The 57671-nt window shown below is 62.2% G+C and carries 52 protein-coding genes, 1 tRNA gene, 2 pseudogenes and 1 riboswitch (1 of these 56 cut by a window edge); of the genes and pseudogenes, 19 read left to right on the top strand and 36 right to left on the bottom strand.

The window, feature by feature from the left end; all coding sequences use genetic code 11:
- The 11 genes from ATK23_RS01015 to ATK23_RS00965 all read right to left on the bottom strand — a co-directional run.
- On the bottom strand, positions 1–1013 hold the 5' portion of the coding sequence (locus tag ATK23_RS01015; RefSeq protein ID WP_066139839.1) for an AI-2E family transporter. It extends 307 nt beyond the left edge of the window; only the first 1013 of its 1320 coding nucleotides appear in the window; the start codon lies at positions 1011–1013; its stop codon lies off the left edge, out of view.
- Positions 1014–1205: 192 nt separating this feature from the next.
- Positions 1206–2663, bottom strand: a complete 1458-nt coding sequence (locus ATK23_RS01010; RefSeq protein WP_066139843.1) for an APC family permease — start codon at positions 2661–2663, stop codon at positions 1206–1208.
- 214 nt (positions 2664–2877) lie between these two features.
- Complete coding sequence (locus ATK23_RS01005; RefSeq protein WP_083515510.1) at positions 2878–3684, bottom strand: Bax inhibitor-1/YccA family protein; 807 nt, start codon at positions 3682–3684, stop codon at positions 2878–2880.
- A 297-nt stretch (positions 3685–3981) separates the two neighbouring features.
- Positions 3982–4063: transfer RNA gene (locus ATK23_RS01000), tRNA-Leu, on the bottom strand.
- A 117-nt stretch (positions 4064–4180) separates the two neighbouring features.
- Entirely contained in the window at positions 4181–5548 is a 1368-nt protein-coding gene (locus tag ATK23_RS00995; RefSeq protein ID WP_038989906.1) for an NAD(P)/FAD-dependent oxidoreductase, read from the bottom strand.
- Between the two features lie 190 nt (positions 5549–5738).
- Positions 5739–7124, bottom strand: a complete 1386-nt coding sequence (locus ATK23_RS00990; RefSeq protein ID WP_245858469.1) for a S8 family serine peptidase — start codon at positions 7122–7124, stop codon at positions 5739–5741.
- A 154-nt stretch (positions 7125–7278) separates the two neighbouring features.
- Positions 7279–8205 (bottom strand): Ppx/GppA phosphatase family protein, encoded by a 927-nt coding sequence (locus ATK23_RS00985; RefSeq protein WP_174520603.1) that lies wholly within the window; start codon positions 8203–8205, stop codon positions 7279–7281.
- Positions 8205–8915 (bottom strand): DUF501 domain-containing protein, encoded by a 711-nt coding sequence (locus ATK23_RS00980; RefSeq protein WP_066139853.1) that lies wholly within the window; start codon positions 8913–8915, stop codon positions 8205–8207. Before ATK23_RS00980 ends, ATK23_RS00985 begins: the two co-directional genes overlap by 1 nt.
- Before the next feature lie 29 nt (positions 8916–8944).
- Positions 8945–9763, bottom strand: a complete 819-nt coding sequence (locus ATK23_RS00975; RefSeq protein ID WP_083515511.1) for an FtsB family cell division protein — start codon at positions 9761–9763, stop codon at positions 8945–8947.
- A gap of 145 nt (positions 9764–9908) precedes the next feature.
- Positions 9909–11189 carry a phosphopyruvate hydratase gene (gene eno, locus ATK23_RS00970; RefSeq protein WP_038989910.1) on the bottom strand — a complete coding sequence of 427 codons (1281 nt, stop codon included), beginning with the start codon at positions 11187–11189 and terminating at the stop codon, positions 9909–9911.
- A 91-nt stretch (positions 11190–11280) separates the two neighbouring features.
- Entirely contained in the window at positions 11281–11979 is a 699-nt protein-coding gene (locus ATK23_RS00965; RefSeq protein WP_038989911.1) for a MazG nucleotide pyrophosphohydrolase domain-containing protein, read from the bottom strand.
- A gap of 110 nt (positions 11980–12089) precedes the next feature.
- Here ATK23_RS00965 and ATK23_RS00960 point away from each other — a divergent pair, with 110 nt between their 5' ends.
- Positions 12090–13580, top strand: coding sequence for an aldehyde dehydrogenase family protein (locus ATK23_RS00960; RefSeq protein WP_066139855.1), 1491 nt, complete (start codon positions 12090–12092; stop codon positions 13578–13580).
- Positions 13581–13656: 76 nt separating this feature from the next.
- Here the strand turns inward: ATK23_RS00960 and ATK23_RS00955 are convergent, their stop codons facing one another.
- The 10 genes from ATK23_RS00955 to ATK23_RS00910 form a co-directional block, all read right to left on the bottom strand.
- Positions 13657–14841 carry an adenosine deaminase gene (locus ATK23_RS00955; protein WP_100339221.1) on the bottom strand — a complete coding sequence of 395 codons (1185 nt, stop codon included), beginning with the start codon at positions 14839–14841 and terminating at the stop codon, positions 13657–13659.
- A 103-nt stretch (positions 14842–14944) separates the two neighbouring features.
- On the bottom strand, positions 14945–15619 hold the full coding sequence (locus ATK23_RS00950) for a DedA family protein (protein ID WP_038989915.1): 675 nt from the start codon (positions 15617–15619) through the stop codon (positions 14945–14947).
- Between the two features lie 279 nt (positions 15620–15898).
- Positions 15899–17212 (bottom strand): thymidine phosphorylase, encoded by a 1314-nt coding sequence (locus tag ATK23_RS00945; protein WP_066139860.1) that lies wholly within the window; start codon positions 17210–17212, stop codon positions 15899–15901.
- Positions 17213–17255: 43 nt separating this feature from the next.
- Positions 17256–17666: a cytidine deaminase gene (locus ATK23_RS00940; RefSeq protein ID WP_066139864.1), complete on the bottom strand. Its 411-nt coding sequence runs from the start codon at positions 17664–17666 to the stop codon at positions 17256–17258.
- A gap of 9 nt (positions 17667–17675) precedes the next feature.
- Positions 17676–18947 carry an ABC transporter permease gene (locus ATK23_RS00935; RefSeq protein WP_066139866.1) on the bottom strand — a complete coding sequence of 424 codons (1272 nt, stop codon included), beginning with the start codon at positions 18945–18947 and terminating at the stop codon, positions 17676–17678.
- A complete protein-coding gene (locus ATK23_RS00930; protein WP_066139869.1) occupies positions 18944–20149 on the bottom strand; it encodes an ABC transporter permease in 1206 nt (401 codons plus the stop codon). The genes ATK23_RS00935 and ATK23_RS00930 overlap by 4 nt, the downstream gene beginning before the upstream one ends.
- Positions 20146–21744, bottom strand: a complete 1599-nt coding sequence (locus ATK23_RS00925; protein ID WP_066139872.1) for an ABC transporter ATP-binding protein — start codon at positions 21742–21744, stop codon at positions 20146–20148. Before ATK23_RS00925 ends, ATK23_RS00930 begins: the two co-directional genes overlap by 4 nt.
- A gap of 141 nt (positions 21745–21885) precedes the next feature.
- Positions 21886–22974: a BMP family lipoprotein gene (locus ATK23_RS00920; protein ID WP_066139875.1), complete on the bottom strand. Its 1089-nt coding sequence runs from the start codon at positions 22972–22974 to the stop codon at positions 21886–21888.
- A gap of 287 nt (positions 22975–23261) precedes the next feature.
- Entirely contained in the window at positions 23262–24458 is a 1197-nt protein-coding gene (locus tag ATK23_RS00915) for an amidohydrolase (RefSeq protein WP_083515536.1), read from the bottom strand.
- Positions 24459–24610: 152 nt separating this feature from the next.
- Positions 24611–25726 carry a mannose-1-phosphate guanylyltransferase gene (locus tag ATK23_RS00910; RefSeq protein WP_066139881.1) on the bottom strand — a complete coding sequence of 372 codons (1116 nt, stop codon included), beginning with the start codon at positions 25724–25726 and terminating at the stop codon, positions 24611–24613.
- A 246-nt stretch (positions 25727–25972) separates the two neighbouring features.
- On the opposite strand from ATK23_RS00910, the gene sdhC reads away from it, so the two are divergent.
- The 5 genes from sdhC (at position 25973) to ATK23_RS00885 (ending at position 31045) form a co-directional block, all read left to right on the top strand.
- Positions 25973–26386 (top strand): succinate dehydrogenase, cytochrome b556 subunit, encoded by a 414-nt coding sequence (gene sdhC, locus ATK23_RS00905; protein ID WP_369826774.1) that lies wholly within the window; start codon positions 25973–25975, stop codon positions 26384–26386.
- Between the two features lie 3 nt (positions 26387–26389).
- Complete coding sequence (locus tag ATK23_RS00900) at positions 26390–26833, top strand: succinate dehydrogenase hydrophobic membrane anchor subunit (protein WP_038989927.1); 444 nt, start codon at positions 26390–26392, stop codon at positions 26831–26833.
- A 61-nt stretch (positions 26834–26894) separates the two neighbouring features.
- Positions 26895–28682, top strand: a complete 1788-nt coding sequence (gene sdhA / locus ATK23_RS00895; protein ID WP_066139884.1) for a succinate dehydrogenase flavoprotein subunit — start codon at positions 26895–26897, stop codon at positions 28680–28682.
- Positions 28682–29464 carry a succinate dehydrogenase iron-sulfur subunit gene (locus ATK23_RS00890; RefSeq protein WP_038989929.1) on the top strand — a complete coding sequence of 261 codons (783 nt, stop codon included), beginning with the start codon at positions 28682–28684 and terminating at the stop codon, positions 29462–29464. Before sdhA ends, ATK23_RS00890 begins: the two co-directional genes overlap by 1 nt.
- 129 nt (positions 29465–29593) lie before the next feature.
- The gene (locus ATK23_RS00885; RefSeq protein WP_066140347.1) at positions 29594–31045 is read left to right on the top strand and encodes a catalase; all 1452 of its coding nucleotides are present in this window, start codon (positions 29594–29596) and stop codon (positions 31043–31045) included.
- A gap of 55 nt (positions 31046–31100) precedes the next feature.
- Here the strand turns inward: ATK23_RS00885 and ATK23_RS00880 are convergent, their stop codons facing one another.
- The 5 genes from ATK23_RS00880 to ATK23_RS00860 all read right to left on the bottom strand — a co-directional run bounded on the left by ATK23_RS00880 (position 31101) and on the right by ATK23_RS00860 (position 34934).
- On the bottom strand, positions 31101–31613 hold the full coding sequence (locus ATK23_RS00880) for a 2'-5' RNA ligase family protein (protein WP_066139887.1): 513 nt from the start codon (positions 31611–31613) through the stop codon (positions 31101–31103).
- Positions 31614–31621: 8 nt separating this feature from the next.
- Positions 31622–32632, bottom strand: a complete 1011-nt coding sequence (trpS, locus tag ATK23_RS00875) for a tryptophan--tRNA ligase (RefSeq protein ID WP_100339220.1) — start codon at positions 32630–32632, stop codon at positions 31622–31624.
- 10 nt (positions 32633–32642) lie between these two features.
- Positions 32643–33485, bottom strand: coding sequence for an exodeoxyribonuclease III (locus ATK23_RS00870; protein ID WP_066139895.1), 843 nt, complete (start codon positions 33483–33485; stop codon positions 32643–32645).
- A gap of 99 nt (positions 33486–33584) precedes the next feature.
- Entirely contained in the window at positions 33585–34082 is a 498-nt protein-coding gene (locus tag ATK23_RS00865) for a hypothetical protein (protein WP_038989932.1), read from the bottom strand.
- 69 nt (positions 34083–34151) lie between these two features.
- Positions 34152–34934, bottom strand: a complete 783-nt coding sequence (locus ATK23_RS00860) for a GAP family protein (RefSeq protein ID WP_157801619.1) — start codon at positions 34932–34934, stop codon at positions 34152–34154.
- Between the two features lie 109 nt (positions 34935–35043).
- Between ATK23_RS00860 and ATK23_RS00855 the strand changes: the two genes are divergently transcribed.
- Both ATK23_RS00855 and ATK23_RS00850 read left to right on the top strand, forming a co-directional pair.
- Complete coding sequence (locus ATK23_RS00855; RefSeq protein ID WP_157066353.1) at positions 35044–36198, top strand: sensor histidine kinase; 1155 nt, start codon at positions 35044–35046, stop codon at positions 36196–36198.
- Entirely contained in the window at positions 36195–36851 is a 657-nt protein-coding gene (locus ATK23_RS00850; RefSeq protein WP_066139907.1) for a response regulator, read from the top strand. Before ATK23_RS00855 ends, ATK23_RS00850 begins: the two co-directional genes overlap by 4 nt.
- Here ATK23_RS00850 and ATK23_RS00845 read toward each other — a convergent pair.
- Both ATK23_RS00845 and ATK23_RS00840 read right to left on the bottom strand, forming a co-directional pair.
- Positions 36799–37155 (bottom strand): VOC family protein, encoded by a 357-nt coding sequence (locus ATK23_RS00845; RefSeq protein WP_066139909.1) that lies wholly within the window; start codon positions 37153–37155, stop codon positions 36799–36801. The two genes, ATK23_RS00850 and ATK23_RS00845, sit on opposite strands and share 53 nt — an antisense overlap.
- Before the next feature lie 32 nt (positions 37156–37187).
- Positions 37188–38087, bottom strand: coding sequence for a LysR family transcriptional regulator (locus tag ATK23_RS00840; RefSeq protein WP_066139912.1), 900 nt, complete (start codon positions 38085–38087; stop codon positions 37188–37190).
- Positions 38088–38216: 129 nt separating this feature from the next.
- Here ATK23_RS00840 and ATK23_RS00835 point away from each other — a divergent pair, with 129 nt between their 5' ends.
- The gene (locus ATK23_RS00835; RefSeq protein WP_066139915.1) at positions 38217–39605 is read left to right on the top strand and encodes an MFS transporter; all 1389 of its coding nucleotides are present in this window, start codon (positions 38217–38219) and stop codon (positions 39603–39605) included.
- Positions 39606–39861: 256 nt separating this feature from the next.
- Here ATK23_RS00835 and ATK23_RS00830 read toward each other — a convergent pair whose 3' ends face one another.
- The gene (locus tag ATK23_RS00830; RefSeq protein WP_066139918.1) at positions 39862–40722 is read right to left on the bottom strand and encodes a bifunctional methylenetetrahydrofolate dehydrogenase/methenyltetrahydrofolate cyclohydrolase; all 861 of its coding nucleotides are present in this window, start codon (positions 40720–40722) and stop codon (positions 39862–39864) included.
- A 37-nt stretch (positions 40723–40759) separates the two neighbouring features.
- Positions 40760–40836: riboswitch (ZMP/ZTP riboswitch) on the bottom strand.
- Positions 40837–40889: 53 nt separating this feature from the next.
- On the opposite strand from ATK23_RS00830, the gene ATK23_RS00825 reads away from it, so the two are divergent.
- From ATK23_RS00825 to ATK23_RS00810, 4 genes are all read left to right on the top strand, one after another.
- A complete protein-coding gene (locus ATK23_RS00825; protein WP_066140350.1) occupies positions 40890–41975 on the top strand; it encodes a flavin-containing monooxygenase in 1086 nt (361 codons plus the stop codon).
- 5 nt (positions 41976–41980) lie between these two features.
- Positions 41981–42823 (top strand): formyltetrahydrofolate deformylase, encoded by an 843-nt coding sequence (gene purU / locus ATK23_RS00820; RefSeq protein ID WP_066139921.1) that lies wholly within the window; start codon positions 41981–41983, stop codon positions 42821–42823.
- 2 nt (positions 42824–42825) lie between these two features.
- Positions 42826–43629 (top strand): DUF1266 domain-containing protein, encoded by an 804-nt coding sequence (locus ATK23_RS00815; RefSeq protein WP_066139926.1) that lies wholly within the window; start codon positions 42826–42828, stop codon positions 43627–43629.
- A 161-nt stretch (positions 43630–43790) separates the two neighbouring features.
- Complete coding sequence (locus ATK23_RS00810) at positions 43791–44309, top strand: gamma carbonic anhydrase family protein (RefSeq protein WP_066139929.1); 519 nt, start codon at positions 43791–43793, stop codon at positions 44307–44309.
- A 66-nt stretch (positions 44310–44375) separates the two neighbouring features.
- Here ATK23_RS00810 and ATK23_RS00805 read toward each other — a convergent pair whose 3' ends face one another.
- On the bottom strand, positions 44376–45743 hold the full coding sequence (locus ATK23_RS00805; protein WP_083515513.1) for an HNH endonuclease signature motif containing protein: 1368 nt from the start codon (positions 45741–45743) through the stop codon (positions 44376–44378).
- Between the two features lie 51 nt (positions 45744–45794).
- Between ATK23_RS00805 and ATK23_RS00800 the strand changes: the two genes are divergently transcribed.
- Together ATK23_RS00800 and ATK23_RS00790 are read left to right on the top strand one after the other, a co-directional pair.
- Positions 45795–46013 carry a hypothetical protein gene (locus ATK23_RS00800; RefSeq protein WP_083515514.1) on the top strand — a complete coding sequence of 73 codons (219 nt, stop codon included), beginning with the start codon at positions 45795–45797 and terminating at the stop codon, positions 46011–46013.
- A gap of 1187 nt (positions 46014–47200) precedes the next feature.
- A complete protein-coding gene (locus ATK23_RS00790; protein WP_245858264.1) occupies positions 47201–48301 on the top strand; it encodes an AI-2E family transporter in 1101 nt (366 codons plus the stop codon).
- 263 nt (positions 48302–48564) lie between these two features.
- Here ATK23_RS00790 and ATK23_RS00785 read toward each other — a convergent pair whose 3' ends face one another.
- From ATK23_RS00785 to ATK23_RS00775, 3 genes and pseudogenes are all read right to left on the bottom strand, one after another.
- Positions 48565–49734: a YycP family beta-propeller protein gene (locus ATK23_RS00785; protein WP_066139940.1), complete on the bottom strand. Its 1170-nt coding sequence runs from the start codon at positions 49732–49734 to the stop codon at positions 48565–48567.
- Between the two features lie 107 nt (positions 49735–49841).
- Positions 49842–50363, bottom strand: a pseudogene (locus ATK23_RS00780) (DDE-type integrase/transposase/recombinase); the annotation flags it as partial.
- Between the two features lie 167 nt (positions 50364–50530).
- Positions 50531–51646 (bottom strand): glycosyltransferase family protein, encoded by a 1116-nt coding sequence (locus ATK23_RS00775; RefSeq protein WP_211286057.1) that lies wholly within the window; start codon positions 51644–51646, stop codon positions 50531–50533.
- Positions 51647–51741: 95 nt separating this feature from the next.
- Here ATK23_RS00775 and ATK23_RS00770 point away from each other — a divergent pair, with 95 nt between their 5' ends.
- A complete protein-coding gene (locus ATK23_RS00770; protein ID WP_066139946.1) occupies positions 51742–52599 on the top strand; it encodes a glycosyltransferase family 2 protein in 858 nt (285 codons plus the stop codon).
- A gap of 8 nt (positions 52600–52607) precedes the next feature.
- Here the strand turns inward: ATK23_RS00770 and ATK23_RS00765 are convergent, their stop codons facing one another.
- Positions 52608–53579 carry a glycosyltransferase gene (locus tag ATK23_RS00765; RefSeq protein ID WP_157801617.1) on the bottom strand — a complete coding sequence of 324 codons (972 nt, stop codon included), beginning with the start codon at positions 53577–53579 and terminating at the stop codon, positions 52608–52610.
- Between the two features lie 95 nt (positions 53580–53674).
- On the bottom strand, positions 53675–54853 hold the full coding sequence (locus ATK23_RS00755; protein WP_167550495.1) for a glycosyltransferase: 1179 nt from the start codon (positions 54851–54853) through the stop codon (positions 53675–53677).
- 286 nt (positions 54854–55139) lie between these two features.
- On the opposite strand from ATK23_RS00755, the gene ATK23_RS00750 reads away from it, so the two are divergent.
- The gene (locus ATK23_RS00750) at positions 55140–55445 is read left to right on the top strand and encodes a DUF4193 family protein (RefSeq protein WP_066139959.1); all 306 of its coding nucleotides are present in this window, start codon (positions 55140–55142) and stop codon (positions 55443–55445) included.
- A 75-nt stretch (positions 55446–55520) separates the two neighbouring features.
- A pseudogene (locus ATK23_RS00745) lies at positions 55521–56591 on the top strand (IS630 family transposase).
- A gap of 185 nt (positions 56592–56776) precedes the next feature.
- On the opposite strand, the gene ATK23_RS00740 reads toward ATK23_RS00745, so the two are convergent.
- Positions 56777–57088, bottom strand: a complete 312-nt coding sequence (locus ATK23_RS00740) for a MerR family transcriptional regulator (RefSeq protein ID WP_066139964.1) — start codon at positions 57086–57088, stop codon at positions 56777–56779.
- 128 nt (positions 57089–57216) lie between these two features.
- Between ATK23_RS00740 and ATK23_RS00735 the strand changes: the two genes are divergently transcribed.
- Positions 57217–57651, top strand: a complete 435-nt coding sequence (locus tag ATK23_RS00735) for an Hsp20/alpha crystallin family protein (protein WP_066139966.1) — start codon at positions 57217–57219, stop codon at positions 57649–57651.
- Positions 57652–57671 lie beyond the last annotated feature (20 nt).

Raw genomic sequence — 57671 nt, 5'->3', positions numbered from 1 at the left:
ACTGCCTTGCCCATGATCAGCGGCTGCAGGATATTGGATTCGGCTTGCTGGACCAGCAGCACGACGGCCAGCATGATCAGCGCGTTGATCCAGCCATTGGCAACCAGGGCAAGCAAAACTGCCAGGGCGCCGGTAAACAGCGCACCGACGATCGGGATGAAGGAGCCGACGAAGACCAGCACGCCCAGCGGCATCGCCAGCGGCACGCCGAGGAAGAAGGCGCCGAACCCGATGCCGATAGCGTCGATCAGCGCCACCACCATCTGGACGCGCACGTAGCGGACCAGCGAGCCCCAGCCGCGGGTCAGGGCCCCGTCCATCGCCGGGCGGGCGCGGCGCGGCAAGAGGTTCACCAGGAACAAGCCGATCTTGCGTCCGTCGAGCAGCAGGAAAATCAGCGCGAAGACTGCCAGCAAAGTGCCGGTCAGGATCTGCCCGATCGCCGAAGTCCAGCTGATGGCCTCGCTCAGGATGTTGGTGGCATTGCCGCGAAGCTGGACCAGGGCGTCGTCCAGCACGTTTTGCAGGTCGTCATTGGTCAGCTTGAGCGGGCCGTTGAACAGCCAATCCTGGACCTGCTCGATGCCCGACAGGGCTTGGGTCCACAGGGCGGTGAATCCGGCTGAGAGCTTTTGCCCTGCAACCGAGAGTCCAGCTGTAACTAGCGCCAGGAACCCGATGAGCGTAATGCCGACGGCCAACCCGCGGGGCACCGCCAGCTTGCGGTTCATCGTGTTCACGACCGGTGAGAGCAGCCCGGCCAGCAGCGCCGCGACGAGAACCGGGATGACAAGCAGGGAGACTTTTGACAGCGCCCACACCAGTACGCCCACGGCTGCGACGATGATCAAAAAACGCCAGGCCCACGCGGCTGCCATGCGCACTGCGTAGGGCATGTCCTCGGCGCTTTTGAAATCCGTCAGATCTGGGCTCGGTGCGGCAGGGATTTCCGCCGGCTTGCTCGGAAGCGAGACACGAATACGGCGTAGACGTTCCAACCGGCTGCTTTTCATGGAACTACGCTATCGCGTTTGCCAGACAGCGTCTTGATCCATGTCTCAATTGTGACAAATTCCAAAGACCAGTGCCCGATATGGGCACTGGTCCTAGAAATCTAATTCAATATGTGTATTTCACTCCGCCGCAGGTAACCAGATTGCGCAGGCCGCCAAATCCTGGACATGGGGCGTGGAAGCCACGGTTCATCAGGCGTTTCGCGCACCCTTGCTCCGGCGGCGCATGACAGCTTCAAGGACCTTTTCCTCGGCGTCTTCGCCGGGCTTGATACCGGCTGGCACCTTGAAGAAGTAGATTGCGCCCAAGGCCCACCAGATGGCGAAGATGGCCCATGGTTCCCAGCTCAATGATGCAGGCATGCCCGGCATGTACAGGCTGAAGAGCGCAGCGGTAAGCAGGACCGAAATCCAGCCGATGACCGCTCCAGCATTTCCGGTGCCGCCGACGCGCAACGGCCGGTCCATCTTCGGTTCGCGCTTGCGCAGCACCAGGAAGGTGACCGAGACCAGGAAGTAGGCAACGATGATGCTTGGCGCTCCCGAATCAACGAGCCATCCCAGCATTTCGGCACCGAAGAATGGGGCCAGCATGGAGATTCCGCCGATGAAGACCAGGGCGTTGGCCGGGGTGCGGTACTTGGGATGCAGTTTGCCGAACCAGGATGGGAGCATGCCGCTGCGGGCCAGCGAGTAGACCAGCCGGGAGGCTCCGAGCAGCAGCGAGTTCCACGAGGTCAGGATGCCGGCGATGCCGCCGGCGATCAGCACCTTGGCCATCAGATCCGAACCGAACAAGGCTCCGAACGCATCCGCCGTTGCAATGTCGGCTCCGGCCAGTTGCGCTGCCGGCATCGCCGAGGACGTGGTCAGGACGACCATCACGTACCAGACGGTGGCCAGGATGACGGAGAGGACCACGAGCTTGCCAATTTGCTTGGCCGGAATCTTCACTTCCTCGGCAGACTGCGAAATCACGTCGAAGCCGATGAACAAGAAGGGCACGGCCACCAGTACGGCAAAGAACCCGCTGGTTCCCGGGGTGAAGAACGGTTCCATGTTCTTGGCTTCGCCACCGGCAAAGGCCCCGGCTATCATCATGAGGCCGATGGCCAAGAGGAACAGCACCACGAAAGTCTGCAGCACCCCGGCTTGCTTCACGCCGCGAATATTGATCCAGGTGATGATGATTGCCGACAGCACGCCGACCAATGCCCAGGTCAGGTTTACTTCAAAACCGGCAATGGTCCACAGGGGAATCCGGCTCATGCCGGGGAAGATGTATTCCACGGTCCGCGGCAAGGCGACCGCTTCGAAAGCCACGATGGTCACGTAGCCGCCGGTGATCGCCCAGGAACCGATAAATGACGGCCGGGCTCCCAAAGCACGCAGGATGAAGTTGTGCTCGCCGCCGGCTTTCGGCATGGCCGCGGTCAGTTCGGCATAGGTCAAGCCGACGACAGCCATGATGCCACCGCCAACGACCATGGCCAGCACAGCGCCCAAGGTGCCAGCGTTATCCAGCCATCCACCGGTGAGCACCACCCAGCCGAAGCCGATCATCGCTCCGAACCCCAGGGCCAGGGCATCCAGGTTGCCCAGGGACTTCACCAGACCCGGCGAATTTCCTTCTGCTTGCTCGACTGCCATTGCGCTCTTCCTGTCAAAATAACTGTGAGTTGGATAACTGAATAGCTACAGGGAAATCTAACCAAGGATTCGCGTAACTGCCCAATCAGCTGTCATTTTCCATCGCATTGGCGGTTTCGGCAGTACATATTGGATTCATATTTGAACAGGTGCTTAACCCACAAGGACCAGTGCCCGAATTGGGCACTGGTCCTTGCAAGCTGTGCTGCTGCGGCTAGTCGTCGCCGCGCAGGATCGCGAGGATGCGCAGGATCTCGGTGTACAGCCAGATCAGGGTCATGGTCAGTCCGAAGGCACCGCGCCAAGCCATGATGGCCGGAGCGCCCTGGTTGGACAGTTCCTCGATCATGGTGAAGTCGGCAACCAGTGCGTAGGTTGCCAGCAGTACGGCAACGACACCGATAACCAGGCCGAGCACGCCACCGCGCATGCCGAACATGCCGTCGATCACGCCGGTGAGCATCAGGACCATGTTGAGCAGCGAGAAGACGATCAGGCCGACCATGCCGATCATGAACATCTTGTTCAGCTTAGGCGTCATCCGGTACTTGCCCGAGCGGTACAGCGCCAAAGTTACGCCGGCAACACACAGGGTCGCAAGCACAGCCTGGATGGCGATTCCCTGCATGCCTTGCATGTTCTCGAGGAAACCGGACAGACCGCCGAGGAACAAGCCCTGGGCTGCAGAGTACAGGAGGATCAGCACTGGAGATGGGCGCTTCTTGAAAGCGTTAACCAGGCCGAGGACGAAACCAACCAGGGCGCCTGGCAGCATGAGTGCCGGCATGACCCAACCAATCGCGGCGCCAACGACAACCAAGGCCAGGCAGAACACGGTCTTGTTGATAGTGTCACCGATGGTCATGCGGCCTGTGTCGGCGCTGGTTGCGGCAGGCTGCTGGTACATCTGATTCAGCTGGTCTGCGCTCATGTTTTCGGTGTCGCGGAATCCAACAGGACTTCCAGGCTTGGTTCCCCAAGCATCGGAGCGGCTGCTAGAACCAAAAATTGGATTGCCCAATGTCATTCCCCTATAGATTGCGAATTCGCCAGCCGCTTGGCTAGCTGAAGATCTTTTGCTTAATCCTATTGAGGATTGCTGTGAAATCACTCAGTCGGAAGGATGATATAGGGCAATTTCCCGAGGAAAAACTACTCTCTCAGCGATATTCTTGAAACTTCCAGCATCATGGTTGCGTCAGACGAAAATATGGTCGAGGAACGATGCCGGAGGGTGGACGGCGAACGTGCCCTTGCTGGCGGCAAGAGAAAAGACCGATGCGGACCGGAAAATCCGGACCACGTCGGCCTTACTCTGTACCCCCAGTGGGACTCGAACCCACAAGCCTTGCGGCAGCTGATTTTAAGTCAGCCGTGTATGCCAATTCCACCATAGGGGCAGGACTCTCAAATTTTACGTGATCGGCAAAGCAAATAGAAAATTCAGCTTTGCTGACGCATGCGAGGAGCCAATCGCTTGGCCCCTCGCATCATCGTCGATCATCTGCGTCCCAAGCCTACTTCTTTGGCTTGGCCGACTCCTCGAAAGCAGTGCGTGGCGCTTCGAGGTTGTTCAGCTGCAGCGCATCGCGCTTGAAGAACAACGCAACCAGCCAGTCGCCGACAACGCGGAACTTGCGCTCGAAGGTTGGCATGGCCATGCCGTGGTAGCCACGGTGCGCCATCCATGCTGGCCAGCCCTTGAGCTTGATGCCGACAACCTTGGCAACGCCCTTGTTCTTGCCGAAGCCGGCCACTGCGCCGAGGTTCTTGTGCTTGTATTCCTTGATGGTGCCAACGCCGTAGCGGGCAGCATACAGGTTCTTCGCCAACAGCTTGGCCTGGCGCACAGCGTGCTGCGCGTTCGGAACGCAGGTGCCGTCTGGCAGGCCGCCGGTGACGTCCTTGACTGCCGAGATGTCGCCGGCTGCCCAGGCGCCTTCCAGCGGTTCGCCGTTGGCGTCCTTGATGCGCAGGTCGGTGCGGGTCTCGATGCGGCCGCGCTGCTCGATCGGGAAATCGGTGGAGCGGACCATCGGGTTGGCCATGACGCCAGCGGTCCAGATCAGGGTGTCTGCACCGAACTCGCCCGCTGGGGACTTGTCAGCCATGTTAATCAGTTCCAGGTTGCCTTCTTCAGCGTTGTTCAGCGAAGTGTTCAGCAGTACCTCGATGCCGCGGCTGCGCAGGTGCTCGACAACCCACTCGGCCTGCTCCGCGGTGACCTCTGGCATGATGCGGCCCATGGCCTCGACGAGAACGAAGCGTGCTTCCTTTTCGTCAATGCGGTCGTTTAGCTTGATCAGGTGGCGAGCCATGTCTTCGAGCTCGGCGATGGTTTCGATGCCGGCAAAGCCGCCACCGACAACGACGAAGGTCAGTGCGCGCTTGCGGGCCACTGGGTCAGTCATGTTCGAAGCGGACTCGATGCGCTCGGCAACCTTGTTGCGCAGGGCGACGGCCTCTTCGATGGTCTTCAGGCCGATGCCGGTTTCAGCCAGGCCGGAGATCGGGAAGGTACGGGTAACCGCACCAGCGGACATTACGATGTCGGTGTACTCCAGCTCGAACTGCTCGCCATTGACCGGAGCAATCACGGCCTTCTTGTTGGCGTGGTCGACGCTCAGCACGCGGCCGTTGACCAGCTCGGAGTGCTTCAAGTGCTGGCGGTGCGAGACCACAACGTGGCGTGGCTCGATCTGGCCACCTGCAACTTCTGGCAGGAAAGGCTGGTAAGTCATGTATGGGTTCGGGTCGACAACGGTGACGATGCCGCCGTGTGCCTTGACCTTCTTCTGCAACTTCATCGCGACGTACAGGCCTACGTAGCCACCGCCGACGATCAGGATGCGCGGACGCTTCTGGGAGGTTTCGATGATCGACATACTGTTGATTCTACGCGGATTTTTCGAGTTAGTGAAAACATTCACTAACGATTTTCGTTCGGTGTGTCACGTCTTCGCCAGGCTCGGGAGCTTCGTACCGGCACAACGTGCCCCCAGGCGTCGAATTAACGGATGGAAAGCGCGCAAAAGCGGGGTGGAACTTCAGGATCCACCCCGCTGAGAACGCTTTTTACCTATCTTCTTCGGGAATCTCGTCAAACAGGTCCCGGCCATCCGCCTGGTCAGGAACTTGCAGCGAGCTCAATGACGCCGAACCGAGCTGCGCCGCTGCTTTCTCGCGTCGGCGGCGCACCAGGGTCTGGGTGGAGCCGGCAATGAGCACCAGCAGCAGGAGAACTCCCCCGCCCACGATGAGCACCGGCTGCAGCGCCGGCGCCGAGCCGTCGGGAAGCATCGGCTTGGGCGCCGCGACCTGCTTGAGATCCGATTTCTCCATCGAAACACCCGGAGCCGGGGTATCAGCGGTCTTCTCAGCGTTGCGGCGATGCACGCGGATCCACTCGCTGATCGTGCCCAGCGGGTTCTCCGAGACTTTAGGTACAGTCGCAGTCACCGCAGCATGGGCATCGATGATTCCGTAGCCGTAGAGGTTATCCACGCCCGGTGCGCCGGTGTCCTTGGCGGTCTTCAGGATGCGGTTGATGACCTCGGGAGCCTTCATCTCCGGGTACTGCGAGCGGATCAGCGCTGCCACGCCGGCAACCAGCGGGGCCGCACCGGAGGTGCCCGACCAGCGGGCGTAGCCATCATCCGGCAAGCCGCCGACCAATTGCTCGGCGGGGGCAGCCACGCCGATGGAAATGCCTTCGGTCGAGGAATCCTGCGAAGCCTTGCCGTTGGCATCGACGCCAGCCACGGTCAGCACCCCGGGAATGGTCGCCGGGGCGCCCACCTGGCTCATGCCGCCCGAACGGTTGCCCGCCGCGGCGACAATGACCACGTCATGGTCCTCTGCATACTTGAAAGCGTCATCCCAGCTTTCCGGCCACGCCGGGCTGGTGGAGCCCAGGGACATGTTGATGACCTTGGCTCCGGAATCCACGGCCCACTTCACAGCACGGGGAATCTGGGTTTCCACCGGAATCTTCGACGGGTTGCCCTCGCCCATCCACAGCGACACTGACAGCAGATCCGCTGCCGGGGCGACGCCGAGCACGCCGTCCTTGCCGCTCTTCAGCTTGGGAACCTTTTCGTACTCAGGCTCCTCGGGAATGTCCTCGTCTTCTTCCTCGGCGTGCTTCTTGGCCTTTTCCCACGCGGCCTTCAAGCGCTCGTTCTCGGATTTGATCCGCTTGATCTCGCCCTTGTTGTTCCCGCGTCCTGCGAGCAGGGTCGCCACCAGGGTGCCGTGCTCGCTCATTACGCCAATCGGCTTGTTGCCTTTCTCGCCGCCCGAACCGGACATGTCCGCACCGCCGACCACAGCACCCTTCAGATCCGGATGAGTGGTATCGATGCCGGTGTCGATGACCGCGACCTTGACGCCTTCGCCCTTGGTCGTCTTGTGCGCTTCGGTCACGCCCAGGGAATCGAGCCAGTACTCGGACTCGCGCATGTTGTCGGCGCGGGCCGGAGCGCCCACGCTGAGCAGGGTGGCCGCCAGCAGTGCTGCGACGAGCAGAGAGCTGAGCTTTATCAAGCCCGTTCTATTCCTGGCGCGCAAAGCTGAGCTCAAAACAACTCCTTGGGTCGGTGACTGGATGACAGGTTCAGGCCACGGCAGCTGAAGCCGCGATTCCGTCGAGGATATCGTGTTCCGAGGCAATCAGGACCATTTCGCGGTTTCCGCTGGCCTTTTCGAGGTAATGAAGGATGCGTTGGACAATTGCGGCACCGGCCTGGATCACGTCGACTCGGCCAGGATGCATGAAGCCCAGCGCGGCGCGCTCGTCCCGGGTGTAGGACAGCATGCTTGCGGTCGCCTGGCGCATCTGGGCGAAACTCAGCTGCGCCCCGTGGATCTTTTCGGACTCGTACTGCTTCAGGCCCAGGGCCTGGGCGGTGAGCGTGGTGAAGGTGCCGGCAACCATGATCACAGCATCCACCTGCGTCACATCCACGGTTCCGGACAGGGTTTCCAAGGTGCTGTCCATGAATCCCAGCGCTTCATCCGAACGCAGACCCGTCTGGTGGAAGCGCTCGGTGACGCGTACGCACCCCATGTCCAGGCTCTTGGCCGCCAGCGGACCGGTGGCATCGCCGAGCACGAATTCAGTGGATCCGCCGCCGAGGTCGATCACCAGCGACTTGCCGCTTTGCCCCGCCCGGACCAATGCCGCTCCGGCAAAGGACAGGGAGGCTTCCTCCTCGCCGCTGATCACTTCAGGGGCCACGCCCAGGATCTTGGTGATCCGCTCGGAGAAGACTTCGCGGTTCGATGCATCGCGGGCCGCGGAGGTCGCGGCGAAGCGGATCGCTTCCACCTGGTGCTCATCGCACAGCTTCTTGTACTCGCGGGCGGCTTCGAAGGTGCGCTCCAAGGCTTCGGGTGCGAAGGCGCCGGTCGCGTCGACGCCCTGGCCCAGGCGCACGATGCGCATGGTGCGCAGCACGTCGACCAGCTGGCCATCGGCATCGACGTCGGCGATCAGCAGACGGATGGAGTTGGTTCCGCAGTCAATACCGGCAACGCGCATCAAGCATCACCCTTCTCGGCGGACTCGGCCGCCTGGGCCGCCTCGCGCTCGGCACGCTTGCGGGCACGCTCTGCGCGCTTGGCCTCCGGGTCCTGCTGTTCCTGGGTCTTCACGTGGCGCGAGCGGTCACGGCTCGGCGCCTCGGATTCGGTGTCCCACGCGCCAACGCAGTAGCAGTTGTCCTTGGTCCACCACTCGGCGATGGCGGCCAGCGCCTCGTCGCCCAGCGGGTTCACGCCTTCGCCGGCTGCCAGCGAGTGGCCCACCAGCACGTGCAGGCACTTGACGCGGGTCGGCATGCCGCCAGCGGAAACCCCGGCGATTTCCGGAACGGCGCCGGTGCCCGAGCGCTGGCCGATGGCATCGCGGTTGGCCAGGTACGACTCGTGGGCCTCGGCATAGGCTTGCGCCAGCTGAGCGTCCTCGCCCAGGCGGTCATTCATCTCGTTCATCAGCCCGGCCGCCTCCAGGCGGGAAACAGCCGAGGTGATCACCGGGTGCGCCAGGTAGTAGGTGGTCGGGAACGGGATGCCCGAGGACAGGCGCGGGGCGGTCGTCGCCACCAGCGGATTGCCGCACACGCAGCGCGCACCAATCTCCACCACATCGCGCACCGGGCGGTTCAGCTGGCGGGACAGGGTGTCCAGGTCGGCTTCGCTCGGTACTCGTCCGGCGGCGTCAAGGGCTTCGCGGATTGGCTGTTCAGTCACGGTTATAGGTCTCTTCGCGTTTAAAGTGGTTAGTCAGTGGCAGAACGTCGAACAGAGTCGAGCAGCGCATCAACCCATGGAAGTTCCTGGCGCACCTCGAAGGTGCTTCCATTGCCGTCGGCGGGCGTCTCTTCATCCTTGGGGCGTTCGCCCACCACCATGTAGAGCTTCTCGCCAGGCATGACCAAGTTTATCCGCTCGCGTGCCTGCTGCTTGATGTACAGCGGGTCATCCCAGCGCGCGATTTCCTCCTTGAGGTCATCGCGCTGCGCCTCCAGCGCTTCGATCGAGGCATGCAGCTCGTTCAGTTCCGCCATCTGCGTGCGGTAGAAATTCACCGTCGGCACCAGCATCACTGCGAAGAAGGCCAGGACCACGATCAGCGCGGCGATACGGCCGGAAAAACGGTGCGCCGCAACGGGTTCGCCCTCGGGGACCTGATTCTGGTCCACCGGCTTTTCTCCCGGCTTGCGGCGGACCGCGGCGGAGAACTTCAGCCGGTCATCGCGGCGGCGTTCGCTCTGCTTTTCCTTGGCGCGTTCACGCAGCGGCACCTTGGGCTTCTGCGCGTAGTTGCCGGCAAATTTTTTCGGCTCACGTGACGCATCTGACGCTGGGGAGGCACCCTGTTTCGGCTTGGCGGCAGCGCTCTTCGGCTTCGGCGCGGAGGAGGCGTCCTTCACCCGGCGAGGTTTCGCGGGAGCCTGCTTGGCCGCTGGCTGCGGCTCGACAATGCGCAAGGCGTCGGTTGGCGGTTCAGCCTGGAAATCCGCGCCGGCGTGTTTTGTCTGGTCAACCGGGGTTGTTGTGGCGTCTTTAGCCGGATCCGGAGTATTACGGCGAGGCATTCGCGGTGGTCGCTGAGCCATACTCCCCCAATTCCCATGGTGCTTGTCGTGCGGTCTTGCCGTGGACTTGGCAAGATAATTCCATTAAATAACGAAAAGCCCGCCGGTATCCACTACCGACGAGCTTATTCGCTATTACTGAATATTAGCTGTTGAAACGCGGGAACGCGCTGCGGCCAGCGTAGACCGCCGAGGCGCCCAGGTCCTCTTCGATGCGCAGCAGCTGGTTGTACTTGGCTACGCGCTCGGAGCGGGCCGGTGCACCGGTCTTGATCTGCCCGGCGTTGGTTGCCACGCAGATGTCAGCGATGGTGACATCCTCGGTCTCGCCCGAACGGTGCGAGGTGATGGTGGTGTAGCCGGCACGCTGCGCCATGGTCACCGCATCGATGGTCTCGGTCAGGGTGCCGATCTGGTTGACCTTCACCAGCAGCGAGTTGGCGGTGCCCTTGGCGATGCCGTCGGCCAGGCGCTGCGGGTTGGTGACGAACAGGTCGTCGCCCACCAGCTGCACCTTGTCGCCGATGGCGTCGGTCAGGGTCTTCCAGCCATCCCAGTCGTCCTCGTCCAGCGGATCCTCGATGGACACCAGCGGGAAGTCGGCCACCAGGCCGGCGTAGTAGTCGCTCATGTCCTTGGCGGACAGCGCCTTGCCTTCGAACTGGTAGGCGCCGTTCTCGTAGAACTCGGAGGAGGCGACGTCCAGCGCCAGGGCGATATCCTGGCCCGGGGTGTAGCCGGCGCGCTTGATCGCTTCGGTGATCAGTTCCAGTGCCGCGCGGTTGCTTGGCAGGTTCGGGGCGAAGCCGCCCTCGTCGCCCAGGCCGGTGGACAGGTTCTTTTCCTTCAGCACGGACTTGAGGCTGTGGTAGACCTCGACGCCCCAGCGCAGGCCCTCGGAGAAGGTCGGTGCGCCGATCGGGGCGATCATGAATTCCTGGATGTCCACGTCGGAGTCGGCGTGGGAGCCGCCGTTGAGGATGTTCATCAGCGGCACTGGCAGCACGTGCGCGTTGGGGCCGCCCAGGTACTTGAACAGCGGCAGGTTGGAGCTGGTTGCCGCAGCGTTGGCGACGGCCAGGGAGACGCCGAGGATGGCGTTGGCGCCGAGCTTGGACTTGTTCGCGGTGCCGTCCAGCTCGATCATGGCGGCGTCGATGGAGCGCTGGTCGGTGGCGTCCAGGCCCTCCAGCTCGTCGGCGATCTCGTCGATGACGGACTCTACAGCGCCCAGTACGCCCTTGCCGAGGTAGCGGTCCTTGTCGCCGTCGCGGCGCTCCGCCGCTTCGAAGGCGCCGGTGGATGCACCGGAAGGAACAGCAGCACGGCCGTGCGAGCCGTCGGAAAGCAGGACCTCGACCTCAACGGTCGGATTGCCGCGGGAATCGAGGATTTCGCGCGCGTGAATGGCGTCAATCAATGCCATGAGTATGGACTCCTTGTAGAAAGGGGTGGTCTTGGGGCAGGTCAACCAGCGGTCGCTGATTAGACCGTCGGCGCCATTGCCTGTCTCTAGCCTAGCGCTTCGATGGTGATTTACGCGATGTTATGTCATCCAGTTCCGCGCCGTATTGCTGGTTCAGGGCCGAGCGCAGCACCGACTCTGCGTCCAGGCCCAGCTCCTCGGCCCGCGCTGACAGGGCCATCAGTTCATTGGCCAAGGACTGCTCATCGGTGATCCGCTGGCGAACCTGCTCGGTGGCAAGCCCGCCAGCAGGCTGCGCCGACCCGGCCCTGGCATGGCGATCAAGCAATTTCTGCGCTAGCGCTAGGGAAGGCAGCCCGGCGGGCAGTCCCGCATTCTTCCGCTTCTTCGGCTGCCCGGCGCGCTCGGCCTGCTTCGCCGCATCCCAAACCCGGATGATTTCATCGATGTCAGTGATGATGTCTTCGCGGACCTGCCCCTGCTCGTCGAAGATATGCCGGTTGCGGCGCAGCAGCTTCGCATTCAGGGTTTCGGCAACGTCCTCCAGGCCGAAGTGCCCGTGCTCCTCGGCGATCAGCGAGTGCAGCAGGATCTGGAAGTACAAGTCCCCCAGCTCCTCCTTGAGCAAGGCCGGGTTCTGCTCCGCGATGGCGTCGAGGACCTCATAGCTTTCCTCGATCAGGTAGGTGCGCAGCGACTCGTGGGTCAGCGCCTTGGTCCACGCGCATCTGCTGCGCAGGGTCCGGACGGTGGCGGCGAGCTGTTCGAGTTGCGTTCTGTTCTCCGGCATATGGCCATGCTATCGAAGCGGGTGTTCAGCTGGCGGCCGATTCGGTCCCATTCACTGCCTATTCGGGCTAGCATGGCCGTAGTTCATCCCGACGACGCGAAGGATTGCCAATGACCATCCAAGATACCGCCCGGCTCGAATTCCTGGAGCAGGTTCCAGCCAAGCTCTTCATCGGCGGCCGGTGGGTTGAAGGGCGATCCGAAAGCGTGTTGCGCACGGCCAACCCGTTCGATGACTCGCTGCTGGCCGAGATCCGCCAGGCCTCGACCGACGACGTCGACGCCGCCTACCAGGCCGCCGAGCGGGCCCAGGCCGGCTGGGCGGCGCTCTCCCCCGGCAAGCGTTCCAAGATCATGGGCCAGGCCGCAGACTACCTGCAAGCGAACTTCAAGGACATCCTGGCGCTGCTGATTGCCGAGTCCGGTTCCACCCATCTGAAGGCGAACATCGAATTGGGCGGCACCATCGCCGCCATCCGCGAAGCCGCCACCTTCCCCACCCGGGTGCACGGCAAGATCCTTCCCTCGAATGCCGAAGGCAAGGAGAACCGGGTCTACCGCGAACCGGTCGGCGTGGTGGGCATCATCAGCCCCTGGAACTTCCCGATGCTGCTCTCCGCCCGATCCGTGGCTCCCGCCCTGGCACTGGGCAACGCGGTAGTGCTCAAGCCTGCCTCGGACACCCCATTGGTTGGCGCCCTGGTCCTGGCCAAGGCGTTCTCCGCGGCCGGCCTGCCCGAGGGCGTCTTGAACGCGGTGGTCGGTTCCGGTTCGGAAATCGGCGACTACTTCGTGGCGCACAAGACCCCGTCGCTGGTGTCCTTCACCGGATCGACCCCGGTAGGCAAAAACGTCGGCAAGATCGCGGTCAGCGGCGAGCACATGAAGCGCGTGGCGCTGGAACTTGGCGGCAACGCACCCTTCGTGGTGCTGGAAGATGCCGACCTCGATGAAGCGGCCAAGGCCGCGACCCTGGGCAAGTTCCTGCACCAGGGGCAGATCTGCATGGCAATCAACCGCATCATCGTCCAGGCCCCGGTCTACGAGGCGTTCATCGAGAAATTCATCGAGCAGGTCAGCAAGCTCGGCTATGGCGATGCCGCGGATCCGGCCAACCTCGTGGGACCGATCATCAATGATGCGCAGCTTGAGTCGGTCAGCGGCAAGATCGCCACCGCCCGCGAGCAGGGTGCGCGCGAAGTCCTCGCCGGCTCGATTACTGGCCGGGTGGTCTCTCCCCACGTCTTCGCCGATGTCACCAGCGGCATGGAACTGTTCCGCGAGGAGATTTTCGGTCCGGTCGTGGGCATCGCCAAAGCCGACTCCGAAGAGCATGCGCTTCAACTGGCTAATGACACCGAATTCGGCTTGTCCTCGGCCGTCTTCACGCAGAACCTGGAGAAGGGCGTCGCCTTCGCCCGCGGCATCAAGGCCGGAATGACCCACGTCAATGACATCACGGTCAACGACGAACCGCATGTGATGTTCGGCGGCGAGAAGAATTCGGGGCTGGGCCGCTTCAACGGCGAATGGGCCATCGAGGAGTTCACCACCGACCACTGGGTCGGCGTGCAGTCCACCAAGAAGCAGTACCCGTTCTAGGCATCCTCCCGGATGCAGCGAAGCCGCCCGTGCACTGCACGGGCGGCTTCGCTGTTTGGGAATTGAATCCCGGAAACTAGTCGGCGACGTTCTCGTATTCGTCTTCGTCGTAGTCTTCCTCGTCATCCAGCAGGTTGTCGTAGTAGTCGTTGATGTACTCGACCAGCAGCTCGCGCATTTCCAGCGGAACGAAGGCGGCCTCGGCTGCATTCAGCGTCAAATCCAGCAGGTCTTCCAGGTCGTAGTCGAAGGCTTCGACCAGCAACTCGAACTCGTCGGACAAGCTGGTGCCGGACATCAGGCGGTTATCCGGCGAGATGGTGACATTGAAACCGGTCTGGACCAGCAGGTCGATTGGGTGGTTCTCGATGCCTTCGCCGAACTTGGCGGTGGCGCCGGTCTGCAGGTTCGAAGACGGGCAGACTTCCAGCGGGATGCCGCGTTCGCGAACCCAGTTCGCGACCGGGCCCAGGGAGACCAGGCCGGTATCGTCGCTGAGTTCTTCGCCGTTCTCGTCGATCGCGCCGAACTCGATTTCGATGTCCTCGGCAACGCGGACGCCGTGGCCCAGGCGCTGGGCGCGGCCGATCAGGATGGCTTCCTTGATGGAGTCCAGCCCGGCTGCTTCGCCGGCGTGCACGGTGGTCGGGAAGAGGTTCTCGGCCAGCAGGTCGAAGGCTTCCTTCATTGCCGATGGCGGGAACCCGTCTTCGGCGCCGGCGATATCGAAACCGACCACGCCGCGGCCGCGGTGGCGCAGGGCCAGCTTGGCGATTTCCACGCCCTGGTCGCCATGGCGCATGGCGACCAGGATCTGGCCGATCTGCATTGGGTGGCCTTCGGCGTTGAGCTGCTCGCAGGCCTGGTCCAGGCCTTCCTGGATCGCGTCGACGACGTCGTCCAGGCTCAGGCCCTCGCGGCGGTGCTGTTCCGGGGCGTAGCGGACTTCGCCGTAGATGACGCCGTCCTCGGCGAGGTCCTCGACGAATTCGCGGGCTACGCGGATCAGCGCATCGCGGGTCTGCATGACCGCGACGGTGTGCTCGAAGGTTTCCAGGTAGCGTGGCAACGAGCCGGAATCGGCTGATTCACGGAACCATTCGCCCAATGCTTCGGCTTCGGTCTCTGGCAGCTCGTGTCCAATCTCGGCGGCCAGCTCGATGATCGTCTGAGGGCGCAGGCCACCGTCGAGGTGGTCGTGGAGCGAAACTTTAGGCAGATCCCGGAAGTCGAACTCGGGATCGTAGTCAGTATGAATCATTTCTTCAGTCACACCACTGAGCCTAGTCGCATTTTCGCTGAACTGACAGCTCCTGCGGGTAAAGATCTGCAAGCCGCAATGTGACCCTGGTCAATACTGCAGGTTAACCCTCGTCACCGGTTGGCGGCACGGTCTCGCGGACCCGTTCTTCCGCGTGTTCTTCGCGCTTCTCGGCACGGCGATGCAGGCGCCCCAGCACCCAGCTGACGATCCGGTCGATGACGAAGCCGAGCACCACGGCAATGACAATCGAGACGATGATTCCCAGCAGCTTGTTGTCGTGCATCCAGTTGCCGGCCAGTGCGCCGATGCTGATGGAATAGGTGGCCCAGGTCAGCACACCAATGGTGTCGAAGAGGGTGAAGCGCTTGTGGCTGAACCCGGTGGCGCCGGCGGTCAAGTTGACGGCCACACGGCCAATGGGGATGTACCGGGCGGTGAAAATCAGCAGTGCTCCGGAGGTTTCAAGTTTTTTCTCGGCATAGGCCAGCACCCGCTGCGCGCGTTGCCCGCGCATCCATTTGAACCCCCGGGATCCGATTTTCCGCCCGATGGCGTAGGTGATCTGGTCGCCGATCAAGGCACCACCGGCACCCAGCAGGCCGATCAGCACGAGGTTGGGAACGCCGGTGTGGACGCCGACCGCGGCCAATGAAACCAAAAATGATTCGCTCGGCACGATTGGGAAAATCGCATCGATCATGCAGAACAGAAACAATAACGGCAGGATCCACCATGCGCTGGCTGCCTGCGCAATTGCTTCATTGACTAATTCCATGCGTGCTTACATCTACTTTCCCAATGCGCTCAATGCGCTGAATTTCTATCCATTTTCGCTCGAGAACTCACCCGTCCGCATCCTGCTTAAGTGGCGTTGTGGACAATTCCCACCCGCTACCTAGGTAGGAGATAACTTGTCCAACGTTTGACTACTCCGTTTTGGTTCCCGGGAAATCTCTGGGAACTTCCATGGGGCATCTCCCGCTGCGCAAGCAACGAAAGAGCCGGGAAACACTGCACAGTGTTTCCCGGCTCCTTGCCATGGATTCTTGTCCGCCTACTTGGCCGCGATGCGATCCAGGATCAGACGAGTGTCCGGACGGTCATCGGCCGAACCGATCATGATGGCCCGCTGGACCAGCTCGATGGCATGCTCCATTTTTTCCGGGGTGTCGGTCAGCAAGGTGGCAATCGGCTCGCCGCGGCGGACCAGGGCACCCGGCTTCACATGCATGCGCACGCCTGCGCCGGCCTGGACGCTGTCTTCCTTGCGGGCACGTCCCGCACCGAGGGTCCATGCGGCCAGGCCGATGTCCATCGCATCGAGCTTGAGCAGCACGCCCTCGGCCTCAGCCACCACGGTGTGCGACTCCTTGGCTACCGGCAGCTTGGCATCCGGGTCGCCTCCCTGAGCGGCGATCATCCTGCGCCACACATCCATGGCCTTGCCATTTTGCAGCGCGCCGGCGACATCCACGTCCTTGATGCCGGCACCGGCCAGCATCTCGGTGGCCAGGGCCACGGTCAGCTCCACGACATCGCTGGGTCCGCCGCCGGCCAGGACCTCGACGGATTCCTCCACCTCGATGGCGTTGCCTGCGGTCAGGCCCAGCGGGGTTTCCATGTTGGTCAGCAGGGCCACGGTGTTCACCGACGCATCGGTGCCAAGGTTCACCATGGTTTCTGCCAACTCGCGGGCCATGGCCTCGTCCTTCATGAACGCGCCGGAACCGACCTTCACATCCAGCACCAGGGTGCCGGTGCCTTCGGCGATCTTCTTGCTCATGATCGAGGAGGCGATCAGCGGGATGGCTTCCACGGTAGCGGTGACGTCGCGCAGGGCGTAGAGCTTCTTGTCCGCCGGAGCCAGCCCGGTGCCGGCGGCGCAGATGACCGCGCCGACGTTGGACAGCTGGGAGAACAGCTCTTCGTTGGACAGATCCGCCTTCCAGCCGGGGATGGCTTCGAGCTTGTCCAGCGTGCCGCCGGTGTGGCCCAGCCCGCGTCCGGAAAGCTGCGGGACGGCCACGCCGAAGCTGGCGACCAGCGGAGCCAGCGGCAAGGTGATCTTGTCCCCCACCCCGCCGGTGGAGTGCTTGTCGGTGGTGGCCAGCTTCTTGCCCGACGGGTCGGTGAGGGCGGAGAAATCCATGCGTTCGCCGGAATTGATCATCGCGGCGGTCCAGCGTGAGATCTCGTTGCGGTTCATGCCCTGGAAGTAGATGGCCATGTTCAGCGCGGACATCTGCTCTTCGGCGATGACCCCGCGGGTGTAGGCATCGATGGTCCAGTCGATCATCTCGTTGCTCAGTTCGCCGCCATCGCGCTTTGCGCGGATGACTTCGACGGCACTGAATTGCTCGGCAGCCATGTAAGGCACCTTCCGTTCTGCTGTTGGCCGGTGTGCTCCGGCGCTAGGCGTTGAGGTTGTTCGGCCCGAACGAGTCAGGCAAGAGGTCGTCGATGCCGAGAATTCCGCGGGCGGTCTTGATCTTCATATCCGCCCCGCGGTGCTCGAAGAGCAGCTGGCGGCAGCGGCCGCACGGGGTGATCAGCTCCAGCTCGCCGTCGCGCAGCTGGCCGAAGCACAGGAAGTATTCAAGGGTGCCCCCGCCGGTGGCGAAGAGCTGGCCCACCATGGCGCATTCGGCACACAGGGTGACCCCGTAGGCGGCATTCTCGATATTGCATCCGGAAACCAGGCGGCCGTCGCTGGCCAGGGCCGCGGCGCCCACCCGGAATTCCGAGTAGGGCGCGTAGGCCTGGGACAGCGCGGCCGCGGCCGCTGCTTCGAGCTGCGGCCACGGCGCGTTGTTGCTATCCATGGGTAATCGCTATTCCTTCACATACGGTTCGCCGGCGGCGGCAGGTCCGCGGGAGCGGCCCACCAGGCCGGCCACCGCGAAGATGGTAACCAGGTACGGCAGCATGGCCATGAACTGGCTCGGTACCGGGGTGCCGATGATGGTCAGGATGACCTGCAGGTTGTCGGCGAAGCCGAAGAGCAGGGCGGCCAGGAAGGCGCCGATCGGGTTCCACCGGCCGAAGATCACCGCGGCCAGGGCGATAAAGCCGCGTCCGCCGGAGATTTCCTTCGTGAAGGAGTCGATGGCCACCAGGGTGAAGAAGGAACCGCCGATGCCCGCCACGATGCCGCCGAAGGTGACGTTCCAGAAGCGGATCGAGTTGACCTTGATGCCCAGGGTGTCGGCGGCCTTCGGGTGCTCGCCTACGGCGCGCACGCGCAGGCCCCACTTGGTCTTGAACAGGCCGAACCAGACCAGGAACACTGCCAGGTACATCAGGTAGCCGATGACCGACTGCTTGAACAGGATCGGTCCGATGACCGGGATGGCCGAAAGCAGCGGGATCTCGACCACCGGCAGGTGCACCGGCGAGTTGAACAGCTCCGGGTCTTCCTGCATCACGGTGGTGAACAGGAAGCCGGTGATGCCGGAGACCAGCACGTTGAGCACCACGCCGACGATGATCTGGTTGACCACGTACTTGATGGAGAACAGTGCCAGCACCAGGGACACCACGGCGCCGGCCAGGCCGGCGGCGATCAGGCCCGCGAAGGCGTTCTGCGTCACCGAGGCGACGATGGCCGCGGTGAATGCGCCGCCCAGCAGCTGGCCCTCGATGGCGATGTTGACCACGCCGGCCCGTTCGGAGAGCACGCCGGACAGGGAGCCGAAGACCAGCGGCACGGCCAGCACCACGCCGCCGGCCAGCAGGCTGGCCAGCGAGATGCTGTTGATGTTGGCGCCGGAGACCACCCACACCAGGAAGCCGAGCACGAAGAGGATGGCCGCGACGGCGATCATCCAGGTGGCCAGCGCCTTGCCCTGCTTGCGCTGCATCCACGAGTAGGCGGCGATGGCCAGCAGCAGCACGCCGAACACGATGTTGGTGATCCGGCCCGGGAAGACCAGTTCCGGCAGCTCGAAGGCGTCACCGGCGCTGTTCAGCGTGAAGTGCGCTGCCTGGTCGTTGCCCAGCAAACCGAAGCTGAAGAAGGTGATCACGGCGATCACCGTCAGGATGATCGGGGTCTTCTTGCTCGGCAAGACGTTGATTGCTGGTTGCAAGGTGGAAGAGGTCACTTGGCACCTGCCTTAGTAGGTTCGAGCTTGGCGCTGCGCTTCTTCTTGCGGTTCATCCCGAAGATCGCCTTCACCAGCGGAGGGGCGGCGATGAACAGCACGATCAGCGACTGCACCACCGAAACGATGTCGATCGGGGTGCCGGTGGTGATCTGCATGTTCACCGCACCGGCCTGGAATGCGCCGAAGAGCAGGCCGGCGAAGAAGGTGCCCCATGGGGTGGAGCGGCCCAGCAGGGCCACGGTGATCGCGTCGAAGCCCAGCGAGCCGGCAATGCCGCCGGTGAGCACCTTTTCGGTGCCCGCCACCTGGGCCACGCCGGCGGCGCCGGCCAGGGCGCCGGCCAGCGCCATTGCGATGATGGTGGTGCGCGCGACGTTGATGCCGGCGGTCTGCGCGGCCTCGGGGTTATGCCCCACGGCACGGAATTCGAAGCCCACGGTGGAGCGCTTGAACATCCAGGCCACTGCCAGCACCAGCAGCACCGCCATCACGAAGCCCAGGTGCAGGCGCGAGCCGGGAATCGCCGGGAAGACGGCCGAGCTGTCCAGGATCGGCGAGATCGGGTTGGTCTCGCCGGGACGGCGGAAGGCCTGGGTGTTCATCAGGAAGTCGATCAGGTACACGGCCACGTAGTTGAACATGATCGTGAGGATCACTTCGTGGGCGCCGGTCTTGGCCTTGAGCAGGCCCACCAGTCCGCCCCAGATCGCGCCGCCGAGCAGGCCGAAGACGATGACCAGCAGCAGGTGCAGGCCGATCGGCAGGTGCCAGGCGAAGCCGATGTAGGCGGCCAGCACCGAGCCGATGATGATCTGGCCCTGCGCGCCGATGTTGAACAGACCGGCGCGGAAAGCCACCGCCACGCCCAGGCCGGCGCAGATCAGCGGGGTGGAGACGGTCAGCGTCTCGAAGAACGGCTTGAAGCCCTGGGTGGAGTTGTAGATCGAGCCGTTGAACAGCGCCACGTAGCTTTCGGTGGCGGCACGCCAGAATTCGCTGAAGAACGCCGAGGGCTTGGCCAGCAGGTAGCCGGCGGTTTCGCCAACCTTCTCGTCGGTGACCGCGATCAGCAGGCCGCCGATGACCAGCGCGACGATGACGCCGAGGACCGAGACCAGGCCCGGTCCCTGGGTGATCTGGCGCAGCAGGTCGTTGCCCGGCTTGCCGGAGTCGGGAACCACAGGTGCTTTCTCGCTCACTGCGCTTCTCCTTCCTGGTTGTCGTGCTCGCTGGCCGGCTGGGCTTCAACCGGCTCGTTGTCCGCCTTGGCGTATTCGGCCTGGGCGAAGGCCTCTTCCTGCGATACGCCGGCCATCATCAGGCCGAGCACCTCGCGGGAGGTGTCCCCCGGCACGATGCCGTTGATCCTGCCCTTGTAGAGCACGGCGATGCGGTCGGCCAGTTCCATGACCTCGTCCAGCTCGGTGGACACGATCATCACCGGGGTGCCCTTGTCGCGTTCGGCCACGATGCGCCGGTGCAGGAACTCGATGGATCCCACATCCACGCCGCGGGTCGGCTGCGAGGCGATGAACAGCTTCAGATCGCGGCTCAGCTCGCGGGCCATGACGACCTTCTGCTGGTTGCCGCCGGAGAGGCTGGAGGCCGGGTTCAGCGGGTTGTCGGTGCGCACGTCGAAGCCCTCGATCTGCTCCTTGGCGTTCTTCTTGATCGCCTCGAGGTTCATCGAGATGCCCTTGCCGAACGGCGGGCGGTCGTAGAGGTCCAGCACCAGGTTCTCCTCGATGGAGAACTGGGTGACCAGCCCGTGCACCGAACGGTCCTCGGGAACGAAGCCCAGGCCCGAACGCAGGATCGACTTCACCGACTTGCCCACCAGCTCTTCGCCGGCCAGCTTGACCGAGCCGCCGGTCACCGGCTGGGTGCCCAGGATCGCTTCGGTCAACTCGGTCTGGCCGTTGCCCTGCACGCCGGCCACTGCAAGGATTTCGCCCTCGTGGATGGTGAAGGACACCGAGTCCAAGGTGGTCGTGCCTGCCGGGTCGACGACGCTCAGGTCGCGCACTTCCAGGGCGGCGGCGCCAGGGGTGGCGGCCGCCTTGTTCAGGTTCAGCTCCACCGCGCGGCCCACCATCAGGTTGGCCAGCTCGGTGGTGGAGGATTCCGGGGAGACCGAGTCGATGACCCGGCCGCGGCGGATCACGGTGATGACATCCGAGACGGCGCGCACTTCGCGCAGCTTGTGCGAGATGAAGACGATGGAGGTGCCGTTGGCCTTGAGCTGGCGCATGATGTCCAGCAGCTCGTCGGTTTCCTGCGGGGTCAGCACGGCGGTCGGCTCATCGAGGATCAGGATGCGCGCATCGCGCACCAGCGCCTTGATGATTTCCACGCGCTGCTGCACGCCCACCGGCAGGTCTTCGACGATCGCGTCGGGATCCACGTCGAAGCCGTAGCGGTCCGAGATTTCGCGGATCTTCTTGCGGGTGACCTGAAGGTCCAGTATGCCGCCGGCCTTGGTGGTCTCGGCGCCCAGCGCGATGTTCTCGGCCACGGTGAAGACCGGGACCAGCATGAAGTGCTGGTGCACCATGCCGATGCCGGCGGCCATGGCGTCGCCCGGTCCGGAGAACTCGACGGGCTTCCCGTCCAGCAGAATTTGGCCCTCGGTCGGCTGGTACAGGCCGTAGAGCACGTTCATAAGCGTGGACTTTCCAGCACCGTTTTCGCCAAGCAGACAGTGAATCTGGGCGTCGTCGACCGTCAGGTCGATATCTTTGTTGGCGTAGAAAGAACCGAAGGCTTTCGAGATTCCTCGTAGTTCGAGTTTCACGATTCCACCATCTTCATTGTTCGTTTGGCGAAGTTCTTGCTTGCAAGTTGTTTTGCCCCTTAGGCAGGCATAAAGCGCGTCACCTGCCCACCGCTGTGCTGCGGCGAGCGGTGACGCGCTCCATGGCTGATTTGCCTAGTCCTACTTGGGGCTGGAGGCCGATTCGATCTTCAGCTCACCGGAGATGATCTGCTGCTTCAGCGCCTCGATCTCCTTCTTGGTGTCCTCGCCGATCTCTTCGTCGAAGTTGTGGAACGGTGCCAGTGCAACGCCCTCGTTCTCCAGGGTGCCGACGTACGGGGTCGAGTCGAAGTTGCCCTCGGCGTCGGTTCGGATGACGTCCTCGACTGCGGTGTCCATGGTCTTGACCACCGAGGTCAGCATGACGTCCTTGTAGTCAGGAGCGGTCAGGAAGCCGTCGGAGTCGACCCAGACGAGCTTGGCGTCCTTGCCGCTGTTGTTGGCCTCGACCACGGCAGCGCCAGCGCCCTTGCCCACTGGGCCGGCAACAGGCATGATCACGTCAGCGCCGGAAGCGATGAAGTTCTTGGTGATCTGCTTGCCCTTGTCCTGCTTCTCGAAGTCGCCGGAGAAGGTGCCGTCCTGCTTGTCCTTGTTCCAGCCCAGCAGCTTGACGTCCTTGCCCTTGTCCTCGTTGTACTTGTCAACGCCGTCGGCGAAGCCGTCCATGAAGATGGTCACGGTAGGGATCTTGATGCCGCCGAAGGTGGCAACGGTGCCGGTCTTCGAGGCGGCAGCTGCGGCGTAGCCTGCCAGGTAGGCAGCCTGGGCCGTGTCGTAGATGATCGGCTTGACGTTCTCGATCGGCTTGTCGTACTGGAAGTCGACGATCGCGAAGTGCTTGTCCGGGTTGGCAGCGGCGGCCTCGGCGGTGGCATCGCCCAGCAGGAAGCCGATGGTGACGGTCAGGTCGCAGCCTGCGTTGACCATGCCGTTGAGGTTGGTCGCGAAGTCCGCGTTGGACTTGGATTCCGCGTCCTTGGTCTGGATACCCAGGTCCTTCTCGGCGTTCTTCAGGCCGCGGAAGGAAGATTCGTTGAAGGACTGGTCGTCGAATCCGCCGGAGTCGGACACAATGCAGCCGACGTAGTCCGGGTACTGGCCAGCCGAGCTGCTCTCTTCCGGTGCAGCGCCGCAGGCGCTCAAAGCTAATGCCGAGATGCCGAGCATGGCTGCCGCCACGCCGGTCTTGCGCGATACGAAGCGCATCTGTTCCTCCAAAGAATCTTGCGAGATAATGCGGGAGGCAAGACAGCTGACCCTCGTGCAAGGCTCCATTGCCTAGGCCTTACGCGAGCACACCAAAAGTCATAGCGTTCCCATCGTTTCCATAGCCTATCGGAGATACGTCACAGGTAAAGACGAGAAAGATTGCAAACAGATAACTTGCAGGCCGCAAAACGGCAAGCGCTTAACGTCAATGCCCAAGTCACTGACCGAATTGTTAAAGTGTCAAAGAATTGTTAAAAATTTTTGGGTTTACTGTGGCCAACGCCTTATTTGGCGTTCGCCTCATGCACGGCCTGCAGGGCGGCAGCCACCATGATGCGCACTCCGACGCCGATGCACGATTCGTCCGGGATGTAGTCCCCGCGGTGCAGGTCGTAGGTCTTGCCACCCGGGGTGCGGGTTCCCAGCCGCAGCATCGCGCCGGAAACCTTCTGCGTCATCCAGGCGAAGTCCTCCCCGCCCATGGATTGCGGGGTCAGTTCGATCGCGTCGGCGCCGAACTCGCGGCGCGCGGCATCCTCGATCAGCGCGGTCTGAGCCGGGGCGTTGACCACCGGCGGCACCCCGCGGGTGTGCTGCAACTTGATCTCCACGCCGTAGGGTGCGGCGATCTGGCGCACCGCCACATCCAGCAGCTCGCCGGCCTCGTACCAGACATCCCCATCCAGGCAGCGCATGGTGCCGGCCAGGTAGCCGGTGGCGGGAATCGCGTTGGGCACGCTGCCTGCGTGGATCTGCCCCCAGACCACCGAAACCGCCGAGCGCACGTCGACCTTCCGGCCGAGCACCGCCGGCACCTGGGTGGCGATCTGGCTCATGGCGAAGACGATGTCCTCGGTCAGGTGCGGTCGCGAGGTGTGCCCGCCGCGGCCGTTGACCTCGATGCGGATGGTGTCGCTGGCGGAGGTGATCGCGCCGATGCGGGTGCCGATGTGCCCGGCGTCGATCCGCGGGTCGCAGTGCAGCGCGAGGATCCGCGGCACGCCGTCGAGCAGGCCCTGCTCGATCACCGACAGCGCCCCACCGGGAAGCTTCTCCTCGGCAGGCTGGAAGATCACCCGCACGCGCCCGTTGAGCTGGCCGGCTGCATGGATCCTGCCCAGCGCCAGCGCCACACCGAGCATCACGGTGGTGTGGATGTCGTGGCCGCAGGCGTGCGCCACGCCCTCGGTCATCGAGGCGTACTCCAGGCCGGTTTCCTCCACCACCGGCAGCGCGTCGATATCAGCGCGGAACGCAATGCGGATGGGGCCTTCGCCGATGTCCACGAAGGCGCCGGTGTCGGCCATCTTCTGCGGCGACAGGCCGGCGGCGCGCAATGCTTCGAGGATCCGCTCGGTAGTCTGGTGCTCCGCAAAAGACAGCTCCGGGTTGCGATGCAGCTCGCGGCGGAAGCCGATCAGCTGGTCGATGAGCGGCTCGGTGAAGCCGCTGACGGAAGCCAAATTGCCATTTTCATTCACGGTGGACACCTTTTGACGATACTCGGCACGGCGGCGGAAATGACAGTTTCGCGTAATGTTCACACGCACCGCGCAACATCGGGAACGCGAAAAGGGGGCGCGCCAGCCTGGTCCAGGCCAGCACGCCCCGTCACGCCTAGCGCGATTTCGTCCTAGAGCACCTCGGTGGCGCCGTCGGCCTTGAGCTGCTCCACGGTCTGCTTGACCTTCTGCGCATGCTCCTTGGTGGTCACCAGCAACGCATCGGCGGTATCCACCACGACTACGTCCTCGATGCCCACCAGCGCCACCACGCGCGGGCGGTCCGAATAGACGACGCCGGTCGCGCTGTCCGCGTACACGCGCACCGATTCGCCACCCAGGTTGATGATGCCCTGATCAGCGCTGGCCTTGTTCAGCCGGCCGATCGCGGCGAAATCGCCCACGTCATCCCAGTTGAACACGCCAGGGATCACCGCGACATCCCCGGCCGCGGCGGCCGGCTCGGCCACCGCATAGTCGATGGCGGTCTTGGGCAGATCGGCCCAGACCTCGCGCATCACTTCTTCGCGCTGCCCGGTCTCCCACGCATCGGCGATCTTCATCAGCCCGGCATGCAGCGCCGGCTCGTTGGCTTCCAGGTGCTCGAGCATCAGGCTCACCGGCGCGACGAACATCCCGGCATTCCACAGGAACCCGCCGGAGGCCAGGTACTTGCGGGCGGTGTCCTCATCGGGCTTCTCCACGAACTGCACCACCCCGCGCGCCGAGGGCGCATTGGGCACCTGCAGCGGCTCGCCGGTCTGGATGTAGCCGAAGCCTGTGGACGGGTGCGTCGGATGGATGCCGATGGTCACGATCTTGCCGGTGGCGGCGGTGTGGATCGCTTCGCTCAGCGCTGCCTGGAACACCTCGACCGGCTCGATGACCTGGTCCGCGGCGAAGGAGCCCATGATGATGCTCGGGTCGCGGCGGTACAGGATGGCGGCGGCCAGGCCGATGGCGGCGGCCGAGTCGCGCGGCTCCGGCTCGAGGACCAGGTCCTCGTCGCAGAGCTCGGGCAGCTGGGAAACGACAGCTCCGCGGTGCGCACGCCCGGTGACCACCATGATGCGTTCGCCGGCCAGCGGGACCAGGCGGTCATAGGTGGCGCGGATCAGCGTGGAACCGGATCCGGTCAGATCGTGCAAAAACTTCGGAGCGGAGGCCCTGGACAGCGGCCACAATCGGGTGCCGACGCCGCCGGCGGGGATCACGCCGTGGAATCGGGCTAATAGGTCTGCATTCACGCATTCCAGACTAATTCATTCGGTGGATAATCCCGTCCATTGAAACCTGTGCAAGAAATTAAATACGAAACTCTCCCATGAGGTATTACGGGCGGAATATCGGCCTTTTAGCGCATAATTACCCCTTTTCGGTGAACATGCTCACAGGAACAAGACACGAAATAGATCGGAGCTGGCTAAGTGGTTTAGACTCGCACAAGGAACGCTCGCACAAGTGCGTCAAATCTCATTGTGTGCAATATACACATGCGCCGTTGCGAGCCTTGGAGGTTTAGTTCAGTGTCGAAGACTTCGTCAGGCACCCTATACCGCGGCCATGAAGGCATGTGGTCCTGGGTGGGACACCGAGTCACCGGTGTCGTTATTTTTCTCTATCTGCTGGTGCACGTGCTCGATACGGCTATGGTCCGTGTCGATGCCGGCGCATACGACGCAATCATTAGCACCTACCAGACTCCGTGGATGGCACTTGGTGAAACCGGTCTGGTTGCAGCAATCCTCTTCCACGCATTCAACGGCCTGCGCTTGATCCTGGTCGACTTCTGGAAGCAGGGCACTAAGTACCAGCGCCAGATGCTCTGGGGCGTTCTGATCCTCTGGGTCATCGTCTTCGCAGGCTTCGCTATCCGTCACCTGTCGATCGCATTTGGGAGCCACTAAGCCATGAGCGTTTCTATTCCTGCTCCGCGCAGCCAGCGCATTGATCCAAAGTACAAGCGCGGACCGAAGTCCCGCGGCAGCTTCGAGATGCTGGCATGGCTGTTCATGCGCCTGTCCGGCGTCGTGCTGGTCATCCTGATCTTCGGCCACCTGTTCTCCAACCTGATGGTCGGCGAAGGCATCTCCGGCATCGGCTTCGGCTTCGTCGCCGGCAAGTGGGCCTCGCCGCTGTGGCAGTTCTGGGACCTGGCCATGCTGTGGCTGGCCATGCTGCACGGCACCAACGGCGTGCGCACCATCATCAACGACTACGCAGAGAAGCACGCAACCCGTGCATGGCTCAAGGGCATCCTCTACGTCGCAACGATCTTCATCATCGTGCTTGGCTCCCTGGTGATCTTCACCTTCGATCCATGCGTCACCGGCAGCACCCTGCCGCAGTGCTAAGTGGAACTCCCCTAGTTCCAGCCAATAGCCACAAAGATTTTTAGAAAAGAGAGCATCAAGAATGCAGGTACATAAGTACGACGTAGTCATCGTCGGTGCCGGTGGTGCAGGCATGCGTGCAGCGATCGAATCCGGTCAGCGCGCACGCACCGCAGTGCTAACCAAGCTTTACCCAACCCGCTCGCACACCGGTGCGGCCCAGGGCGGCATGTGCGCAGCACTGGCCAACGTCGAGGAAGACAACTGGGAGTGGCACACCTTCGACACCATCAAGGGTGGCGACTACCTGGTTGACCAGGACGCAGCCGAGGTCATGGCGAAGGAAGCCATCGACGCCGTGCTGGACCTGGAGAAGATGGGCCTCCCATTCAACCGCACCCCAGAGGGCAAGATCGACCAGCGCCGCTTCGGCGGACACACCCGCGACCACGGCAAGGCCGCCGTGCGCCGCGCCTGCTACGCAGCTGACCGCACCGGCCACATGATCCTGCAGACCCTGTACCAAAACTGCGTCAAGCACAACGTCGAGTTCTACAACGAGTACTACGTGCTGGACCTGCTGCTGGTCGAGGAGGATGCCTACCGCGAGGACGGTACCGCCTACAAGCAGAAGCGCGTTGCAGGCGTCGTCTCCTACGACCTGGCTACCGGCGAACTGCACGTCTTCCAGGCCAAGTCGGTCATCTTCGCCTCAGGCGGCGCCGGCAAGGTCTTCAAGACCACCTCGAACGCGCACACCCTGACCGGTGACGGCATGGGCATCGCCTTCCGCGCAGGCCTGCCGCTGGAGGATATGGAGTTCTTCCAGTTCCACCCAACGGGCCTGGCCGGCCTGGGCATCCTGCTCACCGAGGGCGCCCGCGGCGAAGGCGCGATCCTGCGCAACTCGGATGGCGAACGCTTCATGGAGCGCTACGCACCGACCATCAAGGACCTGGCCCCACGCGACATCGTCGCCCGCGCCATGGCCAACGAAGTGCGCGAAGGCCGCGGCTGCGGTCCGAACAAGGACTACGTGCTGCTGGATTTGACCCACCTGGAACCAGAGCACATCGAATCCAAGCTGCCGGACATCACCGAATTCGCCCGCACCTACCTGGGTGTGGAACCATTCACCGATCCGGTTCCGGTCTACCCGACCGCGCACTACGCCATGGGCGGCGTGCCAACCAACATCAACACCGAAGTGCTGCAGGACAATGACACCGTCATTCCTGGCCTGTACGCCGCCGGCGAAGTCGCCTGCGTTTCGGTGCATGGCTCCAACCGCCTGGGCACCAACTCGCTGCTGGACATCAACGTGTTCGGCAAGCGCGCCGGCGTGGCAGCTGCCGAGTACTCCAAGACCGCCGACTTCGTCGAGCTGCCTCAGAACCCGGAAGCCTTCGTGTCCGCACAGCTTGAAGGCGTGCTGAACGGCACCGGCACCGAGCGTGTCGCCGAGCTGCGCTCGATCCTGCAGGAGACCATGGACGCCAACGTCCAGGTGTTCCGCGACGAGCGTTCGCTGAAGGAAGCGCGCGACGTGATCGAGGATCTGCGCCGCCGCTACAAGAACATCAGCATCCAGGACAAGGGCAAGCGCTTCAACCTGGATCTGCTCGAAGCCGTCGAGCTGGGCTTCCTGCTCGACTTGGCCGAGGTCATCACCGTTGCCGCATTGCACCGCAAGGAATCCCGCGGCGGCCACTACCGCGAGGACTACCCAGACCGCGACGATGAGAACTTCATGAAGCACTCGATGTCCTACCGCGACGCAGAAGCCGTCACCGAGGACATCAAGGGCATCCGCATGGAGACCAAGCCAGTGGTCTTTACCCGTTACCAGCCAATGGAGCGTAAGTACTAATGAGCACCGAACTGCCAGAACCACCGTCAAAGATCGAGCTGAAGCCAGGCGTCGGCGGCGGCGGAGAAGTTCCAAGCTTCGACATCACGCTGCGCGTTCGCCGCTACCTGCCAGAGGCTACCGCAGACGCATACTGGGAAGATTTCAAGCTGACCATGTACGGCACCGACCGCGTGCTGGATGCCCTGCACAAGGTCAAGTGGGACCACGACGGCACCCTGTCCTTCCGCCGTTCCTGCGCCCACGGCGTGTGCGGTTCCGATGCCATGCGCATCAACGGCCGCAACCGCCTGGCCTGCAAGACCCTGCTCAAGGACCTGGACACCTCCAAGCCGATCACCGTTGAAGCCATCAAGGGCCTGCCCCTTGAAAAGGACCTCATCGTCGACATGGAACCGTTCTTCCAGTCCTACCGCGAGATCATGCCATTCCTGATCTCCAAGGGCCACGAGCCAACCAAGGAACGCTACCAGTCCGCCGAGGACCGCGAGCGCTTCGACGACACCACCAAGTGCATCCTGTGCGCTGCGTGCACCAGCTCGTGCCCGGTCTTCTGGACCGATGGCCAGTACTTCGGCCCGGCAGCGATCGTCAACGCGCACCGCTTCATCTTCGACTCGCGCGATGATGCAGGCGACATGCGCCTGGAGATCCTGAACGACAAGGAAGGCGTGTGGCGCTGCCGCACCACCTTCAACTGCTCCGAAGCATGCCCACGCGGCATCCAGGTGACCAAGGCCATCGCCGAGGTCAAGCAGGCAATCCTGGCACGTACCGTCTAAGTGCCTGAATAGGCCCGAACCGCCCAGCGGTTCGGGCCTTTTTGCACCCCTTCAACTCCTGCGCGTGTCGTGGCATGATGGGCAGTACTCGCCCTTTTCCCAATGCACCACAACGCGCAGGAGCAAAACATGGCCAGTGAACCAACATCGACAACCCAGGCAGGCATCCCGGCAGCCAGCGACCGCAACTCGCTGACCGTGGGCCCCAACGGGCCGATCGTGCTGCACGACCACCACCTGATCGAGACCCTGCAGCATTTCAACCGGATGAACGTGCCCGAACGCCGCCCGCACGCCAAGGGGGCCGGCGCCTTCGGCGAATTCGAAACCACCGAGGACGTCTCGGCATACACCAAGGCCGCCCTGTTCCAGCCCGGGGTGAAAACCGAAACGCTGCTGCGCTTCTCCACTGTCGCCGGCGAGCTCGGCTCCCCCGACACCTGGCGCGATGTGCGCGGCTTCGCGCTGAAGTTCTACACCACCGAAGGAAATTTCGACCTGGTCGGCAACAACACCCCGGTGTTCTTCGTGCGCGACCCGATGAAGTTCCCGCACTTCATCCGCTCGCAGAAGCGGCTGCCCGATTCCGGGCTGCGCGACGGGACCATGCAATGGGACTTCTGGACACAGAACCCCGAATCCGCCCACCAGGTCACCTACATCATGGGCCAGCGCGGCCTGCCCAAGACCTGGCGCGAGATGAACGGCTACGGCTCGCACACCTACATGTGGGTCAACGCGGCCGGCGAGAAATTCTGGGTGAAGTACCACTTCTTGAACAAGCAGTCCGAGAAGTTCGAGACCATGCGCGGCGCGCAGGCCGAGGAACTGGCCGGGGCCGACGCCGACTTCCACCGCCGCGATTTGTTCGAGGCGATCAAGGCCGGCAACTTCCCGCAATGGGACCTGTACGTGCAGGTCATGCCCTACGAGGAAGCTAAGACCTACCGCTTCAACCCCTTCGACCTGACCAAGGTCTGGTCCAAGAAGGACTATCCGCGCATCAAGGTCGGCACCCTGACGCTGAATAGGAACCCGGAGAACTTCTTCGCGCAGATCGAGCAGGCGGCCTTCTCGCCGGGGAACATGGTCCCGGGCATGGGGATGAGCCCGGACAAGATGCTGCTGGGCCGCAATTTCGCCTATGCGGACGCACAGCGCTACCGCATCGGCACCAACTTCCAGCAGCTGCCGGTGAACAAGCCCAAGTGCCCGGTGCACTCGTACAACTTCGAAGGGAATATGACCTACGAGCACACCGGCGATCGCAGCGTCTACGCGCCGAACTCCTTCGGGGACTCGTGGAGCGATGAAACCGGTCCGGCGGAGAACTCCTTCGAATCCGACGGCGAGCTGGTCCGCGAGGCCTACACGCTGCGCAAGGACGACGGGGACTTCGTCCAGCCCGGCATCCTGGTCCGCGAAGTGATGGACGATGCACAGCGCGCCGAGCTGGTCGAAACCGTCACCGGGGCGCTGGACGGGGTCATCGAGCCGGTGCTGTCCAACGCGATCCAGTACTGGAAGAACATCGATGCGGACACCGGAGCGAAGATCGAAGCGAACCTGCGCGCCAAATAGCGCGCATGAAAAAACGCCAGCCGCATGGCTGGCGTTTTTTCATGCACGGGATGCGCTAGGACCCGAGTTCGATGTCCTCGCTGAAGTTCCACTCCCCGCCACGGGTATCGAACAGCTGGATGCGATCGGCGGTGAAGGACAGTCGCGTCCCGGCCAGCGCTGCCTGCGCGGCGTCCAATTGCTCCGCCGGCACGTTCTGCGCGATGGTCAGGTGCGGATGGTAGGCGAAGGCCGATTCGTGCCTCAGCGCGTCGCCCAGCAGCGCCCGGTGCAGCGCCCAGCACTCGTCCGCGCCGGTATCCAGCGGAAGGAACACGACGTCGCTGGCCGGGCGGAAGGTCTGCGCAGCACCGAGTTCGATGCCGAAAGGCTGCACCGCGGCGGCCACCCGGCGCACCTGCGCGGCCGCCTTCTCCCAGGAATTCAGGTAGGACCCGGACACCAGGGTGATATGCGGGGCGATCGGCGCGGTGGCCTCTCCCCCGTATTCCTCGCGCCACGCGCGCAGCGTCTCCCGGTGCGGCTGCGGCACCGGGATCACTACGCCCAGGGTGTACTCGAAGACCATTGTCTCAGCTAGATTCCCAGCGGCGGCAGGAAGCCGACCTTCTGGTAGACATCGGAGACAGTCTTGGAAGCGACTTCGCGGGCCTTCGCGGCACCGGCCAGCAGCAACCGGTCCAGCTCCGCCGGGTCATCCAGCAGCTCCAGGGTGCGGGTGCGGATCGGGGCCAAGCGCTCCACGACGGCGTCGGCCACAGCCACCTTCAGGTGGCCGTACATCTTGCCCTCGAACTCTTCGACCAGCTGGGGCACATGCTTGCCGGTGACCGCGGCCAGGATGTCCAGCAGGTTCGAGACCCCTGGCTTCTCTGCCTTGTCGTAGGCCACCACGGAGCCGGCATCGGTCACCGCGGACTTGATGCGCTTTGCGATCAGCTTCGGCTCGTCGAGCACGTTGATCAGGCCGGCCGGGGACTCAGCGGACTTGGACATCTTCGAGGTCGGGTTCTGCAGGTCGTAGATGCGTGCGCCCTCCTTCGGGATGAACGCCTCGGGCACGGTGAAGGTCTCGCCGAAACGGTGGTTGAAGCGCTTGGCCAAATCGCGGGCCAGCTCCACATGCTGGCGCTGGTCATCGCCCACCGGAACGCCCTGCGGCTGGTAGAGCAGGATGTCCGCAGCCATCAGGATCGGGTAGGTGAACAGCCCGACGCTGGCGGCATCCGCGCCGCCCTTGGAGGACTTGTCCTTGAACTGGGTCATGCGGCTGGCTTCGCCGAAGCCGGTGATGCAGTTCAGCACCCAGGCCAGCTGGGCATGCTCGGGCACCTGCGACTGGACGAACAGGGTGGACTTCTCCAGATCGATGCCGCCGGCGATGAACTGCGCGGCGGTCTTGCGGGTGCGGGCGCGCAAGTCGGCCGGATCCTGGGTCACGGTGATCGCGTGCATGTCCGGGATGAAGAAGAAAGCGTCGTGGTCGTCCTGGGTCTTGACCCAGTTGACCAGTGCGCCCAGGTAGTTGCCCAGGTGCAGGGAGTCGCCCGAAGGCTGCATGCCCGAGAGAACGCGGGGCTTAGTCATGAAAAAATCCTTAGAACTGGTAGTCGACGACCAGCGGTGCATGGTCGGAGAAGCGCAAATCGTAGGCCGAAGCACGGTCCACATGTGACTTGATGGCCTTGGCGGCCAGCGCCGGAGTGGCCATGTGGTAGTCGATGCGCCAACCGGCATCGTTGTCGAAGGCCTGCCCGCGGAAGGACCACCAGGTGTACGGTCCCTGCACGTCGCCGGCCAGTTCGCGCGCCACATCCTTGTAGCCGATTTCCGGGCCGAAGAAGCCATCGAAGTAGGCGATTTCCTCATCCATCACGCCGGCGCGCTTATTGTGGTTCGGCTTCCAGTTCTTGATGTCCTTCTGCGTGTGCACGACGTTCAGATCGCCCACCACCAAAACGTGGTCCTTCTCGTTCTTCAGCTCCACCAGGCGCACGTTCATGCGCTGCAGGAAGCGGTACTTGTCCTCCTGCTTCTGCGTGCCCAGCTCACCGGAGTGGACGTAGGCGGAGACCACGGTGAAGATCTCGCCGTTGACCTCGAAGTCGGCTTCGACCCAGCGGCCGGAATCGGCGAAGTAGTCCTCGCCGATGTGCTCGCGCACGGCGACCGGCGCGGTGCGCGAAAGCACTGCGACCCCGGCGCGGCCCTTGTCCTTGGCTTCGGCGTGCAGAATATGCCAACCCTCGCCGATCAGCTCGCGCAGGATCTTGTCCGGTGCGCGCACTTCCTGCAGGCACAGGATGTCCACGTCGCGGGCGGCAATCCAGTCGCCCATGTTGCGCTTGTAGGCGGCGCGGATGCCGTTGACGTTGACCGACGCGACGCGCAGCGCGCCGGCGTCCTTGCTGAGAATTTCCACACTGGTAGGTATCACCATTCCACCTTACAAAACTATGTGCCCTATTACGCGCTGATCTGGCCTGCGCCGGAATACGCGCAACGAAAAAGGGCAACGCTTTCGCGTTGCCCGGATCGGTTAGTCGATGATTTCGCCGTCCATCGGCTTGGCCGGCTTGATCATGTCCCGCGCATTCGCCGCGGTCATCTGGATCGTCTCCAGCGCCCGGTCGATCATGCCCTCGTAGTCCTCGCCCTTCGCCTCGCGCTGCTCGGCGATCACCCGGGCTTGGACCTGGACGATCTTGAAGGAGTGGTCCAGCTTCATGTCGCGCTGGCTGGTGGACTCGTCGACGATCACCGAGCCGGACTGCGCGCGCGGGGTGGCTGCCGCGGTCGCTTCGCGCAGCGAGCTGTTGAGCTTGTCCGCGCCGCGCTTGAGGCCGAACATCATGAAAGCGGCCAGCAGCAGCCAACCGGCGGAGATGACCACGACAAACCAGCCGACGATCTCATTGGAGTTGGCGGCGAAGACCACTGCCACCAGAAGGACGATGACCATGACGGCCATTGCCAGAGTTGATGCGTTGAGGGTGACTTTCTTGCCCTGCTTCGCGCTGCTGCCTAGAGGTTCCATGCCTCCAATTCTCGCACCATCACCCCGCTTCTAGCCAATTTCAACCCTGCCCTTTCGCCCACAGCGTGGCTAGCCGAACAAGCTGTGCAGGTCCTGCCCGGAAAGGCTCGCGCGAATCAGCAGGTAGCCGGCGATGCCCACCACCCAGCCGAGGGTTTCCTGCGCGTAGACCGCGGCCTTGGCCCCCATCTTCTGCATCCAGGCTTCGATGCGCGGCCCGGCCAGCGCACGCGCGCCCACCAGCGCCAGGGCAGGCACGATCATCACCAGGCAGTAGCCGATGAGCGCGAGCAGCTGCACGCTGGTGCCCCAGCCGGCACCCTGCATCACCCCGACGGCCGCCAGGTAGGGAAGCATCGTGGGCAGTTCCAGCAGGCCAGCGACCAGCGCCAGCACCACCAGCCCGATGCGCGTATCCAGAGCGGTGCCCAGGCGTCCGCGCAGCCGCCGCGGCACCTGATCGATAGCCTCCGTTGCTTCTGCGGCGTGGGCTTGGTGCCCCGCGCCAACGCGCGCCGCGGCTTTCTTCCGCGCACTGGCAGCCTTCTGCGCGTCGGTGCGGTAGGCCAGCGCCCAGACGATCATCAGCGCGCCAACCGCCATGCCCGCCAGCCGGAAGAACCGGTGCTCGAAGATGCTGGGGTCGATGAGCAGCAGCCCGCTGCGCAGCAGCACCCCGATGACCCAGTAGAAGCCGGCGATGACCATGAGGTAGGCCAGCACCTTGCCGATGGCCTCGCGGCACCCGCGCAGCAGCAGCCACAGCGGGATGACCAGGGTGCCGATGCTGGTCGAGTCGATCAGCGCCAGGATGACCAGGGAAAGTTCGGGATTGCTCGTGATAATGTCCATGCTTTCCACTCTTCCGTGCCTTGCCGCAATGCGGTATCGGCCAGTGGTCTGCGCTTTCTCCTCCTTAAGGGGGATACCCGGCGGGCAGGACGTCGGGGATGCTGGAAGCATGAACTTCATTCGGCGGATGGGCAGCGGCGACAAGGAGCCCGAGGTCGTCGGGACCTATCTGGTGCTGACCGTGATCCTGCACCTGACCGGGCTGACCAACCCGCCGTGGGTCGCGATCCGCCGCTACGAGTGGATTGTGCTGCTGCTGATCGGCCTGGCCGCCGTGCTGGTGCGCCGCCGGTTCCTGCTCGCCAGCACGCTGATCGTGCTACTGTGCGGTGCCGGCCTGCTGGCGGTGGGCAGCATCGGCGGGTATTTCCTGCTCTTCGAGTGCGTCTTCGGCCTGTTCCTGCTCGGCTCTTCCAGGCTCCGGACGGCGGCCTTCGCGCTGCTGTGCCTGGCCGCCATCGTGCTGGGCATCGCCGCCTGGCTGGGCAGCGGTGATCCGCAACAGGTGGTGCTGAGCCTGTTCATGGCCGGCTTCATCCTGTTCACCCCGATGCTCTGGGCGCAAAATGTGCGCACCGCCAAGGACCTGGCCACCGCGGAGGCCCAGCGGGTCCAGGCGGTGCAGTCCGCGGCGGCGGCCCGCGAGGACCAGCTGGTCGCGGAGCACGAATTCTCGCGGGTCGAAGAGCGCACCGCCTTGGCGCGGGAAATGCATGACGTGCTGTCGGCCAGGTTCTCCTCGATCGCCCTGCTGTCCGGCGCGCTGCTGCCCTCGGCACCCGATGCGGTGCGCACCCCGCTGCAGAGCATCCGCGACGAATCGGTGTCCGGGCTGGAGGACATGGCCGGCATGGTGCGGATGCTGCATTCCGGCGGGCCAGCGCTGCAGGCGCGGATCGAGGACCTGCCCGAGCTGGTCGCAGGGTTCGGCAGCCCGGTGCGCTGGGAGTACCGGGTGGCACGGCCGCAGCGCTTCTCCCCCGCGGTGCACACCGCTGCGCACCGCACGGTCGCCGAGCTGCTGGTCAACCATGCCAAGCATGCCCCGGGCACCGATCTGGAGCTGAGCGTCATCCAGGACCGGAATCTGTCCATCACCGCGCGCAACCGGCTGGGGCATGATGCCGGATCGTCCCCGGGCGCCGGAACCGGGCTGGAGAACATCAAGACCCGCGTCGCGGCGCTGGGCGGGCACGTCGAGGTGCGCAACGACGCGGATTTCGCGGTGCACGTCGAATTCCCTGAAACAACGGAGGAAGAATGAAAGTGCTGATCGTCGATGACCATGCCACCGTCCGCATGGGCATCCGGCTGGTGCTGCAGGCGGCCGATGACCTGGAGGTCGTCGGCGAGGCGGCGGACGGGCGCTCGGCCATTTCCATGGCCCGGGTCCTGTCCCCGGACGTGATCCTGATGGATCTGCGGATGCCGGTGCTCGATGGCGTCGAGGCCACGAAGGCGCTGCATGAGAAGTACCGGGTCGTGGTGCTCACGACCTTCGATGATGACGAATACCTGTTCGGCGCGCTGCAGGCCGGCGCGCACGGGTTCTTGCTCAAGAGCGCCGAGCCGCAGGCGATCATCTTGGGCGTGCGGGCCGCCGCGCGCGGCGAATCGGTGCTCGATCCGCAGGTGACCGCCCGGATCCTGGCCCGGGCGCTGACGGTGCCCGAGGCCGCTGCGCTGCCTGCGCTGACCGGCCGGGAACGCGAAGTGCTCGATGGTCTGGCCGAGGGGCTGAGCAACCCGCAGCTGGCGCAGCGCCTGGGCATCGGGCAGAGCACCGTGAAGACGCACGTCTCCCAGGTGCTGACCAAGCTCGGGGTGTCAACCAGGCTGCAGGCGGCGAGGATCGCCTACGGGGCTACCAGCTCACCAGGCAGAACGGGTGGTCCTGCGGATCCAGGTACACCCTGAAGGTCTTGGTGCCTTCGCCGGTGGCCTTCGCGCCCAGGTGCAGCACCTGCTCTTCGGCCAGGTCCAGGTCGGCGACCTTCACGTCGATATGCGCCTGCTGCGGGTGCACATGCCCCGGCCATTGCGGCGCCACATAGGGGCTGACCGCCTGGAAGGCGAGCGCAGGATGATTCGGGGCATCGCCAATGGAGACCCAGTCGGGCTCGTTGTCGATGCGCACCATTCCGAGGAGCTGTTCATAGAATCCGGCCAGTGCATCGGGGTCCTCGCAGTCGATGACCATGGCCTGCCATGTGCCAATCATGTGGCCATTATCCGCGCAGCTTTGCTCCGCGTCTACCAGGACTCAGCCATTGCGCAGGTGCAGTGGTCGATCAGCGCCTGCACGCGGGCCGGGATCTGCACCCCCTTGGGCGTGATGGCCACGACCGCGTTCGGGTAGTTGGGCGCCTTGAGCTCGCGGAAGGCCAGCGGGCGGCCCTCGATGGAGACCTCGGCGTTGTTCGGGCGGCGCATGAGCAGCCCGTAGCCCAGGCCGCGGCCCACCATCGCGGCCACCAGGATCATCTGCGGGACCGAGGCGGTGATCTTCGGGACCAGGCCCTGGGAGGCGAAGAGCTGCATCTGGTGCTGGGTGCTCGGGTCGGACTCGTAGACGATCAGCGATTCGTCAACCAGGTCCGCCAGTTCCAGCGGCCGGTCGAGCTTGGCCAGCGGATGCTCGGGGTGCAGCACCACCTGCATCTCCGTCTGGTAGATCGGCTGCTTGTCCATGTCGGCGGGCAGCTGCAGGTCGTAGACGAAGGCGACGTCGATCTCGCCCCCGCGCAGCGCCGGCAGCAGCTCGTCGTGGGTGCCCACGCGCACATCGAGCTGCACCTCGGGATGGTCGAAGCCCTGGAGCGTGGCGGGGATCAGGTGCGGGGAGAGCGAGGCGAAGCAGCCGAAGCGCACCGGCCCGCGCAGCGCGCCCTCGGTTTGCGGAAATGTTGCGCGCAGCTCGCCGACCTCGGCGAGGATCTTGCGGGCCATCGCGGCGAAGTGCTGGCCGGAGGCGGTGAGCCGGATGCCGTGGGCCTTGCGGCGCAGGCACAGGGTCTCCCCGGCGAGCCTCTCGATCGCGGTGATGGCCTGTGACAAGGCGGATTCCGAAATCTTCAATTCGCTGGCCGCCGAACCCAGGGTGTCGTGCACGGGCAGTTCGGCCATGATTTCCAGATGCCGCATTGAATACATAAGCCAGCCTTCAGAAGTTTTGCAGATATTTGAAGTTTACCTTACCTATGAGGGGTGCCACACTGGAGTGACCCAAAACTCACCAGCCGGTGATCGATGCCTCGATCCCGGCTCGCAAGGGAAGCACTCATGACTTCAACAGCACACGCCGGAAAGGCCACGCAGCGTCGCGTAGCATTCGCGACGGTCATCGGCACCACCGTTGAGTGGTACGACTTCTTCATCTACGCCACCGCCGCAGGCCTGGTCTTCAGCCAGCTGTTCTTCGAGCCTGCCGGCCAGGAGATCGCACTGCTGATCTCCTTCGCCTCGGTGGGCCTGTCCTTCCTCTTCCGCCCGCTGGGCGCATTCCTGGCCGGGCACTACGGCGACAAGATCGGCCGCCGCGCCATGCTGGTACTCACCCTGGCCCTGATGGGTGCCTCCACCACGCTGATCGGCGTGCTGCCAACCTTCGAGACCGCCGGCCTGTGGGCACCGATCATGCTCTTGCTGCTTCGTATCCTGCAGGGCATCTCCGCGGGCGGCGAATGGGGCGGCGCGGTGCTGATGGCAGTGGAGCACGCTCCGGAGAACGGCCGCGGCCGTGCCGGTTCCTACCCGCAGGTCGGCGTGCCGCTGGGCATGCTGCTGGCCTCGGGCACCATGGCGCTGATGACCGGCGTGATCTCCCCCGGCGAGCAGTTCCTCGAATGGGGCTGGCGCATTCCGTTCCTGGTCTCGATCGTGCTGATCGCCGTGGGCTACTTCGTGCGCCGCTCGGTGGACGAGTCCCCGGTCTTCGAGGAAATCAACGAGCAGAAGGCGCAGACCGCTGTACCGATCCTGGTGCTGTTCAAGAAGCACTGGCCACTGGTCATCATCGCGGCCCTGGTCTTCGCCGGCAACAACGCCGCCGGCTACATGACCACCGGCGGATTCTTCCAGGCCTACACCACCGATCCCAAGGGCCCGGTGGGCCTGGAGCGCACCGACGTGCTGGTCGCCGTGTCCTTCGGCGCCGCGGTTTGGCTGATCATAACCCTGGTGGCCGGATTCTTGGCCGACAAGATCGGGCGCAAGCGCACCTACCAGCTGGGCTTCATCATCCTCGCGGCCTCCCTGTTCCCGGTCTTCGCGCTGGTGAACTCCGGCTCGCTGGTGCTGCTGTACGTTGCGTTCGGCGTGTTCTCGATCGGCCTGGGCCTGACCTACGGCCCGCAGGCGGCGCTGTACTCGGAGCTGTTCCCTGCTTCGGTCCGCTTCTCCGGGGTCTCGATCTCCTACGCGATCGGCGCGATCGTCGGCGGCGCATTCGCGCCGACCATCGCCCAGGCGCTCGTTCAGGCTACCGGCGGAACCACCGCGGTTGCCGTGTACCTGCTGATCGTCGTCGCGATTGCCTTTACTGCGGTGAGCATGATCCGCGACCGTTCGGGCATCGATCTGTCCTTCCGCAACCAAGCGGAGCAGGAAGTCGGCGCGCTGGTCTTCGACAAGCGCCGTGCTGATGCGGTGAAGGCGACCCAGGACGCCTAATTACCCCGGAAAAGCCCGATGGCCCGTTGCGGCCATCGGGCTTTTTCTGTTCGTGCCTATTTCAGCTTGGTGCGCAGCTCCGTTTCGGCTCCGGCGCTTGGCTGTAAGCGCCGGCTGAGGGCCTGCGGTATCGGCCAGCGGGAGCAGCCGTATGCTCCCCCGGGAGTATTCCAGCGATATCACCGAGTGCCGTTACGCAAGATGCCGCAGGGATCAAAAAACCGGCAGCCCATCTGGGCTGCCGGTTTTCTCGTGTCTACTTCGCGGCGTTGCGCTCCGCGGCTTCGACCACGTTGTTCAGCAGCATTGCGCGGGTCATCGGGCCCACGCCGCCAGGGTTCGGCGAAACCCAGCTGGCGGACTCGTACAGCGCTGGATCGATATCTCCGGTGACCTTGCCGTCCACGCGGGAGACGCCCACGTCCAGCAGGATCGCTCCGGGCTTGGCGGTCTTGATCATGTGGGCCGAACCGGCGGCGGCGATGACCACATCGGCCTGCGCCAGCAGCTCGTCCAGGTTGGTGGTGCCGGTGTGCGCCAGGGTCACGGTGGCATTGATGTTCCGGCGGGTCAGCAGCAGGCCGACTGGGCGGCCGATGGTCACGCCGCGGCCGACCACCAGCACGTGCTTGCCGTTCAGGTCGATGTCGTGGCGGGCCAGCAGGTCCACGCAGCCCAGCGGGGTGCACGGCAGCGGGGAGGTCATCGGGCGGTTGACGTTGGCAACCAGGCGGCCCAGGTTCATCGGGTGCAGGCCGTCGGCGTCCTTGGCCGGATCCATGGCCTCCAGGATCACGTCCTGGTCGATGTGCTTGGGCAGCGGCAGCTGGACAATGTAGCCGGTGCAGTCAGGGTTCTCGTTCAGCTCCTTGACCTTGGCCAGCAGCTCGTCCTGGGTGGTTTCCTCGGGCAGGTCCACGCGGATGGATTCGATGCCCACCTCGGCGCAGTCCTTGTGCTTGCCGCCGACGTACCAGGCCGAGCCAGGGTCATTGCCAACCAGGATGGTGCCCAGTCCGGTGGTGTGCCCGGCAGCCTTGAGCGCGGCAACGCGTTCGGACAGTTCCTGCTTGATGGCGGCCGCGGTGGCCTTGCCGTCGAGAATGCGTGCGCTCACGCGTATCCTTCCGTAGGTGCCCTGTTCAGGCGGATGGCATGCAAACCCAGGCGCGCGGCTCGCACGATTAGCTCCCTGGTGGTTACCCACCTAACGCCAGTCACGCCCTCCAGTGTAGCGAAAATGGCCTCGGGAATGACTTTGAAGTGTGCAGGGTTACCTTGATTGTGTACTCGACAATCGTGATCGGCGCAGGGCAAGCCGGGCTTGCCGCCGCCTACCATCTGGCCAAGCGCGGCATCGACTTCCTGGTGCTCGATGCGAACCCGGGGCCCGGCGGGGCGTGGCAGCATCGCTGGGATGCCCTGACCCTGGGCACCGCGCACCATATCCACCCCTTGCCTGATTTCCCGCTTGAGGTCCAGGATTCCACGCGGCCGGCCTCCCAAGTGGTCTCCGAATACTATGCGGAATACGAGAGGCGTTTCTCGTTGCCGGTACGCCATGGCTCACCGGTGACCTCGGTGACGCGGGACGGCGAGAACTTCGTGGTGCACGCCGATGCCAAGTACCGGGCCCGGACCATTATCAACGCCACCGGCACCTGGACCAACCCGTTCTGGCCGGTCTACCCCGGGCAGTTCGACGGCCCGCAGGTGCATACCAACGGCTTCCGCTCCCCGCAGCAGTTCGCCGGGCAGCGCGTCCTAGTGGTCGGGGCCGGAGCCAGCGCCACCCAGTTCATCGTGCAGCTTCGCGCTGCCGGAGTGGACACCCTGTGGTCCACGCGCAGTGCCCCGGACTGGCGCGAAGAGCCCACCGGCGCGGAGTGGGGACTGGAAGTGGAGCGCCAGGTCAACGAGCGCACCAGCGCGGGATTGCCGCCGAAGTCGGTGGTGGGCACCACCGGGCTGCTGCTCACGCCGGTGATGCGTGCAGGAATCGCCTCCGGTGCACTGGTCTCGCGCGGGAAGATCGACCATCTAGAATCCGATGCGGTGGTCTTCACCGACGGGTCACGCGAGAAGATCGATGCGATCCTGTGGGCCACCGGTTTCCGCCATGCCCACCGGCATTTGCGCGACCTGAAGCTGCACACCGCGGCCGGCGGCATCCTGCTGGAGGACGGGGTCGCGGCGGTAGAGGTGCCGGGGTTGTTCTTCGTCGGCTATGGCGCATCGGCCTCGACGCTGGGCGCTACCCGCGCCGGGCGGAAGGCCGCGCTGGCGGCTGCACGCTACGTGCAGCGGATGCCGGTGAGCGCAACGCAGCTGGCGGGATTGGGAGAATATCGCTGGCGGGCGCTACCTTAGAATCCATGAACCAGTACATCGTCACCCTATCTTGCATCGACCGCCCCGGCATCGTCCACGCCATTTCCGGAGGTCTGCTGGGTGCCGGTTGCAATATCACCGAGTCCCAGCAGTTCCTCTCGCCGGAGACCGGCACCTTCTTCATGCGCATCGAGGTCACCACCGAGCAGTCGCTGGCGCAGATCCGCGCGGGGCTCGCACCGATCCGCGACGACTTCCACATGTCCCTGCGCGTGGACGACGGCGCCAAGCGCACCCGCACCATGCTCATGTGCTCCAAGGCCGGGCATGCGCTCAACGACCTGCTGTTCGCCCAGCGTGCGGGCACCTTGCCCATCGACGTGCCGGTAATTGTGTCCAACCACCTGGATCTGAAGCCGATGGCCGACTTCTACGGTGTGGAGTTCGTGCACCTGCCGGTGACCAAGGAGAACAAGTCGCAGGCCGAGGCCGAGCTGCTGTCCATCGCGGACAAGCACGACATCGAGCTGGTGGTGCTCGCCCGCTACATGCAGATCCTCTCGGATTCGCTGTGCGAGCGCATGGAAGGCCGGGTCATCAACATCCACCACTCCTTCCTGCCGTCTTTCAAGGGTGCCAAGCCCTACCACCAGGCCTACGCCCGCGGCGTGAAGCTGATCGGCGCCACCGCGCACTATGTCACCGCGGACCTGGACGAGGGCCCGATCATCGACCAGGAAGTCACCCACGTCTCGCATACCCGCACCGCCGAGCAGCTTGTTGAGCTGGGGCGCAGCGTGGAAGGCCGGACGCTGACCCGCGCCGTGCAGTGGCATGCCGAGCACCGGGTAATGCTTGACGGCCAGCGCACCATCGTCTTCTCCTAAGCATGGATTACGCTGCACTGGCAGTCATCGCCCTGCTGATTGCCGCCTCGGCGTGCTGGCCCTTGCTCAGGTCATCGGGCAAGCGCGGCAAGGCGTTGAACGCCCAGGCTCTACAGCTGCCAGATCACCATCGGCCGCGCTATCGGCAGTCGCTGGCTGGAAATCCGCTGGCTTTTCCCCTGGCCATGAGCAGCGGCTATGCGCTGTGCCGAGGTGCGGACCTCGATGAGTTCCTCTTCCCTGATGCGGAAGAAGAACGAATTATCCTGGCCGAATCGTGGGGCATCTTCAATGAAGGAGATGCCGTCCAGGAGCTCTGGTCCTTGCTGTCCCAAGGGCATCGCTCTGGCTGGCAACAGTCCCGAAAGCTGGTCAATGCCGGCGGAGCTGCTCTGGCCCAGCAGCGCAAGATGCTTGGCAGCCGGGCGCGGACGTCTGCTGAGGCGCGCGAAGAATTGCTGTCGCTGCGCCGGTTGCAGCGCAATGAGCGCAGCGTGCAGGATCTTGATTTCCTGGCCTGGGATCTTTCACGCGCCGTCATGGTCTCCCGCTCCGCGGCCACCTGCGGCTTCTTGGATCAACGCGTAGCACAGGACATCGCCTTGCAGGCAGCGTCGTATGCCCAGCAAACTTATGGTTCGTGGGGTGAATTCGCGAAGGCATTTGATACCGCGCGCTGGTTCTGGCGCGCGCATCAAGATAGCGCGCTGGATGATGCCCACGACGCGCATCGCACGCAGGTTCTCACCAGCCCTGAGGGCCCTTTCGTACAAGTGGATTTCAACGCACCGGTACCGACCAGCTAGCTGCTCCTCCTCGACGCCGCGCGGGAACTGGGACTATCGTTGCGCGCGGGCGAGGAGGATCGGGACTGGCAGCGTGCACTGGTGGCCGCGGCCCGCTCGCGGACTTGAGATCTTCGGTAGCGAACTCGCTGTGGCAATGCTTGGCCATTACAGTAGGTGAAATGACGCACATCATTACCATTGACGGCGCGACCCCGAAAGTCGGCCAGGACGTTTTCGTAGCCCCTACCGCCACCTTGAGCGGCGATGTCGAGCTGGCTGACCGTGCCAGCGCTTTCTACGGTGTTTCCGTGCGCGGCGATTCGGCGCCGATTCGCGTTGGCGAAGGCACCAACTTGCAGGACAACGTCGTGCTGCACGCCGATGAAGGTTTTCCTTGCACCCTGGGCGCGGGCATCTCGGTGGGCCACTCGGCAGTGGTGCACGGCGCCAGCGTGGGCGATGGCTGCCTGATCGGCATGAGCGCCACCGTCATGAACGGTGCCGTAATCGGTGAGCATTCGCTGGTTGCCGCCGGTGCGCTGGTGCTGGAAGGCACGCAGGTTCCACCGCGTTCGCTGGTTGCCGGTGTCCCTGCCAAGGTCCGCCGCGAGCTGAGCGATGAGGAAGTCTCCGGCTTGAAGACCAATGCTGACCACTACCTCGTGCTGGCTGCCAAGCATCTGGAAGCCAACGCCTAGAGTTTTCAAGGTCCTGGAAGCGCATTGCTTCCAGGACCTTTTCGCATTACGCATGGGGCGCGGTGGTCAGGGCTCGGCGATTTCTACGTCCAGCAACCCCGCACGCCACCGCACAGTGCTCTCCTCCGCCAACGCCTCAGCCTCCAACGCCTCGGCCGGAGTCATGAAGTACGTGTTGACCCGCAACTTCTGCTCCGGATCCAACTCCGGCGGCAACAGCACCATCGGCCGGCTCCCCGGGATCTTCACCGCTTGGAACAACCCGCAATGCCTGGCCGTATGGTGAATCAAGCAATTCAACACCGCAGACTTGATATCGGTCCGTCCGCCCTTCTCCCACGGATCCAGATGATCCGCTTCGCATCGTTGCGCCGGCATGCTGCACCCAGGATACGAACACCCCCGATAAGCCGCCCGCAAAGCACGCACTTGCGCCTTGGAGAACAACCTCTGGGTCCGCCCCAGATCCAACGGCAGACTCTTGCCGTTGAGCACCACCGGCAAAATCCCCGCAGTGCACAATGCTGCCCTGGCCTCGCCCGGGGAGAGCAGGACCCCCGAGGAAGTCACCGCGAAATCCTCCATTTTCCGTTGCAGCTTCTCCCAATCAAGAATGATGCTCACCTGCGAGCTGGCAAGCCCAGCCTGCTGGTCCGGCGGGCTGCCGCCGGATTTCCGTTCGCTCATCAGCAAAGCCATGAAACCGACAAGCCGTCTACGCTCGGGTTTCAGATCTTCCCATTCACCGCTTGCCAGCCCCGGTTCGGAACTATCACCTTCTGGTTGATGACCATCATCTTCTGGTTGGTGATCCTCGTCTTCCCCTTCTGGTCGATAATCGTCCCCTTGGGAACGGGGATGCTTTGCGTCTGGATTGAGTCCTTCTCCCGGCGGGTCATCTTCGATGTCCTCGACGTCCTCGTCACCGGGTCTGTCTTTCGCCCAATCCGGCTTGCTGCCCGCATCATCCCAGCCATTGGTTTCCTCACCGGTGAACTGGGCATCGACGTCTTTCAACCCCTGCCGGTTGCCGGCAACCGTGGATGGATTATCCAGATTCGCGAAATACGCCTCGATATAAGCGGATTGCGAAGGAAGAACTCGAACGAGATACTCAACCAGCCCCTTGCGCATCCCGCGCTTGAAGAACCCGATCCCGTCCAGCAAGGCCTTCAGCGGGCGCTTGCCGGCCTTGACCTGCGCGACCAGGTCGTTGATGTGCTTGCGCGCCGACTTCGGCTCCGGCCGCAGAAACGCCGCGGACTCAGCCTGCAGCTGCCGCTTCTTCGCTTCGGCCGCTTCCCCTTCACCCAGGTCTTTACGCACCGAATGCAGCTTCATCGCCGCCGAGGCGACCAGCCGCGGATCGATGCCCGGGTCCTGGAACTGTGCGGCGAGCTCGGGCAGCCATGGTTCGGTTGGTTGTCGCTTCAATCAAAAGCCGACTTTCATCGCAACGTCGGCAGCTGGGCATTTCAGGATGAATTGGATGAGCTCAGCGAAAAATTTATCCCCTACCGAGTTGTGCTCGATATCGACCGCGAAGAAGACAGCTACTTCCTCTTCGAGGCGCTCCAGCATTACCTTCGATACCTTTCAGCGCAGGACCAGCAAAACCAGCCCGAACTGCACAGCATGCGCCGGCTGCTCGACATGGTTGACGCAGCCTGGCTGAACTCCGCGAACGTGACCGATAGAAACTAGCAACACGAGCCTTGCTCGATTCTTCTCCGCGAAGGAATTTCAGAATAAGCTGATCATTCTTTGGGCTATCACCCGCGAACTAGCTCTTCATTTAGAGCAACACTCAACTGTCGGGTATCCATATGAGGGAATTGCGCGTACCGTCGGAAGAACACTCCGCGATAGTACCCGTGGCAAACCCGGCACCTTCACCATCCACGACAACGCATCGCGGCAGGACTCTAACTGGAAATACCGCAAGAGCCGCAAGAGCGGAGGCCCGCCATGTCCATCCACAGCCTAAGATCCCACACCGCTGAACACGTCAAGCATATCCTTGGCTCCCGCCAAGCACGCATCCATCTGGCCTCCTAGGGCTGAAGGGAAGGGATGCCCATCGTCCTGGCACAACCCCACGAACGACTCGATGATGTGATGGGACTGGTCTCCATCCACGGACGATCCGCAGTGGTCGCAATCTACGATGAACCCGACGACCACCTGAGCTTCTGGTTCGTCTCTCTGCCAAACCCGGCATTGGAAAACGTACTGGCCGAACCACAAGGCCAGACAGTGGGGAATTCATCGCCCATGGCACACCTGACGGGGCGAGAACGTTCCGTGTCAGGTACTGGGCACGCAGTGCCATCACTTTTGAAATCCCCTGTTACGTGCGCAGCGACCTAGAACATCGAACCTCGTACAACACGCACCTCGGTGCAGGAGGCAAGGCGCAACCTGAAAATTCCCTGGATGATCCTGATCTTGCTGACTGACCTGCGGTGCGGAGAGTTAAGCTAGTCTTGTGTATAACTGAAAATCAGCCTATTCGCACTGAAGCATCCCACGGACATCGCGGGATGCTTCAGTGTTTAATGCTGACAGCCAGCTCACCCAACGCAAGTCCACTGCCCAAAGATGTATAGAATCCATCTGAAACACTTCCCTGCTAGCAACACCGCCACGAGCACATGCTTTGAAGGCCTGTGTTCGGGTCAACAACTGCGAATCAACCCCGCTGTGATGGACGCGAAAACAAGTTCGTCAAGACGGCGAAACCAGTGCCGTCCGCACCCTCTGGCGCTGCAAGAACTGCGGAGCATGCACCACTGCTACCCGCCCGAAGAAACATAGATCTTGCACCGGCCGTGAGCAGTTGAATGCAATTGACGAGGCCTTCTGCAGCTTGCCCAAGAAAAGAGACCCGCGTGGAGACGATAAATAATAAACGGAACCAGGCCGAGGGCATGCGCTGGCCCGACAGCCTCAGCTGGGCTGGTGAACGCTCCCGCCAGATACTATGGCTGCTTGCCTTGGTTGTGGTTGCGGTCTACGGGTTGCACAAGATCACTTTGGTTGCCATCCCATTTTTGCTGGCCGTAATTCTGGCAGCAGCCATCGCACCGCTGGTGAATTGGTTTCGTGGCAAGGGGTGGCCTAACACGGTGGCTAGCGGGACGGCCTACATTCTCGTACTCTCCGGTTTCGCGGCTGTCATCGCCGGGATCGTCGTAACCATCCGTGCCCAGTGGGCGGAACTTGTGGATCAGGCGGTGAAAAAATTTGACCGTTTGTACGCCTGGATCGCACAGGGACCATTGCCCGTAGATGATGCCATGATCCAGGATGCCCGCAACGCGGCGAGCGATTTCGTTACGAGCAAGGCGGCAGGGAACACCGCGGTAGACAGCATCTTCGTTGCCACGCAGGTCTTCACTGGTTTCATCCTCATGGCAGTCATTTTGTTCTTCTTCCTCAAAGACGGAAGGAAGTTGTGGGCATTCTGCTTGATACCCCTTAAAGGGCGACAATTGGCAAAAGCCCGGCTCGCCGGAATACACGGTATAGAGGTGCTAGGCGGATACGTACGTGGCACAGCCATCGTAGCTCTGGTTGACTCCGTGCTGATCGGCCTTGCCTTATGGATTTTGCAGGTACCCCTGGCGCTTCCTCTGGCTGTCGTGGTCTTCATCGGTGCCTTCATCCCAATACTCGGCGCCACCACCACCGGACTTCTCGCTGCTCTGGTCGCATTCGTGGCCAATGGCCCGACGGCAGCACTGATCATCATTGGCGTCAGCTTCGCTGTGAATCAGCTAGAGGGCAACCTTCTGCAACCGCTAGTGATGGGAAAAACCCTCCATATCCACCCTCTGGTTATTCTGATCGCGTTAAGCGCCGGGGCCGTGCTCGCTGGAATTATCGGGGCGATCCTTGCCGTGCCGCTGGCGGCCGTCAGCTGGGCCATCGGCAGAATATGGTTCAGTGATCGCTTCTCGAACCGCCATCGGCCAGTTCTTGATCACTAGATTTGTTCAGCGTCCTGACGTTATGACTCCGAGCCAATTTTCCGTTCCCTACCAACCTGCGTCGTCCCTGAAGGGTAGCCTGCCGCGAGACGGCTATCCCCGGCCGCTGCGCAAAGGTCCATATCACACGAAAAAGCTCGGCATCTACACAGAAAGTCGATCTAACTCGATAAGAACCAGCCGTCATCAGCCCGGGTCATCACAACCAGAGAAATGAAATTCCATAACCAAAACAATCGGCTAAACGAGAACAAAGTAGACCCTCACGGCTTCACCGCAAATCCCCTAAAGAAGAAACCACTGCTGAGGTTTGCGGGATCGTCATCCAACACGGCCCGCCCCACCTCTTCCCCGGTGTGCCGGTCATAACGCAAAACCCTGTACGGAGAACCATCATTGTTATCCGCCATGATGACAACGTCAGCATCAGTGAAGATCGCCTTCGACGAAGCCGAATTATCGCTATACGCTTCCACCGTAAACTTGCGTTCTGTCCGTCCCGTCTGAATGTCCGTAGACATGATCGAGTCCTTAACCCCGTACCATTCAAGCTTTCCGTCCTTCAGCGACTGGCGGGTTACCTGGGGAAGGCCCGTACCATCTTCACTGATGAAAGGCTCAGTCGCTTCATCTGAGATCAGTGCCTTGCTCTCATACTTACCGGTCTTGGTGTCCCATATCGATAAGACGGCCTTAGCAGCAACATCCAATCCGCCTCGTCTCTCATCAGAGATGTAGTAGATTTTTCCATCATGGCATGGAGCATTATTGAGTACCGCGCCCTCTCTAGCCCGTGTACTGCTGCCGACAACTTTTTCCTTGCCGTCCTTTGTGCCAGTTAATTGGCTGATAACCATGGGCTCCGTATCAGGATCCCCCGTCTTCGAATACGGGCCGGTAGCCAAACCAATTCCGAAAACCTCCCCCTCGCACTGAGCAGCAATGAAATAGCTGCCTTCAACTTCAGCTAGAGAGGTTCCGGAACTGGTAGTGGTCACAACCTGAGTCGTATACCCCACGTCGCTGAAGCCCAGATTATAAAGTCCCACTGCAGTATCCGCTGCTGTGGCAAGCATGGCGTATTGGCTATCAGTTTTTGCATTCTGAAAACTCTTCAAACCGGCACCATCAATCAGATAGTCGGTCTTCATATCACTGAAGAACAACCCCTTCTCAGTCCACTCCATCGAGCACATGTCCATGCCCCAGGTCTGCGCCTCTGTAAAAGCACCATCGTCCTTTACCAGGACAACCTTTCCGTCTTGGCTTTCCCCATCCATGTCACTGCTCGCAGCACTGAAGCACAGTGCGTACGCGGCCTCGCCTAGAGCCTCGGCTTTTCCGGATGATGGATCAGCTGGCGAACAGCTAGCCAGGGCAAAAACAGTGCTCGTCACTGCCGCTGCGGTGATGATACGACGGTTGTGAATCATGGAATGTTCCATTCTGGTGCAGAGTTTGGGGCCGGCCCAATCCCAGGCCGGCTCAAATACTAGTTTTCCAGTACGCTTAGAGGGTCTTGTACGTCACTGTGTTTGAGAGTTTGCATGTTCTCGTCCATTGACCAGCCCACGATCTGACGCGAATACAAATCGATGACCGTCGCCAAGTACAGCCAGCCCTCTCCGGTGAGAAGGTAGGTGATATCGCCAACCAGCTTCGCCCCAGGCCGGCAAGAGCGGAAGTCCCGCCGGCCGAGCTTGTCGACCATATGGTTCTTGATATGCGCTGTTCGCGCTTGGTGGTCACGCACCGTCGTGGTTTTGAACGCACTCATCCGTTTGGCCTGGATTCCCAGGTCTTTCATGATCGAGAGGACCGTGGACTTCGGAATCTGCATGTTCTGGTTGTTGCGGAGCAGGTCCACCAGTTGGCCGGCCCCAGCAACCTGGTCGGATGCCTCGAACTCGGTGTGGACCAGTTCGGTGCGGCGCATGCGCAGTGCTTGGGCTTCGCTCAGCTCCTCGCAGGGGTTTAGCCACCGGTAATAGGATGCCCTGGAAACCTGCAGTTTCTGGCACATCCACTTCACCGGGTACTGGCCGGTATGGGCTTTGATGAAGGGGTCTGCTGGCAGCATCGTCGCGCCATACTGGCAAAGCAAAGTTCACCGAATCCAAGAGCTCATAGAGCAAGTCAGCGACTCACTTTATGGCTCCTGCCTACTGGAGAACAACCATCAGAAGCTCTGTAATTCACCGGCAAACCTTTAACCACCTGTCATGCCCGCTATCTTGCTAGCAATTCCAAATAGATCCGCTCATGGGCTTCCGCTAGTGCCATACGTTGGCGCTTACGCTCCTCGGCATCCATCCCCGGCACGCTGGATAAAGCCAATTGATGCTTCACTGCTTCTTCCAGTGAGTCCTCATCAACACGGTCGTAATCCCATCGGTACGGTGCCACCGACGCATGCTGCCCCACATACTGACCACAATCAGGAGCGACGATGGCAGCTCCAGTATCCAAAGCCGCTTCGAGCCACCCGGAATGCGTGCCGAATCGATAGGGAAGGACATTCACATCCAGCGAACCCAAGTATTCGAAGAGCTCCTCTTCGGAGAAGTACTCATGCGCCTCAAGATTCCACTTTCCTTGCCTTTCTCCCTCTAGGAGCTGCCCTGCGAGATCCGCCTTGTACTCGCGGTTGGATGGATCAAGCACCTGACGATGTATGTTCACCTGCAGTTCAGTGTCTGGAATTCCCGCGACGATTCGGGCCAGAGGTTCCAGAATGGCTGGAGAAATATTAGCCCGGAGACCTTTAAGGTGCACCCCGATATGACGAGTCCTCCTCTGGGAAGACACCGCCAAAACCTCCCTGCGTCGGCGTAGCCGATTCATGGTTGCGAAATCAACGACGTGGGGGTGTGGCAGAACGTGGGCGGCACGATGCCATTGCGCCGCGATCTCCGCGGCTGCTCCATGGGTAAGGGTGATCAGCGCATCAGCTGAGGCGATGAGGATATCTAGCATCTGGCGGTGGGCCGTGGCATCTGGTTGATGGGGGTTGATCAAGTCATGCACCGTGTAAACCAATGGCTTGTGGAAATGACGCAATTCCGTGATGGTATTGCGCAATGTCTGTGGGTCTACCGCGTCAAAACCAAAATGTATATGCATCAAATCGAACCGCTGATGGTTGTCCCTCACCCACTCGGGAGTCAGCATCAGCGGGGGCCACCACGGTGACTGTTCGCTTTGGGAGCCTGGCGCATGGATGGGGTCAGGCAACCGAAGCGACCCGCGGTCCTGTTCTTGCAATGGTTCCAAATGCCGAATATAGACCTGGTCTTGAGGTACTGAAGCAACACGGATCATCGTGGAAGCTTTCTGGGAAGTCATACCGAATTCTCCTCTGTCGAGCGGCGGATGGGTAGGGTCGAAGTTGATTTGCTATTCACCTATATCGGTTGGGCTGCAGGAAGAATTGGTTTGGAATGGAATTTTCGGTTCTCGTCATAGCTCATCAACGAGCAGGCCACCTGCAACGGCTGCTCGATGGAGTGCAACGAAGTAGCGTCCTGCCGCAAGAGGTCATCGTTGTCTACATGGACGACCCCTACCCGGAACCGGTCTCGTGCGATGTGCCATTGAAAGCCCTCCATATCCAGAGCACCCCTGAGGAAAGCGGATTACCTCTGGCCCGCGCACGGAACATTGCTGCGGCCAATGCCAGCACGAAGCAACTGGTCTTCCTTGATGTGGATTGCATCCCCTCGGCACAGGCATTCGAGCGCCTGCTGCAGGCTTTGGGCGAGCATTCTGCCCTGGCGATGGCCGAACCCCGGTATCTGAAAGGCCCCATAGCGTCCGGACCCACGCCTTATGATTTCACTCTGGGCGAGCTTTCGGTTCCCCACCATGCAAGAGCCGCGCTGCCGACCGACGTGCCATGTGAAATGCACGAGCATTTCTGGTCGCTGGGTTTCGCGATCTCTTCCAGCGATTTCAAGCGAGTCCGAGGTTTCTGCCTGGAATACAGCGGGTACGGGGCAGAAGATACAGACTTCGCCTTCACCGCCCGCCGCCATGGCATCCCCGTAGTGTTCACCCGTGCGGTGGTCTTCCACCAGCATCACGGTGTCTCCAAGCCGCCGTTGAACCACTTCGACGCAATCGTAGCCAATGCATCGAAATTCCATGCTCGATGGGGCGTGTGGCCGATGGAAGGATGGCTCACCGCTTTCGCCCACATGGGGTTGCTGCGCTGGGCGTCCGATGGCCGAACACTCGAAATCTTGCAACATCCCACGCCGCTTCAGATTCAACACGCCCGAAGCCAAGATGCCTACTAGGCTGCCCATCAGCTCGTCAGCTCTCGAACCATGGCTTCGACCTGCCGCGTGAATTCGTCCGCATCGGTGAACAGAACCCGGGAAAGAGCATGCGGGTCGCTGGCAGCAGCTTGCTCCAGGACAGCATTCCAATTTACCGGTTCCTTCCACGAATCGAGTGTCATGCAACCGGTCGCTCTTTGCAGCATCCGAGCGTAGACTCGCTGCTCGTCGAAGGGACGTTCCTCCGGAATCAGAAGCATCGGTCTGCCGCAGGCTGCGGCGGTGGCCACGGCATTGTGGCCGGTGGAAGTGAGCACTACATCGGCTTGTGCCATGATGCGCGATGGTTGCTGGACTGTTCCATGCAGCGTGAGGTTCTCAGGCATGCAATCGGTGTCCTCATGCACAGAGCCTAGAACGTCCCATGACCACTGTGGAGAAGAAGCCGCCGCATGCGCAATATCGGACAAACCGATCGATGCCGCCAATGAGGTTTGCATTGCGACTTTGCGCTCCCCCGGCACAGGATCCGCCAATGATGCGCCGACATGCTGAGTCATATCGAAGCCCGAGGCAGGTTCGGGAGTCTTGAAGTAATGGCTCTTTGAACCGAATTTGGCCAGATGTTCCCGCTCTTCCAGGGCTTCGGGGAAGTAGGCGAACAGCGCATCTGCAATCTCGTATCCCATCAGATGCGCTTTGTCATTCCGCTGTCCAGGCATCCGGCGCAAAGCAACCCGGTAGCCGCTAAGCCGGGCAAAAAGAGCAACCTCCACCGATACGTCAACCATGACTACATCGGGGGCGAACTGTTCCCACGCACGGTTCAGAGCGGCGAAGCGTTCAACGATATGATCGCCAGTGGGAGCGTAGTGCAGAAATTCTCCTGATACAGGTACAGGGCTTTCCGGCCGTTGATCATCGATATCAGGACGCAAAGGAACATAGTTGGCTCCGACCGGGAGCAATCCTTGGTTTTCCTCCCCCGTACTTGCCACTTGCACCTCGAAAGCGCCAGTTTCGATGAGCCTACGGGCGTGGCGAAGATGCCCTGTTCCCACGTGGTGGGCGTAATAGGAGATCCTTGGCCTACTCATCGATTCTGCCTCGCTGAACGTACTCGGGGAACGATCTGGTCTATGAGAGCCTCATACCCGTCAAGCATGCGCTCTCGTGTGAATAGCATTGCTCTTTGCCGAACCGCTTCGCGATCCATCTTCGCTGCCCTCAGCACTGCGGCAGCAAGAGCGGCTGAATCGGAGCCATCCGCGAGTGCCCCTCCGCTGGTACCGATGATTTCCCCCATCGCTCCAGATGGCAGGGCAGCCACTGGCGTGCTGCTAGCCATTGCCTCGAGCGTCGTCAATCCAAAAGGCTCAGCCCACAGGGGCGAGGAGATAAATACTTCACGCGAGCTGATGAGTGTCTTCAACTCTTCCTGACCAAGATGGCCCAGATACTCGATGTCCTGATCCAGATTCGGGGCAATAAGGCTGTTGAAGTACTCCTTATCCTGAACAGGCCCGGCAATAGCCAGTTTCATCCCTGCATCTCGCGCTGCTGCGATGGCGACGTGCAACCCCTTTTCCGGAGTGATTCGGCCAGTCCAAGCCGCTGTTCCGGGGTTGATCCTGTTCCCAGGTTCGCCGCACCAGGCGTCCAGATCGATTCCGTTGGGAATCACGTGCAGTTCAGGCAACCATTGCTTCCATGCGCGGCTGTTCGATTCCGAAACTGTAGCGAAGCGATGCATCTGGCTCGTGGATGATCTCTTGCTAATGACTGCGGTGATCCGTGGAAGCGGCGGAGTGTGCAGAATATGCAGCGTCGGGATGTTTCGAAGGTGCACGTGAGGGACCGGGCTGAGCGAATTATTGATCACCACGTCAAAATTTCCGTCGCGGGCCTTTCGCACAGCGTCCTGCATCGAACTGTCCAGAACGTGATGTTGATGATTACGTCGGTCCTCATCCGGGTATCCCTGAACCGTGAAAGTTTCGGCCAGTACCCCGACGGCCTTCCCTTCCGAACCAGGGCCAAAAGGGTTGCTGCCTTCTTTGGCGAAGAGCGTCACGTGGTGGCCGCGATCAGATAAATCCTTGACGAGATGCGCGGTGTGCGATTCCATCCCACCGGCATACGGTGGACAGATCGGGTAATGCAAGTGGGCCAGCACCGCAATCCTCAAGGGAGCAGGCGTATCAACTACGTGGAATGCCACGGTTTCTCCGGTTCTCAGTTCGTTTTCGCTTGGAAGAATAGGACTCTCCACGCAGAGTATCTTTCCCCCCGGCGGCCGCCTCGACATCCAATGAAATTCCCAGCAGACTATGGGAAACGGCCCTTCTTCACCTCATCGGCTCCTATGTTCGCAGAAGATCCGAAGCGATCAGGACCTCGTATACCGCTGGATTTTGGGTCAGAATCTTCAGCCAATGAAACACCTCTGACAAATAGTAAAGAAGTTTTCCTGAGCGTATCTCCATTGAATTGACCAGGCCTCCGGTGTCATTACCATATGCCTTCAAGATAATTCACTACAGGAGAATAGGCTGGCCATGGCTACTGACTACGACGAGGCACGACCCGACGTTGCCGAAGCATCAGAAAAGACCCTCCAAGATGTACAGAAGATGGATGCGCCCACGGCGAAGAGCGTGTCAGCGGAGCTTGAAGAGAACGATTTCGCTGACGGGTTGGAACTTCCCGGCGCCATCGTTGATGAGGAACTTTCCATTAACGTGATTCCGCCAGGGAATGACGAATTCGTCTGCGGGGAGTGCTTTACTATTCGCCATCGAAGCCAGGCCGAAAAACATACCAAGCAAGGCATCATCTGCCGCGATTGTGTCCATATGCATTAATAGTCCTGCAGGCTTGGAGCTAGTGTAGCGTGCCGTTAATTCCACCTGTTTTGAGCAGGTGGGAAAATTGGTTCCATGGCCAACTACGCAAAACCACTGCAGCTACGCGACGGCGACCGGGCAACCCTGGAATCCATGACCCGAGCCAAGGATTCCAACGCCTCACTGGCCTTGCGCGCCCACACCGTCCTGCTGGCCGCCGACGGCGTGCCAAACCATCCACATCGTTGAATCCACCGGTTTCTCGGAACAGACGATCCTGGCGACGCGCCTCGCCCGGGCAAACCGCGGAAGATCGATGATCTGGTGATCCTCGCCGACACCCTGGCCAACGACGGGGTTCCCACGGCCGAGCTGGGGATCTCCCACTGGTCAGCCAGGATCATGGCCGAACGTCACGAGGCCTCGTTCTCCACGGTAGCCCGGATCTGGCGACGCTGGAAGATCCAGCCGGGCCGGATCGAGACATTCAAGTTCTCCACCGACCCGCAACTGGAATCGAAACTGCGCGACGTGGTGGGCCTGCACCTGTCCCCACCGGAGACCCCGGTGGTGGTGAGGGTGAGCATTGATGATAAGACCCAGATCCAGGCCCTCTCGCGCACGCAGCCGGTGCAGCCGTTGGCTCCTGAGCATCCGTTGCAGCAAACTCATGACTATCGGCGCAACGGCACTACCACGCTTTTCGCGGCGTTGGATGTCCTCACCGGGAAGCTGAGCGCGAGCAAGTTCTACCAGAAGCACACCAACGTCAAGTTCGTGGACTTCTTGCAGCAGGTCGCCGAGGCGAACCCCGAGATCGACTTGCACGTGAGCTGCGATAACTACGCCACGCACAAACACCGGAACGTGTTGGACTGGCTAGCAGCGAACCCACGGGTGACCTTGCATTTCACCCCGACCAGTTGCTCCTGGTTGAACATCGTGGAGATCTTCTTCGGGGTCATCACCCGCCAGTGCCTGAAGAGATCAAACTTTGCATCGATTCCCGAGCTGGAGGCCGCGGTGCACCGGTATATCGAACGGTACAACGAGGACGCGAAGCCGTTTGCCTGGACGAAGACCGCGGATCACCTCTTGGGCAAGATGATCCGCAAGGCGAAGGCTAATGTGTTGGAGCTGGATGAAACCCAACCAAATAATTAACACGGAACACTAGAACTCTCCACTATTCGCTCCATAGAGAATGTTCAGGAGAGAACAGTCCGCCAAACAGCAAGGGCCACTGCCAAGTGCTCGAGCAGAACGCGCATTTTCCTGCTCCGCGGCGCCTAGGCAAGAATTCGTCGGCACCCTGCCGAGAAGCATAGACCCTCAACGGTCTTGATGATTCAATCCGCGCCTTGCCGATGAGACTCCTTTGCAAGTGCCTTACGCAACCTCTCATTTTCAGATTCCAGCTCCAAGATGATGCCAATGCCCGCCAAATTCACGCCTCGATCAATCAACTCTGAGATTTGCTGCAACCGAGCTAAATCCTTGGCTTGATACCTGCGCGTGCCACCGCTGGTACGTGACGGGGTGATCAACCCACGCAACTCATACAACCGCACTGTTTGCACACTCACTCCCACACTCTGGGCAGCGGTAGCAATCGAATGCGATCCAGCAACAGGAACGGGTCGCGGCGAATTTTTTGTCATTTTTTACTTTCAATAGGCTTGCATGAACTCAGAATCCCATGCTATAAAATCTACATCGTTAGACATAGATCTAACGGAAAGTGAATTGCAGCATCGTGGAGAGTCACACCAGAAAGGAATGAGTTCAGATGATGCAGACCGAGGTACTTCGCGATTTCGACCGCTTGGTACAGCGAGCTTTCAACACCCAGCTCAGCTCCGAACCTGTCCACCCAATGCCAATGGAGGCTTGGAAGGACGACACCGGATTTCACGCTGAGTTCGACCTGCCAGGGGTCGACGCCGAGCAGATCGACATGGCAGTAGAAAAGAACATCCTGACCATCCGCGCTGAACGCGCCAAACCAGGAGACCGCCAGCACATCGCCGGCTCGGAACGACTCTGGGGCCATTTCACCCGGGAACTTATCCTTGGGGATCATTTGGACACTGAAAGTATCCAGGCCACCTACGTGGATGGCGTGCTACGTGTCGACATCGCTGTCGCCGAGAGTGCCAAACCCCGCCGGATTCAGGTCGCGGTCGGCCAAGGCACGAAGAACCCCAAGGAAATCACCAGTTAGCCCAAGAAAGGCCCCTTGGA

This window comes from Glutamicibacter nicotianae (assembly GCF_002797775.1).
GTDB classification, from domain to species: domain Bacteria; phylum Actinomycetota; class Actinomycetes; order Actinomycetales; family Micrococcaceae; genus Glutamicibacter; species Glutamicibacter nicotianae.
Note: the sequence above shows the minus strand (reverse complement) of the source record. Positions and strands in the feature narration are given on the sequence as shown.

What these genes read in the sequence shown, in the direction of transcription:
- ATK23_RS00860 (WP_157801619.1), bottom strand. Translation starts at nt 34,934, where the DNA reads ATGGACATTATCACGAGCAATCCCGAACTTTCCCTGGTCATCCTGGCG.
- ATK23_RS00870 (WP_066139895.1), bottom strand. Translation starts at nt 33,485, where the DNA reads ATGGTGATACCTACCAGTGTGGAAATTCTCAGCAAGGACGCCGGCGCG.
- ATK23_RS00865 (WP_038989932.1), bottom strand. Translation starts at nt 34,082, where the DNA reads ATGGAACCTCTAGGCAGCAGCGCGAAGCAGGGCAAGAAAGTCACCCTC.
- ATK23_RS00785 (WP_066139940.1), bottom strand. Translation starts at nt 49,734, where the DNA reads ATGATTCACAACCGTCGTATCATCACCGCAGCGGCAGTGACGAGCACT.
- ATK23_RS00890 (WP_038989929.1), top strand. Translation starts at nt 28,682, where the DNA reads ATGAGCACCGAACTGCCAGAACCACCGTCAAAGATCGAGCTGAAGCCA.
- purU (WP_066139921.1), top strand. Translation starts at nt 41,981, where the DNA reads ATGAACCAGTACATCGTCACCCTATCTTGCATCGACCGCCCCGGCATC.
- ATK23_RS00965 (WP_038989911.1), bottom strand. Translation starts at nt 11,979, where the DNA reads ATGCCGGAGAACAGAACGCAACTCGAACAGCTCGCCGCCACCGTCCGG.
- eno (WP_038989910.1), bottom strand. Translation starts at nt 11,189, where the DNA reads ATGGCATTGATTGACGCCATTCACGCGCGCGAAATCCTCGATTCCCGC.
- ATK23_RS00840 (WP_066139912.1), bottom strand. Translation starts at nt 38,087, where the DNA reads ATGTATTCAATGCGGCATCTGGAAATCATGGCCGAACTGCCCGTGCAC.
- sdhA (WP_066139884.1), top strand. Translation starts at nt 26,895, where the DNA reads ATGCAGGTACATAAGTACGACGTAGTCATCGTCGGTGCCGGTGGTGCA.
- ATK23_RS00960 (WP_066139855.1), top strand. Translation starts at nt 12,090, where the DNA reads ATGACCATCCAAGATACCGCCCGGCTCGAATTCCTGGAGCAGGTTCCA.
- ATK23_RS00740 (WP_066139964.1), bottom strand. Translation starts at nt 57,088, where the DNA reads ATGACAAAAAATTCGCCGCGACCCGTTCCTGTTGCTGGATCGCATTCG.
- ATK23_RS01010 (WP_066139843.1), bottom strand. Translation starts at nt 2,663, where the DNA reads ATGGCAGTCGAGCAAGCAGAAGGAAATTCGCCGGGTCTGGTGAAGTCC.
- ATK23_RS00845 (WP_066139909.1), bottom strand. Translation starts at nt 37,155, where the DNA reads ATGATTGGCACATGGCAGGCCATGGTCATCGACTGCGAGGACCCCGAT.
- ATK23_RS00950 (WP_038989915.1), bottom strand. Translation starts at nt 15,619, where the DNA reads ATGGAATTAGTCAATGAAGCAATTGCGCAGGCAGCCAGCGCATGGTGG.
- ATK23_RS00900 (WP_038989927.1), top strand. Translation starts at nt 26,390, where the DNA reads ATGAGCGTTTCTATTCCTGCTCCGCGCAGCCAGCGCATTGATCCAAAG.
- ATK23_RS00775 (WP_211286057.1), bottom strand. Translation starts at nt 51,646, where the DNA reads ATGACTTCCCAGAAAGCTTCCACGATGATCCGTGTTGCTTCAGTACCT.
- ATK23_RS00735 (WP_066139966.1), top strand. Translation starts at nt 57,217, where the DNA reads ATGATGCAGACCGAGGTACTTCGCGATTTCGACCGCTTGGTACAGCGA.
- ATK23_RS00995 (WP_038989906.1), bottom strand. Translation starts at nt 5,548, where the DNA reads ATGTCGATCATCGAAACCTCCCAGAAGCGTCCGCGCATCCTGATCGTC.
- ATK23_RS00750 (WP_066139959.1), top strand. Translation starts at nt 55,140, where the DNA reads ATGGCTACTGACTACGACGAGGCACGACCCGACGTTGCCGAAGCATCA.
- ATK23_RS00985 (WP_174520603.1), bottom strand. Translation starts at nt 8,205, where the DNA reads ATGCGCGTTGCCGGTATTGACTGCGGAACCAACTCCATCCGTCTGCTG.
- ATK23_RS00940 (WP_066139864.1), bottom strand. Translation starts at nt 17,666, where the DNA reads ATGGATAGCAACAACGCGCCGTGGCCGCAGCTCGAAGCAGCGGCCGCG.
- ATK23_RS00835 (WP_066139915.1), top strand. Translation starts at nt 38,217, where the DNA reads ATGACTTCAACAGCACACGCCGGAAAGGCCACGCAGCGTCGCGTAGCA.
- ATK23_RS00850 (WP_066139907.1), top strand. Translation starts at nt 36,195, where the DNA reads ATGAAAGTGCTGATCGTCGATGACCATGCCACCGTCCGCATGGGCATC.
- trpS (WP_100339220.1), bottom strand. Translation starts at nt 32,632, where the DNA reads ATGACTAAGCCCCGCGTTCTCTCGGGCATGCAGCCTTCGGGCGACTCC.
- ATK23_RS00955 (WP_100339221.1), bottom strand. Translation starts at nt 14,841, where the DNA reads ATGATTCATACTGACTACGATCCCGAGTTCGACTTCCGGGATCTGCCT.
- ATK23_RS00810 (WP_066139929.1), top strand. Translation starts at nt 43,791, where the DNA reads ATGACGCACATCATTACCATTGACGGCGCGACCCCGAAAGTCGGCCAG.
- ATK23_RS00975 (WP_083515511.1), bottom strand. Translation starts at nt 9,763, where the DNA reads ATGCCTCGCCGTAATACTCCGGATCCGGCTAAAGACGCCACAACAACC.
- ATK23_RS00815 (WP_066139926.1), top strand. Translation starts at nt 42,826, where the DNA reads ATGGATTACGCTGCACTGGCAGTCATCGCCCTGCTGATTGCCGCCTCG.
- sdhC (WP_369826774.1), top strand. Translation starts at nt 25,973, where the DNA reads ATGCGCCGTTGCGAGCCTTGGAGGTTTAGTTCAGTGTCGAAGACTTCG.
- ATK23_RS00990 (WP_245858469.1), bottom strand. Translation starts at nt 7,124, where the DNA reads ATGCGCGAGTCCGAGTACTGGCTCGATTCCCTGGGCGTGACCGAAGCG.
- ATK23_RS00855 (WP_157066353.1), top strand. Translation starts at nt 35,044, where the DNA reads ATGAACTTCATTCGGCGGATGGGCAGCGGCGACAAGGAGCCCGAGGTC.
- ATK23_RS00880 (WP_066139887.1), bottom strand. Translation starts at nt 31,613, where the DNA reads ATGGTCTTCGAGTACACCCTGGGCGTAGTGATCCCGGTGCCGCAGCCG.
- ATK23_RS00885 (WP_066140347.1), top strand. Translation starts at nt 29,594, where the DNA reads ATGGCCAGTGAACCAACATCGACAACCCAGGCAGGCATCCCGGCAGCC.
- ATK23_RS00920 (WP_066139875.1), bottom strand. Translation starts at nt 22,974, where the DNA reads ATGCGCTTCGTATCGCGCAAGACCGGCGTGGCGGCAGCCATGCTCGGC.
- ATK23_RS00770 (WP_066139946.1), top strand. Translation starts at nt 51,742, where the DNA reads ATGGAATTTTCGGTTCTCGTCATAGCTCATCAACGAGCAGGCCACCTG.
- ATK23_RS00945 (WP_066139860.1), bottom strand. Translation starts at nt 17,212, where the DNA reads ATGGCTGCCGAGCAATTCAGTGCCGTCGAAGTCATCCGCGCAAAGCGC.